Source organism: Asticcacaulis sp. AC460 (assembly GCF_000495795.1).
In the GTDB taxonomy this organism is placed as follows: domain Bacteria; phylum Pseudomonadota; class Alphaproteobacteria; order Caulobacterales; family Caulobacteraceae; genus Asticcacaulis.
In genome coordinates this window covers 1-55,416 of the sequence record NZ_AWGD01000035.1, presented here as the reverse complement: position 1 = coordinate 55,416, position 55,416 = coordinate 1, and the positions used below count along the sequence as shown (strand labels likewise).

General features: G+C 62.8%; 55 protein-coding genes, 1 tRNA gene and 1 riboswitch (1 of these 57 only partly in view). Of the genes, 27 read left to right on the top strand and 29 right to left on the bottom strand.

Going from position 1 to position 55,416, the window contains the following annotated elements; translation table 11 throughout:
* Positions 1–315, bottom strand: the start of a protein-coding gene (murA, locus tag ABAC460_RS42810; protein WP_023454986.1) for a UDP-N-acetylglucosamine 1-carboxyvinyltransferase. The gene continues 978 nt to the left of window position 1, outside the view; 315 of the gene's 1,293 nt are visible here — the first part of the coding sequence; its start codon is at positions 313–315; the stop codon falls past the left edge of the window.
* Positions 316–390: 75 nt separating this feature from the next.
* Entirely contained in the window at positions 391–561 is a 171-nt protein-coding gene (locus tag ABAC460_RS50510; protein ID WP_200863695.1) for a hypothetical protein, read from the bottom strand.
* 94 nt (positions 562–655) lie between these two features.
* Between ABAC460_RS50510 and ABAC460_RS42805 the strand changes: the two genes are divergently transcribed.
* Positions 656–730: transfer RNA gene (locus tag ABAC460_RS42805), tRNA-Thr, on the top strand.
* A gap of 116 nt (positions 731–846) precedes the next feature.
* A complete protein-coding gene (locus ABAC460_RS42800; protein ID WP_155914724.1) occupies positions 847–1,149 on the top strand; it encodes a hypothetical protein in 303 nt (100 codons plus the stop codon).
* Between the two features lie 2 nt (positions 1,150–1,151).
* Here the strand turns inward: ABAC460_RS42800 and ABAC460_RS42795 are convergent, their stop codons facing one another.
* Positions 1,152–1,640 (bottom strand): DUF4112 domain-containing protein, encoded by a 489-nt coding sequence (locus tag ABAC460_RS42795; protein ID WP_023454984.1) that lies wholly within the window; start codon positions 1,638–1,640, stop codon positions 1,152–1,154.
* A gap of 89 nt (positions 1,641–1,729) precedes the next feature.
* On the opposite strand from ABAC460_RS42795, the gene ABAC460_RS42790 reads away from it, so the two are divergent.
* A complete protein-coding gene (locus ABAC460_RS42790; RefSeq protein ID WP_023454983.1) occupies positions 1,730–2,662 on the top strand; it encodes an endonuclease/exonuclease/phosphatase family protein in 933 nt (310 codons plus the stop codon).
* On the opposite strand, the gene ABAC460_RS48575 is transcribed toward ABAC460_RS42790, so the two are convergent.
* From ABAC460_RS48575 to ABAC460_RS42775, 4 genes are all read right to left on the bottom strand, one after another.
* Positions 2,659–3,414: a hypothetical protein gene (locus ABAC460_RS48575; protein WP_023454982.1), complete on the bottom strand. Its 756-nt coding sequence runs from the start codon at positions 3,412–3,414 to the stop codon at positions 2,659–2,661. The two genes, ABAC460_RS42790 and ABAC460_RS48575, sit on opposite strands and share 4 nt — an antisense overlap.
* Positions 3,415–3,520: 106 nt before the next feature.
* The gene (rlmJ, locus tag ABAC460_RS42785; protein ID WP_023454981.1) at positions 3,521–4,354 is read right to left on the bottom strand and encodes a 23S rRNA (adenine(2030)-N(6))-methyltransferase RlmJ; all 834 of its coding nucleotides are present in this window, start codon (positions 4,352–4,354) and stop codon (positions 3,521–3,523) included.
* A gap of 236 nt (positions 4,355–4,590) precedes the next feature.
* Positions 4,591–4,947, bottom strand: coding sequence for an MmcQ/YjbR family DNA-binding protein (locus ABAC460_RS42780; protein WP_023454980.1), 357 nt, complete (start codon positions 4,945–4,947; stop codon positions 4,591–4,593).
* Positions 4,944–6,614 carry an amino acid kinase family protein gene (locus ABAC460_RS42775; protein WP_023454979.1) on the bottom strand — a complete coding sequence of 557 codons (1,671 nt, stop codon included), beginning with the start codon at positions 6,612–6,614 and terminating at the stop codon, positions 4,944–4,946. The genes ABAC460_RS42780 and ABAC460_RS42775 overlap by 4 nt, the downstream gene beginning before the upstream one ends.
* Before the next feature lie 155 nt (positions 6,615–6,769).
* Between ABAC460_RS42775 and ABAC460_RS42770 the strand changes: the two genes are divergently transcribed.
* The 6 genes from ABAC460_RS42770 to ABAC460_RS42745 all read left to right on the top strand — a co-directional run bounded on the left by ABAC460_RS42770 (position 6,770) and on the right by ABAC460_RS42745 (position 12,903).
* A complete protein-coding gene (locus ABAC460_RS42770) occupies positions 6,770–7,702 on the top strand; it encodes an Ig-like domain-containing protein (protein WP_023454978.1) in 933 nt (310 codons plus the stop codon).
* A gap of 40 nt (positions 7,703–7,742) precedes the next feature.
* Positions 7,743–8,651, top strand: coding sequence for a DMT family transporter (locus ABAC460_RS42765; RefSeq protein ID WP_023454977.1), 909 nt, complete (start codon positions 7,743–7,745; stop codon positions 8,649–8,651).
* Between the two features lie 14 nt (positions 8,652–8,665).
* Positions 8,666–8,774: riboswitch (SAM riboswitch) on the top strand.
* Between the two features lie 88 nt (positions 8,775–8,862).
* The gene (metX, locus tag ABAC460_RS42760) at positions 8,863–9,846 is read left to right on the top strand and encodes a homoserine O-succinyltransferase MetX (RefSeq protein ID WP_031237302.1); all 984 of its coding nucleotides are present in this window, start codon (positions 8,863–8,865) and stop codon (positions 9,844–9,846) included.
* 219 nt (positions 9,847–10,065) lie between these two features.
* Positions 10,066–11,283 (top strand): cystathionine gamma-synthase, encoded by a 1,218-nt coding sequence (gene metB, locus ABAC460_RS42755; protein ID WP_023454975.1) that lies wholly within the window; start codon positions 10,066–10,068, stop codon positions 11,281–11,283.
* On the top strand, positions 11,280–11,903 hold the full coding sequence (locus tag ABAC460_RS42750; protein ID WP_023454974.1) for a macro domain-containing protein: 624 nt from the start codon (positions 11,280–11,282) through the stop codon (positions 11,901–11,903). The genes metB and ABAC460_RS42750 overlap by 4 nt, the downstream gene beginning before the upstream one ends.
* 70 nt (positions 11,904–11,973) lie before the next feature.
* Positions 11,974–12,903: a hypothetical protein gene (locus ABAC460_RS42745; RefSeq protein WP_023454973.1), complete on the top strand. Its 930-nt coding sequence runs from the start codon at positions 11,974–11,976 to the stop codon at positions 12,901–12,903.
* A gap of 4 nt (positions 12,904–12,907) precedes the next feature.
* Here ABAC460_RS42745 and ABAC460_RS42740 read toward each other — a convergent pair whose 3' ends face one another.
* A complete protein-coding gene (locus tag ABAC460_RS42740) occupies positions 12,908–13,453 on the bottom strand; it encodes a hypothetical protein (RefSeq protein WP_155914723.1) in 546 nt (181 codons plus the stop codon).
* Between the two features lie 113 nt (positions 13,454–13,566).
* Between ABAC460_RS42740 and ABAC460_RS42735 the strand changes: the two genes are divergently transcribed.
* A complete protein-coding gene (locus tag ABAC460_RS42735; RefSeq protein WP_304412725.1) occupies positions 13,567–14,574 on the top strand; it encodes an aldo/keto reductase in 1,008 nt (335 codons plus the stop codon).
* A 227-nt stretch (positions 14,575–14,801) separates the two neighbouring features.
* Here ABAC460_RS42735 and ABAC460_RS42730 read toward each other — a convergent pair whose 3' ends face one another.
* The gene (locus ABAC460_RS42730; RefSeq protein ID WP_023454970.1) at positions 14,802–15,224 is read right to left on the bottom strand and encodes an organic hydroperoxide resistance protein; all 423 of its coding nucleotides are present in this window, start codon (positions 15,222–15,224) and stop codon (positions 14,802–14,804) included.
* A gap of 89 nt (positions 15,225–15,313) precedes the next feature.
* Here ABAC460_RS42730 and ABAC460_RS42725 point away from each other — a divergent pair, with 89 nt between their 5' ends.
* Complete coding sequence (locus tag ABAC460_RS42725; protein WP_023454969.1) at positions 15,314–15,760, top strand: MarR family winged helix-turn-helix transcriptional regulator; 447 nt, start codon at positions 15,314–15,316, stop codon at positions 15,758–15,760.
* Positions 15,761–15,842: 82 nt separating this feature from the next.
* Positions 15,843–16,811 (top strand): DUF4349 domain-containing protein, encoded by a 969-nt coding sequence (locus ABAC460_RS42720; protein WP_023454968.1) that lies wholly within the window; start codon positions 15,843–15,845, stop codon positions 16,809–16,811.
* On the opposite strand, the gene ABAC460_RS42715 is transcribed toward ABAC460_RS42720, so the two are convergent.
* From ABAC460_RS42715 to ABAC460_RS42695, 5 genes are read right to left on the bottom strand one after another with little or no spacing between them, the layout of a single operon-like run.
* On the bottom strand, positions 16,804–17,697 hold the full coding sequence (locus ABAC460_RS42715; protein ID WP_023454967.1) for a 3-keto-disaccharide hydrolase: 894 nt from the start codon (positions 17,695–17,697) through the stop codon (positions 16,804–16,806). The genes ABAC460_RS42720 and ABAC460_RS42715 overlap by 8 nt on opposite strands.
* Positions 17,698–17,714: 17 nt before the next feature.
* Positions 17,715–18,518: a PhzF family phenazine biosynthesis protein gene (locus ABAC460_RS42710; protein ID WP_023454966.1), complete on the bottom strand. Its 804-nt coding sequence runs from the start codon at positions 18,516–18,518 to the stop codon at positions 17,715–17,717.
* Positions 18,519–18,525: 7 nt separating this feature from the next.
* Positions 18,526–19,107 carry a DUF3617 domain-containing protein gene (locus ABAC460_RS42705; RefSeq protein ID WP_023454965.1) on the bottom strand — a complete coding sequence of 194 codons (582 nt, stop codon included), beginning with the start codon at positions 19,105–19,107 and terminating at the stop codon, positions 18,526–18,528.
* Between the two features lie 60 nt (positions 19,108–19,167).
* Positions 19,168–19,863, bottom strand: coding sequence for a uracil-DNA glycosylase (gene ung, locus ABAC460_RS42700; protein WP_023454964.1), 696 nt, complete (start codon positions 19,861–19,863; stop codon positions 19,168–19,170).
* Between the two features lie 56 nt (positions 19,864–19,919).
* Positions 19,920–20,678, bottom strand: coding sequence for a helix-turn-helix transcriptional regulator (locus ABAC460_RS42695; RefSeq protein WP_023454963.1), 759 nt, complete (start codon positions 20,676–20,678; stop codon positions 19,920–19,922).
* A 144-nt stretch (positions 20,679–20,822) separates the two neighbouring features.
* Here ABAC460_RS42695 and ABAC460_RS42690 point away from each other — a divergent pair, with 144 nt between their 5' ends.
* From ABAC460_RS42690 to ABAC460_RS42680, 3 genes are read left to right on the top strand one after another with little or no spacing between them, the layout of a single operon-like run.
* Positions 20,823–21,455 carry a TetR/AcrR family transcriptional regulator gene (locus ABAC460_RS42690; protein ID WP_031237300.1) on the top strand — a complete coding sequence of 211 codons (633 nt, stop codon included), beginning with the start codon at positions 20,823–20,825 and terminating at the stop codon, positions 21,453–21,455.
* Positions 21,448–22,191, top strand: coding sequence for a DUF899 domain-containing protein (locus ABAC460_RS42685; protein ID WP_031237298.1), 744 nt, complete (start codon positions 21,448–21,450; stop codon positions 22,189–22,191). Before ABAC460_RS42690 ends, ABAC460_RS42685 begins: the two co-directional genes overlap by 8 nt.
* Before the next feature lie 3 nt (positions 22,192–22,194).
* Entirely contained in the window at positions 22,195–22,740 is a 546-nt protein-coding gene (locus ABAC460_RS42680; RefSeq protein WP_023454960.1) for a dihydrofolate reductase family protein, read from the top strand.
* A gap of 28 nt (positions 22,741–22,768) precedes the next feature.
* On the opposite strand, the gene ABAC460_RS42675 is transcribed toward ABAC460_RS42680, so the two are convergent.
* Positions 22,769–24,205: a DUF6880 family protein gene (locus ABAC460_RS42675; RefSeq protein ID WP_023454959.1), complete on the bottom strand. Its 1,437-nt coding sequence runs from the start codon at positions 24,203–24,205 to the stop codon at positions 22,769–22,771.
* A gap of 268 nt (positions 24,206–24,473) precedes the next feature.
* Between ABAC460_RS42675 and ABAC460_RS42670 the strand changes: the two genes are divergently transcribed.
* The 6 genes from ABAC460_RS42670 to ABAC460_RS42645 all read left to right on the top strand — a co-directional run bounded on the left by ABAC460_RS42670 (position 24,474) and on the right by ABAC460_RS42645 (position 32,252).
* Positions 24,474–25,688: a phospholipase D family protein gene (locus ABAC460_RS42670; protein WP_023454958.1), complete on the top strand. Its 1,215-nt coding sequence runs from the start codon at positions 24,474–24,476 to the stop codon at positions 25,686–25,688.
* A 270-nt stretch (positions 25,689–25,958) separates the two neighbouring features.
* Positions 25,959–26,843, top strand: a complete 885-nt coding sequence (prpB, locus tag ABAC460_RS42665; RefSeq protein WP_023454957.1) for a methylisocitrate lyase — start codon at positions 25,959–25,961, stop codon at positions 26,841–26,843.
* Between the two features lie 190 nt (positions 26,844–27,033).
* Complete coding sequence (prpC, locus tag ABAC460_RS42660; protein ID WP_023454955.1) at positions 27,034–28,194, top strand: bifunctional 2-methylcitrate synthase/citrate synthase; 1,161 nt, start codon at positions 27,034–27,036, stop codon at positions 28,192–28,194.
* Complete coding sequence (acnD, locus tag ABAC460_RS42655) at positions 28,191–30,776, top strand: Fe/S-dependent 2-methylisocitrate dehydratase AcnD (protein ID WP_023454954.1); 2,586 nt, start codon at positions 28,191–28,193, stop codon at positions 30,774–30,776. Before prpC ends, acnD begins: the two co-directional genes overlap by 4 nt.
* A complete protein-coding gene (gene prpF, locus ABAC460_RS42650) occupies positions 30,773–31,930 on the top strand; it encodes a 2-methylaconitate cis-trans isomerase PrpF (protein ID WP_023454953.1) in 1,158 nt (385 codons plus the stop codon). Before acnD ends, prpF begins: the two co-directional genes overlap by 4 nt.
* Positions 31,931–31,940: 10 nt before the next feature.
* Positions 31,941–32,252 (top strand): hypothetical protein, encoded by a 312-nt coding sequence (locus ABAC460_RS42645; protein ID WP_155914722.1) that lies wholly within the window; start codon positions 31,941–31,943, stop codon positions 32,250–32,252.
* Here ABAC460_RS42645 and mmsB read toward each other — a convergent pair.
* The 8 genes from mmsB to ABAC460_RS42605 all read right to left on the bottom strand — a co-directional run bounded on the left by mmsB (position 32,249) and on the right by ABAC460_RS42605 (position 42,655).
* Positions 32,249–33,127 (bottom strand): 3-hydroxyisobutyrate dehydrogenase, encoded by an 879-nt coding sequence (mmsB, locus tag ABAC460_RS42640; RefSeq protein WP_023454951.1) that lies wholly within the window; start codon positions 33,125–33,127, stop codon positions 32,249–32,251. The genes ABAC460_RS42645 and mmsB overlap by 4 nt on opposite strands.
* Positions 33,124–34,134, bottom strand: a complete 1,011-nt coding sequence (locus tag ABAC460_RS42635) for an enoyl-CoA hydratase/isomerase family protein (RefSeq protein ID WP_023454950.1) — start codon at positions 34,132–34,134, stop codon at positions 33,124–33,126. Before ABAC460_RS42635 ends, mmsB begins: the two co-directional genes overlap by 4 nt.
* Complete coding sequence (locus ABAC460_RS42630) at positions 34,131–35,246, bottom strand: acyl-CoA dehydrogenase family protein (protein ID WP_023454949.1); 1,116 nt, start codon at positions 35,244–35,246, stop codon at positions 34,131–34,133. The genes ABAC460_RS42635 and ABAC460_RS42630 overlap by 4 nt, the downstream gene beginning before the upstream one ends.
* Before the next feature lie 167 nt (positions 35,247–35,413).
* A complete protein-coding gene (locus ABAC460_RS42625) occupies positions 35,414–36,190 on the bottom strand; it encodes an enoyl-CoA hydratase-related protein (RefSeq protein WP_023454948.1) in 777 nt (258 codons plus the stop codon).
* Positions 36,169–36,630, bottom strand: a complete 462-nt coding sequence (locus tag ABAC460_RS42620) for a DUF7832 domain-containing protein (RefSeq protein ID WP_023454947.1) — start codon at positions 36,628–36,630, stop codon at positions 36,169–36,171. Before ABAC460_RS42620 ends, ABAC460_RS42625 begins: the two co-directional genes overlap by 22 nt.
* A gap of 2 nt (positions 36,631–36,632) precedes the next feature.
* Positions 36,633–38,129 carry a CoA-acylating methylmalonate-semialdehyde dehydrogenase gene (locus tag ABAC460_RS42615; RefSeq protein ID WP_023454946.1) on the bottom strand — a complete coding sequence of 499 codons (1,497 nt, stop codon included), beginning with the start codon at positions 38,127–38,129 and terminating at the stop codon, positions 36,633–36,635.
* Positions 38,130–38,145: 16 nt separating this feature from the next.
* Positions 38,146–39,213 carry a Leu/Phe/Val dehydrogenase gene (locus tag ABAC460_RS42610; protein ID WP_023454945.1) on the bottom strand — a complete coding sequence of 356 codons (1,068 nt, stop codon included), beginning with the start codon at positions 39,211–39,213 and terminating at the stop codon, positions 38,146–38,148.
* Complete coding sequence (locus ABAC460_RS42605; protein ID WP_023454944.1) at positions 39,206–42,655, bottom strand: indolepyruvate ferredoxin oxidoreductase family protein; 3,450 nt, start codon at positions 42,653–42,655, stop codon at positions 39,206–39,208. Before ABAC460_RS42605 ends, ABAC460_RS42610 begins: the two co-directional genes overlap by 8 nt.
* 235 nt (positions 42,656–42,890) lie before the next feature.
* On the opposite strand from ABAC460_RS42605, the gene ABAC460_RS42600 reads away from it, so the two are divergent.
* Positions 42,891–43,370: an Lrp/AsnC family transcriptional regulator gene (locus tag ABAC460_RS42600; RefSeq protein ID WP_023454943.1), complete on the top strand. Its 480-nt coding sequence runs from the start codon at positions 42,891–42,893 to the stop codon at positions 43,368–43,370.
* A gap of 6 nt (positions 43,371–43,376) precedes the next feature.
* Here ABAC460_RS42600 and ABAC460_RS42595 read toward each other — a convergent pair whose 3' ends face one another.
* The 6 genes from ABAC460_RS42595 to ABAC460_RS42570 form a co-directional block, all read right to left on the bottom strand.
* On the bottom strand, positions 43,377–44,492 hold the full coding sequence (locus ABAC460_RS42595) for a Fic family protein (protein WP_031237296.1): 1,116 nt from the start codon (positions 44,490–44,492) through the stop codon (positions 43,377–43,379).
* A 110-nt stretch (positions 44,493–44,602) separates the two neighbouring features.
* Entirely contained in the window at positions 44,603–47,815 is a 3,213-nt protein-coding gene (locus ABAC460_RS42590; protein WP_023454941.1) for an error-prone DNA polymerase, read from the bottom strand.
* Entirely contained in the window at positions 47,812–49,338 is a 1,527-nt protein-coding gene (locus ABAC460_RS42585) for a Y-family DNA polymerase (protein WP_023454940.1), read from the bottom strand. Before ABAC460_RS42585 ends, ABAC460_RS42590 begins: the two co-directional genes overlap by 4 nt.
* Positions 49,241–50,008, bottom strand: a complete 768-nt coding sequence (locus ABAC460_RS42580; RefSeq protein WP_023454939.1) for an ImuA family protein — start codon at positions 50,006–50,008, stop codon at positions 49,241–49,243. The genes ABAC460_RS42585 and ABAC460_RS42580 overlap by 98 nt, the downstream gene beginning before the upstream one ends.
* A gap of 111 nt (positions 50,009–50,119) precedes the next feature.
* Positions 50,120–51,058 (bottom strand): DMT family transporter, encoded by a 939-nt coding sequence (locus tag ABAC460_RS42575; RefSeq protein ID WP_023454938.1) that lies wholly within the window; start codon positions 51,056–51,058, stop codon positions 50,120–50,122.
* On the bottom strand, positions 51,058–51,309 hold the full coding sequence (locus ABAC460_RS42570; RefSeq protein ID WP_023454937.1) for a BolA/IbaG family iron-sulfur metabolism protein: 252 nt from the start codon (positions 51,307–51,309) through the stop codon (positions 51,058–51,060). The genes ABAC460_RS42575 and ABAC460_RS42570 overlap by 1 nt, the downstream gene beginning before the upstream one ends.
* 192 nt (positions 51,310–51,501) lie before the next feature.
* On the opposite strand from ABAC460_RS42570, the gene ABAC460_RS42565 reads away from it, so the two are divergent.
* The 5 genes from ABAC460_RS42565 to ABAC460_RS42545 all read left to right on the top strand — a co-directional run.
* A complete protein-coding gene (locus tag ABAC460_RS42565; RefSeq protein ID WP_031237293.1) occupies positions 51,502–53,040 on the top strand; it encodes an OprO/OprP family phosphate-selective porin in 1,539 nt (512 codons plus the stop codon).
* An 18-nt stretch (positions 53,041–53,058) separates the two neighbouring features.
* On the top strand, positions 53,059–53,793 hold the full coding sequence (modA, locus tag ABAC460_RS42560) for a molybdate ABC transporter substrate-binding protein (RefSeq protein ID WP_023454935.1): 735 nt from the start codon (positions 53,059–53,061) through the stop codon (positions 53,791–53,793).
* Positions 53,793–54,152, top strand: a complete 360-nt coding sequence (locus ABAC460_RS42555; RefSeq protein WP_023454934.1) for a VOC family protein — start codon at positions 53,793–53,795, stop codon at positions 54,150–54,152. Before modA ends, ABAC460_RS42555 begins: the two co-directional genes overlap by 1 nt.
* Positions 54,152–54,829, top strand: coding sequence for a molybdate ABC transporter permease subunit (gene modB, locus ABAC460_RS42550; protein ID WP_023454933.1), 678 nt, complete (start codon positions 54,152–54,154; stop codon positions 54,827–54,829). The genes ABAC460_RS42555 and modB overlap by 1 nt, the downstream gene beginning before the upstream one ends.
* Positions 54,822–55,416, top strand: a 595-nt coding sequence (locus tag ABAC460_RS42545) for an ATP-binding cassette domain-containing protein (RefSeq protein WP_023454932.1), incomplete at its 3' end; no start/stop codon positions are given. The genes modB and ABAC460_RS42545, both read left to right, overlap by 8 nt.

Below are 55,416 nucleotides of genomic sequence, written 5' to 3'. Positions count from 1 at the left end.
CAGCAGTGGCCCCAGGACATTGAACGAGGCACGCATCTGGCGGACCAGGTCATAGGGGGCAAAGGCCGAGGTGATTTCCGGCGTGTGCAGGGTCATGGACTGACCGCCCTCATCCGACTCGGAAATCGCGCAGCCGAATCGCACCAGCAGACGCGACAGCAGGCGGGTATCGGCCAGGCGCGGCATGTTGGTCAGGCGCACCGGTTCCGAGGTCAGCAGCGAGGCGGCCATCAGCTTGATGGCGGAATTCTTGGCCCCGGAGACGGGAATGTCTCCGAACAGCGGGCTGCCGCCCTCGATGGCGATGCGATCCATATGGATGTCCGTAAGTAAAGGTACGCGAAACGGGAGTCGCGGTTCTACATCACAATAGGCCGTGCGCAATACGGCTTATTGTTTTTCGGCGTCGGGCGCCGTCGTATTTTCGTGATCGGGCGGGGGGGGCGTAACGGCAGCGGCCTTGCGGCGGCGCAGGTTCTCGCGCAGCGCCTTCTGCAGCGCCTGCTCCCGTCTTTCTTTTTCAGAAAGGTTGGCTTTTTCTGAAAGTCTGGGTTCACTCATGGAGCTGAGTTACGAAAAGCGTGGAAGAAATTCAAGGGGTCGTGATTTTTCGCTTTGCCTTCCGGAAAAGTTTGGCTATAGCCGCACCCTCTTCGCCGTATTAGCTCAGTGGTAGAGCGCATCCTTGGTAAGGCTGAGGTCGGCAGTTCAATCCTGCCATACGGCACCATCGGGGCCCGGTTCGCAAGAGCCGGGCCCCGGCCATTTTTCAGTACGCGTCACGCCATCTCCAGATTGTTCCTTTATTTTCTGAGTGCGACCATTGACGCACACAGGGAGTACCCGATGACAATCGTTGAGCGTCTCAACCACGCAATTGCCCAGGCTTTACAAAGCGGACAGGTGATTGCTCAGTTCGACCTGACGGCGTCCGACTATAACGAACTGCGTCAGCTCGCCACCGGCGGCGATATCTCCGCGATAGGCTTCGATGCCGCCAGCGATACCTTCAAGGGCTATCAGCTTCACCACAACGATGTCATCGGCACCAGCATGGCCATCGCCAGTCGTGGCGCGATCTTTCTGTGGAACTCGATCACTGAGAGCGCCATTCCGACCGATGGGGCCCTACGCGGTTCGCGCAGCTGAATTCAGCCGAGATAAACCACCCGCTTCTTGCCCTTTTGCGCGTGCATGTCGTTCAAATGCTCGCGATGTTCGTCAGCGCTGCCACGGCGTCCCTGCACATAGTGCGTCCGCTCGATATCCTTCTGGATCAAATGGGCGGCGTACAGGTGGCCCTGGAAGAAGGCGTCGATCAATCCCGGGATAAGGGCCAGGGGCGGAAAGATTTTCGCTATATCCTCAATCGTGGTCAGACCGCTGTCGATCAGAAGAATGATCACCGCGGTCGCCAGGGTGCCCAGTGTCACGCGGGCGCGCATCCCCTGGATGAGCAGGAATAGCCCGGCCAGGACGGAATAGGCCGTCCCCACGCCCGGTATCGGAACCAGGGCCAGGATACCGTCCAGGCCGATGATATTGATCGGTCCGATGCCGATGATGCGGTCCGACAGCCGCTTTACGGACTCAATCGAGTCGTAGATACGTTGGATATGATCGTGCGACTTGGCCAGCATGAAGCGCCCCCGGCAAGCGAAAATTAACCTTTCGCGGAAACCAGCTAAGGCCATGCCGCGGCAAAATGTCAATCGGCGATGGGGCAGATATGTTGCGACTGTTACAGCAAATCCTGAAAGCCGCCGCCTTGGCGGTCGCTGCCGCCATGGTAGCAGTTGCCCTGATCTGCCTGGCCAATCCGCATAGGCCGCTGTTCTACCTGATCGATATCTTCTCAGTGCCGATCCTGACGGCCTTTGTGCTTGTTGCCACGGCCCTGGCTTTGCTGCGGCAGAAATGGGGTGGCGGAGCGGCCGCCCTGGCCTGCGTGATGATGGTGCTGTCCGTGTGGCCCCAGGCCTTTCCCAAACAGGCCGCGCCGGACAAGGACGCCGCCCCGGTGCGGCTGATCTTCGCCAACCTGCTGATCCGTAACACGGAGCCGGAAAAGCTGCTGCCGTGGGTAGAGAAGCAAAATCCTGACGTGGTGGCGCTGATCGAGGCCAATCCGGCGGCACGCGAAAAACTGATCAAAGGCCTTAAAGCCGGCCGGCCCAATATCGCCGCCCGGTACGACATGGTGGTCGTGTCGCGCTATCCGCTGAAACGCCCAAGCCCCCGTCCCGCCGGCTTCGCACTGATGACGGTCGAGGTCGCAGCCCCCGGCCGGCCCTTTACCCTGGCCGTGACGCACCTGACGCGGCCCTGGCCGTTCAGCGACCCGGAAGACCAGCGCCGGCAGTTTTCACGGCTGGCCCGTTCGCTGAATGACATGGCTGACGACGACCTGGTGCTGGTCGGTGATTTCAACACCCCGCCCTGCGCCTCCGGCATGGGGGATTTCATGCGGGAAACCGGATTGCACGCCGCGCCGGTATGGCGCGGCACCTGGCCCAGCTTCCTGCCGTCGCTGCTTCGGGTCGGCATCGACAACGTCCTGGCCAGCCCAGACCGGGTTTTGAGCCGCCGTCAGGTCGGCGGCTTTACCGGATCGGATCACCGGCCGGTCGTGGTCGATATCCAGCCGGCAAAAGCGGATTAGGCTTCCGGCTTGGGTGTGGGCTTAGGCTTGGCTGCCGGTTTTGCAGGCGCAGGCTTGGCTACGGCGACCGGCTTTTCCGCAACAGCGGCCGGCTTCGGCGCGGCTTCCGCCTTCGGCGCGGGCTTCGACACCGCCAGTTCGGAGGCGATGGGCTTCGGCGCCGCCGGCTTGGGCGCGACCACCTCGGGTTCGGCCACGGCCTCGATGATCGGCGCCGGGTCGGCCGCCTCGACGACCTCCGCAACCGCCTCGGTTACGACCGCCGGAGTTTCCGCAACCGCTTCGACCACGGCCGGAACCACCGGGGTTTCGGTGACCGGGTCGATCACGGCTTCCACCACCGGCGGGGCCGCCTCAGCGACAGTCTCAACGCCTTCGGTAACGGTTTCCGCCACCTGTTCTACTACGGCCTGCTGATCGTCGATCGCGGCCTTGACGCGGTCGGCGGCCGTTTCAGCGGTTTCGACGACGGCCTCGGTCAAGTCCTTCGGCGACGGCGTGACAAAGCCCGGCCATTTCGCCGCCAGGTTGGTGACCTGGGGCAGATCCTTGAACAGTTCGCCCGAACGGCTCAGCGACTGCGCCACCGCCCAGGCGCCGACGCCCAAGCTGGCCGACGCCCAGAACGGCACCCACAGGGGCGAAAACGCGCCGACCCACAGGTGGACGGCCTTTTCGGAGGCGGTCTTGATCTCATCGGAACTGGTGAAGGGGAACAGCTTCGGCGACTCGGTTTCGGATATCGTCAGCATCTCATTACCTCGGGGTCAGGCCATATTGCGCCGCAACATAACACATCCCGATTCAGACTCCAACCAGGAGAATCGCCCTCACGGCAATTTGAGGTTTACGCTTTCCTTATAAAGACCACAAACGGGCCTGACCGCCGTCTTCGCCGAAAACACGGACCACATCTTCGGCAATAGGCTTTAGGTGCGCTGCAAAATTTTCCGGCGGATTGACGGCCATCAGCACGCAACCGTTCATCTTCATGGGGTTCCACAAGGGCCGCAGGCGCAACTCCGCGATGAGATTGTCCGGCATCGGATCGATCTCGCGCTCCAGGCCGCGCAGCCAGGCGTCGAAGGTTTCGAGATCCTTCAGCGGCAGCCAGATCAGCACCCGCGCATCAGGCCTGCGGCCGATGATGCCAGCCAGGGTCGAGGTCAGATTATCGTAATCGTCGCCGCGTTCGAACGGCGGGTCGATCAGGTAGAACAGCGACCGAGCCGATCCGGTCGAATCGAGCGCCACCTGATAGCCGTCCTCCTTGACCGCCTTGCCGCGCGGTTCGATGCGTTCGCGCAAGAAACCGAAGTCGTCCTCGCGCAGTTCGCAGCCGACATATTGGTCGTCCGTCCGTATGTGGTCGAGCACCAGGACGGGCGATCCGGGATAGATGCCGACGCGATCGCGGAACCCGGCCTTGGCGTTCTTGGCACGAACATAGCCGGCCAGGGGTTGCAGGCTCTCCGGCACGGCCTGGCTCATCAGGTATTTGATCCCGGCTTCGGCCTCACGGGAGCGGGCGAAATCCGGGTTGGACAGGTCGTAGTAACCGGCGCCGGCGTGGGTATCGACCACCAGCAGCGGTTCGGCCGCCTCGCGTATCAGACGCAGCAAGGTCAGGACCGCGGCGTGCTTTGCGAGGTCGGCGAAGTTGCCGGCGTGAAAGCCGTGACGATAGTTCATTGTGGCCTCATCCTCGAACCTGTGACCGAGGTCCAAAGAGGACCCCTCCGCTTCGACGCGCTTCGGCCCATAGGGGGCCTTGCTTGCTCAACACCTCCCCATTGTCATGGGGAGGAGAAGTAAGGAACAGTTTGCTTCTTCTTTCTTCTCCTCCCTACCGAAGGTGGGGAGGTGGCGAGCGAGGGAGCCTTCAGGCGACCAAGTCGAGACGGAGGGGTCCTACGGAGCGTACCGCCTCACGTCAATCCCAGACTCACCCGCGTCTTCTTCGGTAATCCCGCCGCCACGATGGCGTGAGACTGGCGGATAAGGTCTTCCAGTTCGCCGTCATCCATGACGTCGCCGCGATAATACTGAATCCATTTCATCCCGCGCGATGCCAGATACGGCGCCGGCCGACAGTCAGGATGATCGCGCAACGCTTCAAAGGCCAGTTGCGACACCTTGAAACTGACGGCGAAGTGGTCGCCCTCTTCACCGGCGATGACAAACACCTTGCCGCTCACCTTCCACACGTCCGAACCGCCCCATTGCACCACATGGCTGGTGGCGGGCAGGCCGGCGCATAAGGCGTTGCAGCTTTCCGGGGTCACTGTTGCAGCTTTTGCTCGCGGGCGATCTGCAGCACATCAGCCAGCAGGGATTCGGTCGTCGGCCAGGCTCCGGCGCCCTTGCCTGTCACGTACCAGGTTTCGCCGTTATCGAGCTCGATGATGGCGCGGTTCTGCTCGCCGCGCGCGCCGACCAGGTAATGGTCGCGATCCAGCACTTCCAGCTTCATCGACGCCTGCAAGCCGCCGTCCGTCAGATAGCAGCGCGCGACATAGCGCAGCCCCTTGCCGGCCGGAATGATCAGCGATTCCTCGGTGATCTGGCCGACCTCGAGATGGGCTGGGGTCAGGCCCGGGAAGGCGATCTCACGCAGCAGTTTCAGCTTGGCGCCGACATCGGTGCCGTCGAGATCCGCCGTCGAATCCGGCTCGGCAAAGCCCAGGCGGCGGGCCTCGTCCATGGCTGCGTCGAAGCTCTTGCCCGATTCCACCTGGTCAATGACGAAGTTGGAGGTGCCGTTCAGCACGCCAGCGATCGACTTGACCTTGTGCGACTTGACCGCGCGTTTCAGCGCCTCGATCACCGGAGCGCCCCCGCCGACGCTGGCCGAATAGGTCAGCATAGCGCCCGACGCCTTGGCCGCGGCGCGCAGCTTGTCACCCGAAGCGGCCACCGCCTGCTTGTTGGCACTGGTCACCGACACCCCGGCCTTGAGGAAGCCTTCCAGCAACTCGGCCGAGGGCGACACGCCGGTACCGATATCGACGAAGACGTCGACATCGTTGCGGACGAAGTTGCGCGCATCCGAGGTAAAGGCGGCAGCCAGCGGGTGATCACGGCGCTTGGACGGATCGCGCACGAGGACACGGTCGACCTCGATCAGGTCCGACCATTCCAGGCAGCGTTCCAGGAACTTGGCCCCGACGCCACCGGCGCCCATGACGGCGATGCGGATCGGCCGCTTCAGCACGGCGGCCTTGCGGTAGGCCGTGGGCGCGCCCAACACCGTCTGGTAGCCCTTGCTCAGGCCGGCGACCTCGACGGTCAGGCCCTTGTCGGCGGCATAGCGCATGGCCTTGTTCTGAACCACCGGGAAGGCGATCTTCAGCGCCTCGTCCCAGTTCAGGCTGTCGAAGGGCTTGGCGGAATCGCCGACCTGGGCCGGATCGGCGTCGTAGATGGCGTCGACGTCCTTATAGAGGCGCACCGGCGCGCCCAGCTTGTCGGCGATAAAGACGGCGGTCAGGTCGGAACCGCCGCGGCCCAGCAGCACCGGTTCACCGGCGGCGTTTTCGGCGACATAGCCCGGCACGACGACCAGGTCGACGCTATCCAGGTCCTTCGTCAGGACCTCGGGCTTCATGGCGACCGGATTGGCGTTCAGGTGCTCGCCGTCGGCGACCAGGCCGATCTCATAGGCCGAGCGGAAGCGGGTCGGAATACCCGAACGTTCGCAGGCCATGGCCAGCAGGGTGGCGGCGCGCATTTCGCCGGTAGCGACCAGATGGGGCGTGGCCGAGGACGACGACGCCTGGGTATAGGCGCCGGCCAGGCGCAGCAGTTGGTCGGTCTGGCCCTTGAAGGCCGAGACGACGGCGATGATCTTACGGGCATCGCGGGTATAGCGGTAGATTTCCGACACGGCGCGTTGCAGCGCGCTTTCGGACACCAGAACCGATCCACCGAACTTGACGACGAGAATTGACATAGGCCTGCCCTGCTTTCTTCGTTCTGGTCGCTACAGGAGGTCACTCCAAAGGAAAAGCAAAAATTGCCGTGAGGCGGTAATTCACCTCCCTGAAACGCGGGATTTTGCCGGATCGTCTCCCGGCCTAGGCTGTGCTCGTCCAAAGGGAGGCCGTCATGTCCAAGGCGTGGATTTCAGCTTTTACCGGCGCGTTAGCCGCCATGGCCCTGATCGCCGGCCTGGCCTATGCCAACACTTCCCTGCAGGTCCAGGTCCGCGACGCCGCCGGCAATCCGGTGGCCAATGCCACGGTCTGCGCCGGGACCTCCTCCGCTCGCGCCTCACGCGGTTTCGGTCACACCAATGCCAATGGCGTGGCGGTTCTCAACGTGGCCGACAGCAGCGGTCCTCTGGTCATCACCGCGCATTCCGGCACGCGCGGCGGGCAGCAAAGCATCCCGGGATCGCTGACCCTGGCTACCGTCACCCTGCCCGCGTCCGGCGGCCCGGTCTGCCCGGATGGGACGCCAACCCCGACGCCCGGCACCGTGACGATCGACCGGCGCGCCGTCCAGGAAAGAGCCGACGAACTGGCGCGGCAGCCGCACCCCGGCGTCCTGGGTCCCATCAATCTCAACGGTGAACGCTGCTTCGGCGCCGCCGGCCAGGGCTGTTCCGACACCATTGGCGGCGTCGGCACCTGTATCGGTGGATCGTGCACCATCAATGCCGGCAGTTGGGAGCATGACGAATGCTGCGTGCGTAACCGCGATGGCGGCATGTGCGACGGCAAGTTCGAAGAGATGGCGGCGGTCGTCGGTGCCGGCGGCCCGCCCCAGGTCTGCCAGGCCCAGTTCAACAAGGCCTTCGCCCGCGTCGGCACCTTGCTGAGCTGGCGCCGGGCGGTCAATTTCAACACCGTCAACACCACCGGGAACGTCGACTTCGCCGCCTATTGCGCCCCCGCCGGCACGCTTATGCCGGCGGGGGAAGCCGGCCGCTTCTGTTGCAGCCGCCAGGCCCGCGACCTGACCGGAACGGAAGCCGGCGCGGTCAGCCTGACCAACCTTCGGCAATTGGCCGGCGATACGATCCGGGTGTGCCGGTAAGGGCTTGAACCCGGTCATGCTTTGCGCCTAGAAGCCGGGCATGTCCTTACGCGCCTACGCCCTGCTGATCCTGACCAACTTCCTGTGGGCAGGCAACAGCGTGGCCGGCAAGCTGGCGGTCGGCCATATCGAACCGGTGTTGCTGACGACCCTGCGCTGGGTTTTTGCCTGCCTGCTGATCCTGGCCATCTGCATCCCCCAACTGAAGCGTGACCTCCCCGTCATCACGGCGAAATGGCCGTTGCTGCTGGCCTATGGCGCCATCGGGTTCACCCTTTTCAACCTGCTGCTCTACATGGCGCTGACCCATACCAGCACGGTCAATGTCATGATCGAACAGGCCGGTATCCCGCTGGTCATTTTCGTCCTCAACTTCGCGCTGTTCCGGCTACGCGCCACCCTGGCCCAGATCGCCGGGTTTATCCTGACCTTCTGCGGCGTTCTGGTCACCGCCACCCATGGTGATATCCGCCAGTTGCTGCATCTCGACCTCAATATCGGCGACGCCATGATGCTGGTCGCCGTGCTGGTCTATGCCGGATATACCGCGGCGCTGCGCTGGAAGCCCGACCTGCACTGGAAGACCTTCCTGGCGACGTCATGTATCGGCGCTTTGGTCGCCTGCGTCCCGGCCCTGATCTGGCGCTATCATGACATGCCTGTGGTATGGCCGGACGCCCGGGGTTGGTGGGTGGTCGCCTATGCCGCGGTGTTCCCGTCGCTGATCGCCGCCGGCGCCTATATCGCCGCCAATGCGCTGATCGGCAGCAACCGCGCCGGCATCTTCATCAACCTGCTGCCGATCTTCGGCGTCTTCCTGGCGGTGTTGATCCTGCGCGAGCCCCTGCACGGTTTCCATATCGCCGCCCTGGGCCTGGTCTGCGCCGGCATCCTGCTGGCCGAATGGACGCGCATTCGGGCCGGCCTCTTGACGCAACTGCGAAATTGAGCCATGAAAATTGCTACTCATCGAGACCAGCCGAGGGAAAGGCCCGACGACGCTGGGGCAACCGCCACAAGCCTGTGGAATGGTGCCAACTCCTACGGGGCGCATTTCCCCGAAAGATGAGAGACACGCCAACCCGCCGTCGCGCGGGGCGTTCTCCCGTCTGGTCCCGATGAATCTTTCTGCCTTCATCGGCATGCATACCGGACACACCATGAATATGCACACCTTCCTCAGCGCGCCCGACCTCGACGGGACCGACATTACCGCTATTATTCCTGACGATTTCCGTCTGCAAAGCGGCCAGAAGCTGGAGCAGACGGATGTGGTGGCGCGGCTATATGGTCCGGCCAATGCGCCGGTCGTCGTCGCTGCCGGCGGGATTTCGGCCGGCCGGGTGCTGTTCGCCAAGGAAGACGCCACCGCCGCCGCACCGGGCTGGTGGGAAGGCGTCGCCGGCCCCAATGAAGCCCTGGATCTGAATGTCTGGCGCGTGCTCAGCATCGAGTTCGCCCCGCGCCTGCCGGCCAGCCAGATTTACACTATCTCGACCCACGACCAGGCCCGCCTGGTCAAGCTGCTGCTGGATCAGCTGGGCGTCGAGCGCATCTACAACTTTGTCGGTGCGTCGTACGGCGCCATGATCGGCCTGGCTTTTGCCGAGCTGTATCCGGACGCGGTCGAGCGCCTCTGTATCATCTCGGCCGCCCATCGCGCCCATCCGATGGCGACGGCCTTTCGCGGCCTGCAGCGCCGGTTGCTGATGTTCGGCAAGGCGACCGGCCGCGACGCCGAGGGTATTTCCCTGGCGCGGCAACTGGCCATGACCACCTACCGGTCGGATGCCGAATTCGCCGAGCGTTTCGATGGCCCGCCGCCGGAGTTGGCCGGCGAGAACTACACGGTCTGCGGTTATCTGCGGGCGCGCGGTGATGCCTATGCGGCGACCGATGTGAACCGCTGGATTTCCATGTCGGACAGCCTGGACCGTCACCGCGTCGATCCGGCGAAGATCAAGGCCAAGGTGTTTCTGGCTGCGGTGCCGACCGACCGGCTGGTGCCCTATGACGACATGAAGCTGCTGCACGCGCAACTGGCCGACAGCGTATTTATCGACTTTCCGTCGCTGTATGGCCACGACGCTTTCCTGAAGGAGATTCCGGCCGTATCCGATATCGTCCGAATGTCGCTGCGCTAAAGATCGGCGATATCTTTTTCTTCTTATACTCCCCCGTTATACGGGGGAGGTGGCTGCAAGCGGAGCGCGCAGACGGAAGGGGGATTTCCAGGCGCCGAACGATGAACGAGGCAATAAGAGACGACAGCGGGCCCAATCCCCCACCGTCTCATTTGCTGCCGCAAATGATCCACCTCCCCGTATAACGGGGAGGGATAAAATTTAAGAGCCCTGCCTGCCATGACCAAAGACTATCTCAAAGACGCCAGCCTCCAGACCAAGGTGATCAATATCGGAGTCGATATCGACCCGGCCCATGGTTCGGTCATGCCGCCCATATACCTCAGCACCAACTTCTCGTTCGAGGGCTTCGGCAAGAAGCGGACCTACGACTATGCCCGCTCGGGCAATCCGACGCGCGAAATCATCGCCGAGGTCATCGCCGAGCTGGAAGGCGGCGCCGGCGCCGTCATGACGGCTTCAGGCCTGGCCGCGCTGGACCTGCTGTGGCAGGATCTCGACCGCGCCAACCCGATCGCGCCCTCGGCCACGCCCGATCCCACAGCCGCCAAGTCGAAACGGGTCGTCGTTCCGCATGACTGCTACGGCGGCACCCAGCGCCTGCTCAATGCCCGACATAAGCAGGGCCTGATCGAATGCGTCTATGTCGACCAGAGCGACGAAGCCGCCCTCACCGCCGCGCTTTCACAGCCGACCGCCCTGCTGCTGCTGGAAACCCCGTCCAACCCGCTGATGCGCCTGATCGACCTGCAAAAGCTGATCAAGCTCGGCCACGACGCCGGCGCCCGGGTGGCGGTCGACAACACCTTCCTGTCGCCGGCCCTGCAAAACCCGATCGCGTTCGGGGCCGACTATGTCGTCCATTCGACGACCAAATATATCAACGGCCACTCCGACGTCATCGGTGGCGCCCTGGTCTGCGCCCACCAAGCCGATGTCCTGCCGATGCGCTGGTGGGCCAATTGCGTCGGCGCCACGGCCCCGGCCTTCGACAGCTACATGACCCTGCGCGGCGTGCGCACCCTGTTCGTGCGTATCAAACAGGCGCAAGAGTCGGCCCAGGCCGTGGCCGAATACCTCCACAGCCATCCGGCGGTGGCGGTCGTTCATTATCCCGGCCTGCCCTCACACCCCCAGCACGACCTGGCCAAACGCCAGCAGAAGGGCCCGGGCGCCATGATGAGCTTCGAGCTCGTGGGCGGGCTGGACGCCGTGAAAACCGTGTTCGAGGACATTGACCTGTTCAGCCTGGCGGAATCGCTGGGCGGCGTCGAAAGCCTGATCGTCCATCCGGGGTCGATGACCCACGCCGCCATGTCCGCCGAGGCCCAGGCCACGGCTGGGATTGCGCCGGGCCTGATCCGGCTGTCGATCGGGCTGGAAGACCCGGCCGACCTGATCAAGGCGTTGGATAAGGCCTTGGCGCGGTTAGGATGAAGATCGTCCTGGCCACACCGGATGACGCCATGGCCGCCGCCTGGGAGGCGGCGTGCCATGGGCTGCCCGAGGTGATCCTGCAGCGGGGTTCGATCCTCGACCTCGCCTGCGATGCCATCGTCAGTCCGGCCAACAGCTTCGGCTTCATGGATGGAGGACTCGACCTGCTCTATTCCGAGCATTTCGGCTGGGACCTGCAACTGCGCCTGCGACGGCGAATTCTGGATCACCACCATGGCGAGCTGTTGGTCGGCCAGGCGGAGATCGTTGAAACCGGAAACGACGGGATTCCGTTTATGATCGCCGCTCCGACCATGCGCGTGCCGATGTATCTCGGCGAAGCAACCGTCAATCCCTATCTGGCGACTCGCGCTGCGCTGCTCCTGGTGCGACACGGCGCGCTGCCGTCCGGCGAAGCAATTTCCAGCCGGGTGACCACCGTCGCCTTCCCCGCCATGGGGACCGGCGTCGGCCGGGTTCCCGCTGCTATCTGTGCCCGCCAAATGCGCCAGGCCTTTCACGACGTACTGTTGGCGTCGCCGCGTCTGCCAACCAGTTGGGCCGAGGCCAGCGAAGACCACCAGCGCCTCTACACCGACAGCCCGACAAGGCTTCAGTGACTCATCCTTAACTTGCCGTAACGACGGTTTGGCGGCATGGTGCCGGTCTGCTCACAGCCGGGGATGGGTCATGCGGGGATTTCTGACAGGTTTGGCCGTGGCGGCGTTGATGGTCACCGCCGTCCCGGTCCGGGCCGATGTGTTTGCCGACATCAAGGCCGTCGAACAGGCCGAGCGCGACTTCGCCGCCGATACGGCGAAGAACGGCTTTTATCGCGGCTTCATCGCCTGGTCGACGGACGACGCCATAGGCTTCCTGCCCCAGGCTGGAAACTTCCATAAGGCCCTGGTCGACTCGCTGGCGGCCGATCCCAGCCTGGCCGGCGCGCCGACGCCCTTGCGCTGGCGGCCGTTTCACGTCGGCGTTGCCAATTCCGGCGACCTCGCCTTCGACCTCGGCACCTGGACGATGGAAGGCAACGACAAGGCCGGCTGGTTCTTCACCATCTGGGAGAAGCAGGCCGACGGCACATGGAAGTGGTCGCTGGACGGCGGCGCAGGCGACGATGCGCCGGACAATCTTCCCCCCGCTGATCAGACTTTTACACTCGTCGCCAACACCCAACATGTCCATCCCAACGGACTGGCTGAAGGTCTTGGCCGGGACGACGCCTTCAACGCCCTGCTGGCGCAAAAATCCTACTCAGATATCTATGCCGGCCTCGGCGGCACCCGGCCGACTATCGCTTCCGACGGCGTGCCGCCCTATGTCGAAGGCTACTGGCCGTGGCCATCGGGTGATGGCGCGCCGCCGCCGCCCGAGGGGGCCGACGCGAAGATGGAGGCGCGTCGCCAGGCGGTGATTGCCGCGCGCCCCGAAACAGGCCTGACCTGGACGCGCGATGGCTCGGGCGCCTCGAAGTCCGGTGCCTTCGTGTATACCTACGGCCACGCGACCGCCGCCGACGGGACCTATCGCGGCCACTATGTCCGGGTGTGGAACAAGCTGACTGAACGCGACACCAGTTGGCTTCTGACCGTCGACCTGTTCCACAAATAATCGCTTATTCCTTATGATCGTCCGCCGAGACACCGCGACAGTGGGCCAGCAGGCCGACGCCGCGTTCCAGCCACAGGCGGCGGTCGAACTCGCCTTGGGGATTGTACTGGTCGATCCAGCGGATGCCTGAGGCATCGTCATAAAGGTAGCGGATTCGTACCAGGTTTTCGGTGCGCAGGGTCACCACGCGCGATCCCGCCGGCCCGCCATTGATCTCTTCGAACACCGCCGGATCCTTCTCGACCGAGAAGATGGCATTGTCCTTGTCGAAGCGGTCGCCACGCGGAATGGCGAAGACATTGCCCGACGAGTCCGTCAGCCCGCACGAGGTCTTGTTACGCCAGGTGGTAAAGCTGAGGCCCTGGCCGTTTTGGGTCTGTTTCAGCAAGTCTTCAGCGGAGCCACCGCCGCCGGCATAGTTGATCCGCCCGGCAGCGTGGTTGACGACGAAGTGGTTTTCGCCATCGGCATAGATGCCGAACTGGTCGTCCGATTGCAGCCCGCAGCCGGTCAGAACCATGGCCACCGTCATCAGCGCGATCTTTTTCACGGGCATCCCCTTCCCTGACTGTTCGCGCCAGTGTAGCCCAGCCGTTAACGAAAGATACAAAAAGATGTTGAGGAGAGACCATGTACAGCCCCGCCCGTGACCGATACGCCACCATGCCCTATCGCCGTTGCGGCGCGTCGGGACTGAAATTGCCGGCGATTTCGCTGGGCCTGTGGCAGAATTTCGGTGGCGTCGATGTCTATGAGACCGGGCGCGCCATCGTCCGCCGCGCCTTCGACCGCGGCGTCACCCACTTCGACCTGGCCAACAATTACGGGCCGCCGCCGGGTTCGGCCGAGGAGAATTTCGGCCGCATCCTGGGCGCCGATTTCCAGGGGCTGCGCGACGAGCTGGTCATCTCATCCAAGGCCGGCTGGGATATGTGGCCCGGCCCCTACGGCGGCATCAACGGGTCGCGCAAATACCTGATCGCATCGTGTGACCAGAGCCTGAAGCGGATGGGGCTGGACTATGTCGACATCTTCTATTCCCACAGAGTCGATCCGTTCACCCCGCTGGAGGAGACCATGAGCGCGCTGGCGCAACTGGTTCGCCAGGGCAAGGCGCTCTATGTCGGGATTTCAAACTACAGTGCCGAACTGACGCGACAGGCGGCGGAGATTCTGGCGTCCGAAGGGGTGCCGCTGATCACCAACCAGCCCAATTACAGCCTGCTGCATCGCTGGATCGAACCGGAGGTGTTGGGGGCCAATGCTGAGGCCGGTGCCGGAACGATCGTGTTTTCGCCCCTGGCCCAGGGGCTGCTGAGCAACAAGTATATCAACGGTGTGCCGGACGACTCGCGCGCCGGCCGCCAGGACTGGGTGCGGGCGCGACTGACGCCGGAGGTTCAGGCGGCCTCGGGGCGGATCGATGCGGTGGCGCGGTCGCGTGGCCAGGGCGTGGCGCAACTGGCCATAGCCTGGACCTTGCGTGATCCGCGGGTGACGTCGTGCCTGATCGGCGCGAGAACCGTGGCGCAACTGGATGAAAGCCTGTCGGCGCTGGATAACTTGGGCCTTACGCCGGACGAGATCGCGGAACTGGATCTTGTTACCCGCGACCTGCCGGATGTGTTCGCCGTCCCGCCAAAGGCTAACGGGGATGATTTGTGGCCCTGATAGCGCTCCCGGCCAGCAAGAAGATTTACCACGGAAAGCACTGAAAGCCGCTGCGCGGCGACACGGAAAACACTGAAGTCAGAGCCGGTCCGCGCGAAGCGCCCTCCTATAGGTGTCTCATAGGAAGGCGCTTCGCGCGATAGAATCCGGAACCTGAATTCCGTGTCATTCCGTGTCGCCGGCCAAAGGCCGGCGCTTCCGTGTCTTCCGTGGTCCCGCTTCCTCGCTTACGCCCGGATCAGCGTGACGTTGATGTTGCCGCGCGTGGCATTGGAGTACGGACACACCTGATGCGCCGCGGCGATCAGACGATCCGCCACCTCGCCGTCGATCCCCGGCAGCGAAATCTTCAAAGTCACCTCCAGACCGAAACCGGTCGGGGTCGCGCCGATGCCCACCGACGATTCGATGCTGGCATCCGCCGGCACAGCGACCTTTTCTTTGCCGCCGACGAACTTCAAGGCGCCAATAAAACAGGCGGCATAGCCCATGGCGAACAATTGTTCTGGATTGGTGCCGTCGCCGCCGGCCCCGCCCAGTTCCTTGGGCGTCGACAGCTTCAGGTCCAGGTTGCCGCTCGTGGCGGTGCCTTCGCGGCCGCCAGTGGCCTTGGCATGCGCGGTGTAGGCTGCGGTGATCGATTGGGTCATGGGTAATGCTCCTTGGCTTGAATGACACGACACAATTTAATTGTGCACAATATATTGTCAAGTGCATTGCGCACAATTAAATTACGTTCATGATAAAAGCGCCCTCCCCGCCCGAACTGCGTCTGGACAACCAGATCTGCTTCGCTGTCTATTCGACTGCCCACGCCTTTGCCCAGGCCTACCGGCCATGGCTGGAGCCCATGGGGCTGACCTATCCGCAATACCTGGTCATGCTGCTGCTGTGGGAGCGCGACGGTCGCTCAGTCAATGAGTTGGCCCAACCGCTGCAGCTCGATTCCGGCACCCTGACGCCACTGCTCAAGCGGATGGAAAAAGCCGGCTTCGTCACCCGCGGCCGTGATGACAAGGACGAGCGGATCACCCGCATCCATTTGACCGATTTCGGACAGTCGCTGCAAGACCAAGCGCGGAGAATCCCCGCCGCCATGTTGTGCAATTCCGGCCTGGATCTGAACCGGTTGAATGAACTTCGCGAGCAAGTTCAAGAGCTTGGCAAAAGCTTACGTCAGGCTTAACCACGCTGAAAATCGCCCTCGCCAAACCGCCTCACCGCGCGCACAGTGACCGTGGGGCGATGGACAATTCACGAGGCGATCCATGACTTTCAAACGCAAAACCCTGTCCCTGGCGGGCGTGTCATTGCTATGCATCCTGGCGGCCTGCCAGGCAAAGCCGGCACACGAAACCGCCCAACAGGTCGAGATGGAACAAAGTCCATCGACCAATCTTATCGCCAGAGCTGGGTCAAGGGCTGAGGCGCCCGCCGCGTCACCGGCGCAGGATACCGATGGAGCCCCGGCCAAGACGACCGGCGCACCCTTGCCGGATGTCACCCTCCCTCAGGTCGCCTACGACTATAATTACGGCTTCACGGCCAACGACGATGGTGTCCAGGCCCTGGTCAAGCGGCACCAGGCCATTTGCGAAGACGCCGGCCCGGCGGCATGCCAGATCGTGTCGCGCAACTCGAACGTCTATCGCGACTCGGCCTACGCCAACGAGGTCCTGGAACTGCGCGTCAGTTCTACCTGGCTGAAAGCGTGGCAGGCCGGGCTGGAGGGCGACATGAAAGCCGCCGGCGGCAAGATCGAGCGCTACACGATCGCCAGCGAGGATCTGAGCCTCGAGATCGTCGACACCGAAGCGCGGCTAAAGACCAAGGAGGCCTTGCGCGACCGCATGGTCGAGATGATCCGCAGCCACAGCGGCAAGATCTCCGAACTGATGGAGGCGGAAACCCAGGTCGCCGAGGTCCAGGCCGATATCGATGCCGCCCGCTCGGCCCTGGCGGTGATGAGCCGGCGGGTCGCCACGGTGCATGTCACCCTGGCCTATCGCAGCGAATCCGTTGCCGCCTCGAAAGGCACCTTCTCGCCCCTGGGCGAGGCGCTGAACGGTGTCGTCGGCAATATCGTCCTGGTCCTGGCCGGACTGATCAGTATCCTGTCCTTCCTGATTCCGCTGGGACTGGTGGCCGCACCCGTCATCTGGTTCGTCCGCAAATGGCTGAAAAACCGTAAGAAAAAGGCGCCGGTGGTGCCGGCGCCCGATAACGAAACTACTTAACCTCGATCGCCGGAAGCCGGTCGATCGGCTCCAGGGTCACGCGGCGGAAGAAGGTTTCCGCCCCTTCGGACTGGAACTGGATACGACCATGGGTCAGGGGCTGGCACACGCCGGCGGCGTCGGTGTCGCACAGGTTCCACACCTCCATCACCGGCACGCCGTTGACGACATGGATGGCGCGATCGCCAAAGACATAGAGGTCGAGTGTGTTCCATTGACCGACCGGCTTTTCGGCGTCGCGGGCGTTCTCGACATTCCAGTCGGCGGTGTTGCCGACGGTGGTGTAGTCCGCGGCGCCGACGGTGAAGCGATGGCCGGGGGCAATGATGGCCGGATCCTTCACGGCGGTGGTCGTCGCCTTCAGATTGGCGCCGACCGGCACCACCATGCCGGTCGAACCGGTCATGATCTCGAACTCCACGGCGCGCATCCAGGTGCCCCAGACCACGCCCGGCTCACCGTGGCTGTGGTACAGCAGGCCGTTGTTTTCCGGTTGATCCAGGCGCGGCGCGTGGCGCTTGCCGCTCCACTTGTATTCCAGCCGCAGGTGATAGTTGCCGTAGTCGCCCTGGTGAACCAGACTGCCCCAGGTCTTGCCCGAGATGAACAGGGCCGGTTCGCCGTCCTCTTCGACCACCTTGAAGATATCGCCCTTGCCACCTGCGCCCAATGAAGGATCATGGTCGGGCCGGTAGGTCTGGGCGGGGTCGGCATAACCCAGCCAGGCGTCCCAGGCATCGATGTCCTTGCCGTTGAACAGGCTGACGGCCGGGCCGGTAGCGGCGGGCACGTCCTTCAGGATCAGGGTCTGGGGGTGATAGGCTTCCTCAGCCAGGACCGGGGTCGCCAGCAGGCACAGGCCGGCCAGAAGTGCGCTTCTCAACATGTTTTATCCTTATGGTTTTACAGCACGAGTTCCGCACGAACCACGGTGACGGCGTGGCCGCGCAGCAGGACGCGGGAACCGGCCAGTTCAGCCTGGATCTCGGCGCCGCGTTTGGGATGGGCCTGATAGAAGTCAAACACCGTTTTGCCCGTCAGACGATGATATAGCGGTGTCAGCATACAGTGCATAGAGCCCGTCGCCGGATCTTCGTCGATCCCCATGTCGGGCGCGAACAGGCGTGATACGGCGTCATACGGTTTTCCCGCGGCGGCCGGCGCAGTTACCACGACATGGCGGTCGTTATAGACGCTGCCGTCATAGAGCGGCAGGGCCTTCAGGTCCGGGGTCAGGCCGCGCACGGTCTCTTCATCGTCGAACAGGGCGATCAGGGCCGGCCCGCCATAGACGGCTTTCGGCGTCGCCCCCAATGCAGAAGCGAGGTCCGGCATGTCGATCGGCTCGGGCTCATAGGCCGGAAAATCCATCTCCAGTCCGTTGGCTGTCCGGGTAACGATCAGGTCGCCCGACAGAGTCGAAAAGACCAGCCGGTCACCGTCATGTCCCAACTCTTCGAACAGGGTATGGGCCGAGGCCAGGGTGGCATGACCGCACAGCTTCACTTCGCAGGCCGGGGTAAACCAGCGCAGGCCGAAATGTCCCGCCTCCATCGGACGCAGATAAGCGGTTTCGGCCTGGTTGTTCTCCATGGCCAAGGCCTGCATCCAGGCGTCGTCGGGCCATTCGGACAGGGGCTCGACCACCCAGGCGGGACCGCCCTTGAACGGCTGCCGCGCAAAGGCGTCGATCAGGTACTGACGCATATCGGGCTTACTTGTTCTTCAGGGCATCGCCCATATTGATCTTCATCCCGCCCGGCATGACCATGTCCCCCGGCTTCATGCCGGCATCGCAGGCCCCCAGCCACTTGCCGTCGACCGAGGTCGAGACGTCCGTCATCCCATCCTTGGGCGGATCGAAGGTCGCCTTGATGGTCTGGTGGTAGGCGGTGTCGCCCGTCAGTTCCATATGCACGGCGGTGTGAATCTTGCTGCCGCCGTCCTGGCAAACCGCCGTCACGTCGACGGTGTTACCATTGCGGGTGACCTTCTGATCGGTACAGTTGGTGTCGCCCTTCTGCATCGGGCCGGCATTGGTGGTGAACTTGGTGGTCAGGGCCTCATCCAGGCAGATCTTGGTGGTGATCGTCTGGGGGACCTTATCGACCTTGGTGGTCATTTCCCAGAGACCCGGCTTCAGGCTCGGCCCAGCGCCGCCGGCCGTCATTGCGGCGGGGGCATCGGCCGGGGCAGCCGCCGATTCGGTGGCGCCGTCCGTGGCTTCCTTCTTGCCGCAACCCGCCAGGGCGAGCACGGCGACGCTTACGCAGATACCGAGGGTGAGCTTGTGCATATCGACCTCCTGCTGTCGGGCCGAACTTAGCGCCAAGTAACGGCAGACTCCACCCGATTCTTAACTGTCCGCCGGATTATCCGGCACGCGCCAGTCGATCGGTGCAAAGCCTTTGGATTCCAGAAATTGATTGGCTTTCGAAAACGGCCGGCTGCCGAAGAAGCCATTGTGCGCCGACAGGGGCGACGGGTGCGGCGATTTCAGCACCAGGTGCTTGGTCGTATCGACAAAGGCCGCCTTCTTCTGGGCGTAGGCTCCCCACAGAATAAACACCACAGGGTGGGACTGTTCGTTGACGGCGCGAATAACGGCGTCGGTGAACGGCTCCCAGCCCTTGCCCTGGTGGGCATTGGCCACGCCCATCTGCACGGTCAGAACCGCATTGAGCAGCAGCACGCCCTGTTTGGCCCAGTGTTCCAGGAAGCCATGCCGCGCCGGCGGAATGTCGAGATCGTCGCGCAGTTCCTTATAGATATTGACCAGGGACGGCGGGATCTTCACTCCCGGCTGGACCGAAAAACACAGGCCGTGGGCCTGGCCTTCGCCGTGGTACGGATCCTGGCCCAGGATGACCACCCGCACCTGGTCCAGAGGCGTCAGGTCCAGGGCGCGGAAATATTCGCTGCCCTTGGGGAAGATCCGCTTGCCGGCCGCCCGCTCTTCCTGCAGGAAGGCCTTGAGGTCGTGCATATAGGGCTTGTCGAACTCACCGCTTAGCGGCGCCTTCCAGCTCTCTTCCAGTTTTACATCGGCCATGGCATCGCTCCGCAAAAGCGGCGTCAGCAAGCGGCGAGTCAGCCGTCAAGTCAAGCTCAAGCCGTGGCCTGGGGCGCTACACGGATCGCATTGGCCGGGTAATGGTTCGGATTCTGGGACTGCCATTCGCAGGCTTCGGCGTCCTTCTGCGTCTTCCAGGCCTTCAGCAAGGCTGCGCGGCGCTTCGGGTACCTCTTTCCGGTCAGGTCCCAGCTCTTGATACGGTCCGTGCGAAAGCTGCGGAAATCCTGACGCAGTTCGCACCAGCCGATCAGCAGCCGGACATGGTCGAAGAAGCCCAGGGCGAACGGCCACACCGTCCGTTCCGTGGTTTCGCCCTTCAGGTCGGTATAGCTCAGGGACACGCACTGTTCGGCGCGGATGGCGCTGCGGACATCGCCGAGGTCAAGCGTGCCTTCATGGCGGGGCCAGGCTGGCGCGACCAGAAGACCGGTTGATTCCAGGTCGTCGCTCATATCCTTGGGCAGGACGGCGGCGATCTTGGTCAGGGCATTGTGCGCCGCCTCGCCCAGCCGGGCATCGGCACGGTCGGCGACCCAACGCGTCCCCAGAACCAAAGCCTCCAGTTCTTCCTGCGACAGCATCAGCGGCGGCAGCATATAGCCCGGCCGCAGCACATAACCGACGCCGGGCTCGCCTTCGATATGCGCCCCCTGGGCCTGTAACGCGGCGATATCGCGATAGAGGGTCCGCAGCGAAATATCGAGTTCGCGCGCCAGTTCAGCGCCGGCTACCGGATAACGGTGACGGCGGAACAACTGCAGCAGGTCGAGAAGACGGGTGGCGCGCGTCATGAGTCTGTACCGCAAAAAGGTGACGGAAGGATACGCTGCACTGGAAGCCGGTCTACATAGACTTAGTGCCAAATTTTGTCAGTAGGCTTTCACCCGCCTCACGTGAACTTGACAACATGGCCATAAACATACATACCGGTTGGTATGTCAATAGCGACGTCCGAAGTTACAAATCGCCGCGATCCGGGCCGCACCCGGCAACGCCTGTTGATGGCCGGGTTCGAGGAAGTTTACCGATCCGGCTTCCAGGGTTGCGACCTCAACGCCATCCTCGGCAAGGCCGGGGTCACCAAGGGCGCTCTTTACCACCACTTCGACAGCAAGGACGCCCTGGGCCACGCCATCCTGGAAGATGTGGTGGCGAAGATCACCGACGACAAGTGGCTCACCCCTTTGCGTGAAAGCGATACACCGCTCGATACCCTTATCACGATCATCGAAGGCACCTTTACCGACGACGAACATGCGGCCGGCGGTTGCCCGCTCAACAACCTGGCCCAGGAGATGTCGCGCGTCGAGGAAGGCTTCCGCGCCCGCACCGCGGCCCTGTTCACCACCTGGATCGACACGGTCGCCGACGCCCTGACCCGCGCCCAGGCCCAGGGGAGCTTGCGTCCCGAAGTCGACGCCCGCGCCCAGGCCCAGTTCGTTGTCGCCGCCTACGAAGGCTACATGTCGATCGCCAAGAGCCTGCAAAGCGGCGCCGTCCTCGAAGCCGGCGTCCGGCAACTCGTTTCTCACCTCAACAGCCTGCGCCCGGAGCCCCAGAATGGATAGTGCCGCACCCCACCCTGTCGTGAGCCGCGAAGACTGGCTGGCCGCCCGCATCGCCCTGAAAAATGAGGAAAAGCGGGTTCTGCGCGAGGTCGACGCCCTGGCCAAGAAGCGCGCTGCCCTGCCGTGGGTCAAGGTCGACAAGCTCTACCTGTTCGATACCCCGTCGGGCCCGCGCACGTTATCGGACCTGTTCGCCGGCCGCAGCCAGTTGATCGTCCAGCATTTCATGTTTGCCCCCGAATGGGAGGAAGGTTGTGTCGGCTGTTCGCTGGGCGCCGACCATATGAACGGCATCACGGCCCACCTGGAAAACCACGACGTCAAGTACACCCTGGTGTCGCGCGCGCCTCTGGCCAAACTCATTGCCTTCCGCGAGCGCATGGGTTGGCCGTTCGATTGGGTGTCGGCGGGCGACGGCGATTTCAACTACGACTTCCACGTCTCCTTCCGCGAAGGCGAACCCGTCTATTATAACTACGCCGACCGCGCATTCGAATGCGTCGACCTGCCCGGGCTGAGCGTCTTCCACAAGACTGCGGACGGCACCATCTACCACACCTATTCGGTCTACTCGCGCGGCACCGAGCTGGCCTCGGGCGTGTTCCAGCTTCTGGACATGACGCCGAAGGGCCGCAACGAAACCGGCCCCAATGGCGATCTGACGGATTGGGTAAAGCATCACGATAAATACGACAGCGGCTCATCGTCTTGCGGCTGCGGCGGCAAGACGGCGTAGCAGATGGGCAAGTTTATTCTGGCGATGAACGTATCGCTCGACGGCTATGTCGACGACCTGGCCGGCGGCCTGGTTATGCCGCCGCCCAGCGAGCAGCACTTCCAGTACTGGATCGACACGATCAAAGGCCACGCCGCCACGATCTATGGCCGTCGTATGTACGAAGTTATGCGCTACTGGGGCGAAGACCGCGCAGGGTGGGACGCACCCCGGCGCGACTTTGCCGAGGCCTGGCGCAAGATGCCCAAGTGGGTGGTGTCAAGCACGCTCACGGACGTCGGTCCCAATGCCACCTTAATCTCCAGCAACATCGAAGCTCGGGTCCGCGCGCTGAAAGCGGGCACTGACGGTATCATCAGTGTATCCGGTCCGCAGTTGGCGGGCCTGATGACCGAGTTGGGCCTGATCGACGAATATCACATGCACCTGCGCCCGTTCGTCCTGGGCGAAGGCAAGCCGTTCTTCCACGGCGCCCGACCGCCTTTGCGTTTGATCTCCAGCCACCAGATCGACGACGACACGATGCATTTGACCTACACAGCGGCGTGACGCCATCAGACGGGAATATCCGCTCACCTCACGTCAAAAGCGACCAGAAGCCAGCTTTGCGCCCGTGTTGCGCCTTGAGTTTGGCCCTGTAGTCGGCATGCCCCTCAAGACCGTTCGCCGACCATTCTGACTCCGCGATATCAAGGGCCAACCTGTCCAGCGCCGTGAGATAGCGCGCCCCGAAACCATAGGCTTTCGACCGTGCTTTCGCTAGAATATCGTCCAGCAGGGCGCGGTACAGGACCGTCGCCGCCAAGGCATAGTCGTGTTCCAGCGCTTCGGCGACGCCTGGCAGGATATGGTATTGTCCACCATCCCACTTTTTGCGGTTCCGTATGACCAGGTTCGCGGCCAGGTCGCGGCGCGGCCAACGCAGAAACAGTATCAGGGCGGCATAGAGTCGCGGCGACGTCATGGCGTGGTCGAAGGCGCGGTCCAGGGCTTTAAAGTCCTCAAAGTCCGGCAGCGCCTTGGTATACTCCCGCAGGATATCGGCATCCAGGCTGGCGGCGAAGGCCTTCCATCGCAACGCCTGCGCTTCGGGTTTGCGCCCCAGCGCGTCCAGGATCTTCGCTTCCAGGCTGGCGCGGTCGGGCGCCATCCCGGCAGGCGCCGTGGCCTCATCGGAAAAGGCAACATAGCGGTTGACGGGTTTTTCGCGTCGCACCCAGTCCAGCGCCGCTTCGGCCCGCCCCGCCGCCAACAGACGCTCTGCCAACGCCATCGGGTCCTGGAGATTGGGGTGTTTCTCGGCCTCAAGCCTAACATAGGCGTCCAGGTCGCCCAGGGCATCGGCGATGATCTGGCGCACCTCATGATATTGGCGGGCGTTCGAGATGACATATTGCTCTTTGGAAGCCTTGTCTTTGGCCTCCTGCGCCTTCTGCCGTTGCTGCAGGTCGGCGCTCCACGCCTGCAGCGCGGCCGGCGGGACATGGGGGGCGACGGCGCGGGCCGTCCCGATCAGGTAGCCGTGCGAGGTGTCGCCCAGCGCGGCCATGACCCGGTCAGGCAGAAGGACGGCTTCGTCCGGCGTCAGTTTCGGGGCAAGCCCTTCCAGGTGCTCGATCGCGACTTCGTAGACGTCCTGCACCTGGCCGTGGGAATCGTCGACCCGTTCGAAGACCTTTTCGTGGGTCGCAACAAAGCGCAGCAGGCGGTCAATGGCCATAGCGGGGGCGATATTCCCCAACTGGCTGGCTATGGTCGCCACGGCGGTGGCCAGGTCGTCACGGAAGGCGCGCGCCTTGTTCCAGTCGATGAAGCTGCGCGCTGTTTCCAGCGCTGCCAGCCGCCGGTCGATGAGCTTGGCCACGGCCGCAGGCCCTTGCTGACCGGCCATGGCCGCCTTGACCTGTTTGCGAAACAGCGGATTGCGTTCGGCTTCTTCGAAGACGATCCGCGCCAGGGCGTCGGCGCCCAGTTCACGCAGGCCGTCCAGCGAATAGGCGGGTTTGCGCGCCATCGTTCAGTGTCCTTTTGCTTGCGGCTCAAGCCGATAAAACACCTGGGCCGCGCCTGTCGACTCCAAATCCGTAAACCTTGGGGAAGACAGATTTCTTACCACGAACGTCACGAACAGACACGAACGTGAACGCCAACGATACTTTGTCGAAGCCCCAGCCACGAAAATTGGCGCTGTAACGCAGCGCCGGTTGACGATTAGCGGCGTGACTATTGAAATGAAGACGACCTCTCGAATTTGAATTTATCCCTCAAAAAAGGACACAGGCATGGAAATCACGCTGCTGGATGCGCAAGGTACGGCCAATAAGCTAATCGAGCTCATTAATAGACATGAAAAAATCGATTTCGCTGTCGCTTGGGCTACCAGCGGAAAGGTAGCTGATTGCCTGCTGAAGAACCAAGACAAGTTCAGTACGATCACGATTGGCCTCAACAGGTTCGTTACCGAGCCCGCCTTTCTCGAAGAACTTATAGGTGTCAAAAACGCCTTCGTAATCAAGAGCGACAAGGGCACCTTTCATCCAAAGATCTATCATTTTGTCTCTGCCAACACCTCCGAAACGATTGTCGGGAGTTCAAACTTTACGGGTGGCGGGCTTGGCGGAAACCTTGAAGCCTCCTTCCACATAAAAGGGGAATCCGGAGAAGACATTTTCCGGCAGGTTGAAGCCCAATTGAACGGGTATAAAAAGTACCGGCGGAACATCACCAAAGAACTGGTCGACAGCTACCGTGACCAGTATGAACTCAACAAAGCCCGGCAGGGACGAAAGAATCCACACTTGCCAGGAGATCCCGGCAATGCAGAGGCCTTAACATCTGAGTTGTTGGCAATGAGTTGGGCGGAGTACTGCAGCGAACTTCGCCACAAAAGTGGCAGTTCGATTTCCGGGCGTTTCAAAATCCTTCGAAGAGCTCGAGAAATGTTTGAAACCGTTGGCAGTATGGCGGAGCTCGAAGTCAAACAGTGGCGCGCAATCGCCGGACTCCTAACCGAGAAGCAAAAGGAGGAAGACGACGCTCGGAAACTGAAGCTACACGATATCGACTGGGGTTGGTTCGGATCGATGGGTGGCTCGGGAACCTTCCAAAAACTGATAAACTCCAGGAATCGAAACTTAGCCAAGGCCGTGGACAGCATACCTCTTAGTGGCGAGGTTTGCCGCAACGATTTTGATACATTTGCCAAGCATTTTGGTGCCGCTTTCAAGGGCGGAAATGGGGCCACTGGAGTCAGTACAGCGACGCGTTTACTCGCTATGAAGCGACCCGACGTCTTTATGTGTGTGGACGGCAAAAACAAGAAACGCTTGAAGAAAGCTTTGGGGTCGTCCGTCACGCTGGAAAACTATTGGGATACCGTCGTAGAGACGGTACGCACTGCCCCTTGGTACACCTTTGACTGCCCTACCGAAAAAACTGAGCAGAAAATATGGAAAGGACGCGTCGCGTTGTTAGACGCGATTTTTTACGAAGAATAACTCACGCGCTTAGCCGGCTGCTGCGCCAGCTCTCTTGCAGAGCGCTACGCAGCCGGCTTCGCTACCAACTGAGCTTGAACACACTATCGATCGGCACGCGAACCAAGACCCGTCGAAGCTCACACAAAACGACCACCCGCTCAGCGACATCGGCATTTTTTCAACGAACGTTGAATTGACCGCGGCCATGCTGTAGGCCTATATGTGGAATTGACTTGGATCGTATCAATCGATACGACCTGATCAAAATGACATAAGAGGATATCCAGGATGGCCTTAGTCTCCGCCGGCCGCAAATTCCGTGACGCCCTGGCGGCGGAATCCCCGTTGCAGGTCATCGGCACGATCAATGCCAATCACGCTCTGCTGGCCAAGCGCGCCGGCTATCGCGCCATCTATCTGTCGGGCGGCGGGGTCGCCGCCGGATCTTTGGGCATGCCGGATCTGGGGATCAATAACCTGGATGACGTGCTGATCGATGTCCGCCGCATCACCGATGTCTGCGACCTGCCTTTGATGGTCGATATCGATACCGGCTTTGGGCCGTCGGCATTCAATATCGAACGCACCGTCAAGTCGCTGATCAAGTTCGGCGCGGCGGCCTGCCATATCGAAGACCAGGTCGGGGCGAAACGCTGCGGCCACCGGCCGGGCAAGGAAATCGTCTCGACCGAGGAGATGGTCGACCGGGTCAAGGCCGCGGCCGACGCGAAGACCGATCCGGATTTCTTCCTGATCGCCCGGACGGATGCGATTGCGGTGCATGGCGTCGATGCGGCGATCGAACGCGCCGTGAAGTGTGTCGAGGCCGGGGCGGACGGGATCTTCGCCGAAGCGGCCTATGATCTGGAGACCTACCGCCGGTTTGTCGATGCCGTGAAGGTGCCGGTGCTGGCCAACATCACCGAGTTCGGTAAGACGCCTCTGTTCACGCGCGAGGAACTGGCTTCGGCCGGTGTGGCGATCCAGTTGTATCCGCTGTCGGCCTTCCGGGCGATGAACAAGGCGGCGGAAGCGGTCTACGAGGCCGTCCGCCGTGACGGCCATCAGAAGAACGTGCTCGATACCATGCAGACGCGCGAGGAACTGTACGACCGCATCGGGTATTGGGATTTCGAGAACAAGCTGGACCTGTTGTTCAGCGGACAAAAATAAAGTTTTTTGAACACGAAAAGCTCGAAAAACACAAAAAGCACGAAACATCAGGATGTGTCTGGCGCCGCGCAGCGGCTGAAATGAAACAGGTCAAAGCCGCTACTCGGCAAGATCAAGCAAGACCTGAAGTTCGTGCTTTTTGTGCTTTTCGAGCTTTTCGTGGTCAAAAATAAAAACAGGGAACCGAACCATGGACACAGCCGCTGAAACACCGACCGGTTTCAAGCCCAAGAAATCCGTTGCCCTCTCCGGCACGGTCGCCGGCAATACCGCGCTCTGTACTGTCGGGCGCACCGGCAATGACCTGGCCTATCGCGGCTACGACATCCTCGACCTGGCCGCCACGTCCGAGTTCGAGGAAATCGCCTTCCTTCTGGTCCATGGTAAGCTCCCCAACCGCACCGAACTCGACGCCTACAAGACCAAGCTCCGCGCCTTACGCGGCCTGCCGTCGAACCTGAAAGCCGTCCTCGAAAGCCTGCCGCCGTCGGCCCACCCGATGGACGTCATGCGCACCGGTGTCTCAACGCTCGGCTGTCTGACGCCAGAGCGCGACGACCATAACCACCCCGGCGCCCGCGACATTGCCGACAAGCTGATGGCCAGCTTCGGTTCCATGCTTCTGTACTGGTACCACTTCAGCCACAACGGCCGGCGCATCGAAACCGAAACCGACGACGACAGCATCGGTGGCCACTTCCTGCACCTGCTGCACGGCAAAAAGCCCAGCGAGTCCTGGGTGCGGGCCATGCATACCTCGCTGATCCTCTATGCCGAACATGAGTTCAACGCCTCAACCTTCGCCGCCCGGGTCGTGGCCGGCACGGGTTCGGACTTCTACAGTGCCATCGCCGGCGCCATCGGCGCGCTGCGGGGGCCCAAGCACGGCGGCGCCAACGAGTTCGCCTTCGACATCCAGAAGCGCTACGACACTCCCGACGAGGCCGAGGCGGATATCCGCCAAAGAGTCGCCGCCAAGGAGGTCGTCATCGGCTTCGGCCATCCGGTCTATACGGTCGGCGATCCGCGCAACGAAGCCATCAAGGCCGTCGCCAAGGCCCTGTCGGCCGAGCAGCACAATATGAAGATGTTCAACATCGCCGAACGGCTGGAAAGCGTGATGTGGGAGATCAAGAAGATGTTCCCCAACCTCGATTGGTTCAGCGCCGTCAGCTACCATATGATGGGCGTGCCGACCGCGATGTTTACCCCGCTGTTCGTTATTTCGCGGACGTCTGGCTGGTCGGCGCACGTCATCGAACAGCGCCAGGACGGCAAGATCATCCGCCCCAACGCGAACTATACCGGCCCGGAAGACCGCCCCTTCGTGCCGCTCAACGATCGTCCATGACCTACCGCAAGCCCCTCCCCGGTACGGATCTCGACTGGTTCGACGCCCGCGACGCCGTCGAGGCGCTGGCGCCGGGCGCTTACCGTACCTTGCCCTACACGTCGCGGGTCCATGCTGAAAACCTGGTGCGGCGTTGCGATCCCGCCATCCTGGAACGCAGCCTGCGGCAGTTGATCGAACGGCGTCAGGACCATGACTTTCCGTGGTTCCCCGCCCGGGTCGTCTGTCACGACATCCTGGGCCAGACCGCCCTGGTCGACCTGGCCGGTCTGCGCGACGCCATCGCCGCCCAAGGCGGCGATCCTGCCCAGGTCAATCCGGTCGTGCCGACGCAACTGATCGTCGACCACTCCCTGGCGGTCGAATATGGCGGCGATGTCAAGGATGCCTTCGCCCGCAACCGCGCCATCGAAGACCGCCGCAACGAGGACCGCTTCCATTTCATCGACTGGACGCGCAAGGCGTTTCGCAATGTCGAGGTCATCCCGCCCGGCAACGGCATCATGCACCAGATCAACCTGGAGCGCATGTCACCTGTCATCCAGACGAAAGACGGCGTCGCCTTCCCCGACACCCTGGTCGGCACCGACAGCCATACGCCGCACGTCGATGCGCTGGGCGTCATCGCCATCGGGGTCGGCGGGCTGGAGGCCGAAAACGTCATGTTGGGCCGGGCGTCATGGATGCGGTTGCCCGACATCATCGGCGTCGAACTGACCGGCCGACCGGGTCCCGGCATTACCGCCACCGACGTAGTGCTGGCCCTGACCGAATATCTGCGCAAGGAAAAGGTCGTCGGCGCCTATCTCGAATTCTTCGGTGAAGGCGCTGCGGCCCTGACGCTGGGCGACCGCGCTACCATCTCCAACATGACGCCGGAATTCGGCGCCACGGCGGCCATGTTCGCCATCGACCAGCAGACTTTGGATTACTTGACCCTGACCGGTCGCGCCGCCGAACAGGTGCGCCTGGTCGAAATCTACGCCAAGGCGGCCGGGTTGTGGGCCGATGCCCTGAAGACGGCGGAATATCCGCGGGTGTTGACCTTCGACCTGTCGAGCGTGGTCCGCACCATGGCCGGGCCGTCCAACCCGCACAAACGCCTGCCGACCTCGGATCTGGCGGCGCGCGGTATCGCCGGTGAATGGATCGATACGCCGGGCCACATGCCCGACGGCGCCGTCATCATCGCGGCGATCACCAGTTGCACCAACACCTCCAATCCGCGCAACGTCATCGCCGCCGGCCTGTTGGCGCGTAATGCCAATGCCAAGGGGTTGCTGCGCAAACCGTGGGTCAAGTCGTCCCTGGCGCCGGGTTCGAAAGCGGTGCAGCTCTATCTCGAAGACGCCGGGTTGTTGCCGGAACTGGAAAAGCTCGGCTTCGGCATCGTCGCCTTTGCCTGCACGACCTGCAACGGCATGAGCGGCGCGCTGGATCCCGCCATCCAGCAGGAGATCATCGACCGCGACCTCTACGCCACTGCCGTCTTGTCGGGGAACCGCAATTTCGACGGCCGCATCCACCCCTATGCCAAGCAGGCGTTTCTGGCCTCGCCGCCCTTGGTCATCGCCTATGCGATCGCCGGCACCATCCGTTTCGACATCGAAAAGGACGTGCTGGGCTACGGTCCCGACGGCGCCGAGGTGCGGCTGATCGACATCTGGCCGGATGACGCCGAGATCGACGCCATCGTCGCCCAAAGCGTCAAGCCCGAGCAGTTCCGCAGCGTCTACGATCCGATGTTCAGCTTCGCGGCGCGCGGCAAGCCGGTCGATCCGCTGTATGACTGGCGCCCCCAAAGCACCTATATCCGGAGACCTCCTTATTGGGAGGGCGCGTTGGCCGGCGAGCGGACCCTGACCGGGATGCGCCCCCTGGCGGTCTTGCCCGACAACATCACCACCGACCACCTGTCGCCGTCCAACGCCATCCTGGCCGACAGCGCCGCCGGCGAATACCTGCTGCGCATGCAGGTGCCCGAGGAGGACTTCAACTCCTACGCCACCCACCGCGGCGATCACCTGACGGCACAACGCGCCACCTTCGCCAACCCGACCCTGATGAACGAAATGGCCGTGGTCGATGGCCAGATCCGCAAGGGTTCGCTGACGCGGCTGGAGCCCGACGGCCAGGTCATGCGGATGTGGGAAGCGATCGAAACCTATATGGAGCGCAAACAGCCTTTGATCATCATTGCCGGCGCCGACTACGGCCAGGGTTCGTCGCGCGACTGGGCCGCCAAGGGCGTGCGTCTGGCCGGTGTCGAGGCCATTGCCGCCGAAGGGTTCGAGCGCATCCACCGGACCAATCTGATCGGTATGGGCGTGCTGCCGCTGGAGTTTTTGCCTGGCACGACGCGGCAATCGCTCGGCATCGACGGCACGGAAACCTATGATGTTCGTGGCGACCTGACCCCACGCGGCATAGTCACGCTGGTCATCCATCGTCGCACAGGCGAGGCCGTCGAGGTGCCGGTCACCTGTCGATTGGATACGGCCGAAGAGGTATCGATCTACGAGGCCGGCGGGGTGTTGCAACGCTTCGCGCGTGATTTCCTGGAACAGGCGAAGGTGGCATGAGCGGTCAGATTCGTATTCCGGCGACCTATATGCGCGGCGGCACCAGCAAGGGCGTCTTCTTCCGGCGCGAGGACTTGCCGGACGACGTCGAAGCGCGCGACCGCTTGCTGCTGCGGGTGATCGGCAGTCCCGACCCCTACGGCAAGCAGACCGACGGCATGGGCGGGGCGACCTCGTCTACGTCGAAAGTGGTCATCCTGTCGAAGAGCGACCGGCCGGACCACGATGTCGATTACCTGTTCGGCCAGGTGTCGATCGACAGCGCCTTCATCGACTGGAGCGGCAATTGCGGTAACCTGTCTGCAGCGGTCGGGCCGTTTGCTATCTCGAACGGCCTGGTGGCGGATGTGCCGCGCGACGGCCTGTGCACGGTGCGTATCTGGCAAGCCAATATCGCCAAGACCATCATCGCCCATGTGCCGATGACCGGCGGCGAGGTCCAGGAAACCGGCGATTTCGAACTGGACGGCGTGACCTTTCCGGCGGCGGAGATTCAGCTCGAATTTGTCGACCCAGCGGACGACGGTGACGGCGGCAGCATGTTCCCGACCGGCAACCTGGTCGACGATCTGGAGGTGCCGGGCGTCGGCACGCTGAAAACTACCCTGATCAATGCCGGAATCCCGACCATCTTCGTCAATGCGGTGGATATCGGCTATACCGGCACGGAATTGCAGGAGGCCGTCAATGGCGATGCGGCCGCCTTGGCGCGATTCGAGGCCATCCGGGCCTATGGCGCCCTGCGCATGGGCTTGATTGCCGACCTGTCCGAAGCCGCCAAACGCCAGCACACCCCTAAGGTCGCCTTTGTCGCACCGCCGACGGACTATGTCGCCTCCAGCGGCAAGCCGGTCGTGGCCGGCGACATTGACCTGGTGGTTCGGGCGCTGTCGATGGGTAAGCTGCACCACGCCATGATGGGCACGGCGGCGGTGGCGATCGGCACGGCGGCAGCGGTGCCGGGCACCCTGGTCAACCTGGCGGCCGGCGGCGGTGAACGTAACGCGGTGCGCTTCGGTCATCCGTCCGGCACGTTGCGCGTGGGCGCCGAGGCTGTTCAGGTCGACGGCCAGTGGGTGGTCAAAAAAGCCCTGATGAGCCGCAGCGCCCGCGTGCTGATGGAAGGCTGGGTGCGGGTACCGTTGGAAAAGTAGGCGAATGCAGATGAGTCATATTTCCGAAATTCAAGACGTTCTCGCCCTCAAGACGGGGCGCCTGGTCGTCATGATTACCAAGCCGACTGCAGAGATAAAGGTTGGCGATCCAATTCTGTTGGAAAGACCGGACGGCCGTCTCCACCAAACCCGTGTGCTCGGTTTCGAAACCCTTCTGTCGGTCAAAGGCCAATTGACATCGCTGTTTATCAACTTCGAAGACAGCGTAACCAAGGCGATGATGCCCGTGGGGACCCGGCTATCGCGGTTGGACGATAGCGAACACCGCGTCGATGCGTGCCATAATGCCCGGCGCGATTAAGCCCCCCGGCGGATGCGCTCGATCATGTAGGAAAAGTCCTGGCCGGCATGGCCCTGGGCGCACAGGGCGTCGTAAAGGGCGTGAGCCCGGGCGCCCAGCGGCGTATCGGCGCCGGACGCGGACGCCGCCTGCATGGCCAGGGTCAGGTCCTTCAGCATCAAGGCTGAGGCAAAGCCCGGCTGGTAGTCGTTATTCGCCGGCGACGACGGCACCGGTCCCGGCACCGGGCAATAGGACGTCATCGACCAGCTCTGGCCCGAGGCTTTCGAGGCGATGTCGAAGAAGACCTGATCGTCCAGGCCCAGTTTTTCGGCCAGGGCAAAGGCTTCGCACGTGCCGATCATGGTGATGGCCAGCAGCATGTTGTTGCATATCTTGGCCGCCTGCCCGGCCCCGGCCGCGCCGGCATGGATCACCGCCTTGCCCATCGGTTTCAGCACCGGTTCGGCGCGGGCAAAAGCCTCCGCCGTCCCGCCGCACATAAAGGTCAGGGTTCCGCCTTGCGCTCCCGCCACGCCGCCCGAGACCGGGGCATCGACCATGGCAAAACCCTTGGCGTAGGCTTGCGCCGCCACCTCACGCGCCGTGGCGACATCGATGGTCGAACAGTCGATCAGGATGGCGGATCGGGGTGCGGCTTCGAACACCTGACCGTAGACTGACACGACATGCTGGCCGGCCGGCAGCATGGTCACCACGGCCTCCGCGTCGCGGCAGGCTTCAAGGACTGACGGCGCCGTCACCGCGCCGGCGGCCACAGCCTGGGCCACGGCATCGGTGCTGATATCGAAAGCGCGGACCTCATGACCGGCCTTGACCAGGTTGGAGGCCATCCCCGAGCCCATGTGGCCCAGACCGATAAAGGCGATCTTCATGTCGATATATCCGGGAACTGCAAATCCATATTTCCAAGAGATTGGAAGAATGCCTCGATCGCGCCTTCTGTCAACTCGGCCCAGACCGGCGCCTGATCCTTGTCCTCGATCACGGCGCGGACGCCTTCGGAGAAGTCCTTCGTCGAGGTGATGCGGCTGGCGATGCGGTATTCCATCCGCATGACGTCCTCGAAGCTGTCCAGCTTGCGGCCTTCGCGTAACTGGCGCAGCGACACGGCCAAGGACTGAGGCGAGCGTTTGGTCAGGATTTGCGCCTGTTCCCGCGCCCAGTCATCGCCGGAGTTCAGGGCGATCGAAATCGCCGTCATGGTGTCGTGGCCGAAGCAACGATTGATGGTGTCCATATGCTTGGTATAGGCGGCCGGCGGCACAGCTTCGGCATAGCGGTCGATGGCGGTTATGTCGGCTTTCAGGGCGTCGATGCGGTCCATCGGCACGAAGTGGGTGGCGATCCCGGCGGCCACCACATCGCTGCCGCGCAGTTGCGCACCCGTCAAGGCCAGCCAAGTGCCCAGTTCACCGTCCAGCCGCGGCAGGAACCAGCCGCCGCCGACGTCGGGAAAAAGGCCGATGCCCGTTTCCGGCATGGCAAAGACCGTGCGTTCGGTAGCAATGCGGTGCGAGCCATGCACCGACAGCCCGACACCGCCGCCCATGGTGATGCCGTCGATGATGGCGATATAGGGCTTGGTGAAGCGTTTGATCCGCGCATTCATGGTGTACTCGACAGCGAAGAATTCGCGCGCCTCGACGCCATCGGTGCGGCCAGATTGGGCGACCTTACGAATATCGCCGCCGGCACAGAAACCGCGCGTGCCTTCGGCATGGTCGACCAGAACCGCCGTCACCGCCGTGTCATTTTCCCAAGCGGTCAGGGCGGCATCGATATCGGCGCACATCTGCGTCGTCAGAGCATGCAGAGCCTGGGGCCGGTTCAGGGTGATCCGACCGATACCGTGTTCGATGCGGGTGATGACCTCGCTCACTTCAGCATGTCCCGGGCGATGATAACGCGCATGATCTCGTTGGTGCCTTCGAGGATTTGATGCACGCGCAGATCGCGGACGATCCGTTCGACGCCGTAATCATGCAGGTAACCGTAGCCGCCATGAATCTGCAAAGCATCATTGGCGATTTTCGAGCCCGTGTCGGTGACGAAGCGCTTGGCCATGGCGCACCACCGTGTGGCGTCCGGCGTTTTGGCGTCCAGTTTTGCAGCGGCTTCGTACAGCAGGGTCCGCGCCGCCGACAGCTCGGTTTCCATGTCGGCCAGCTTGAACTGGGTCGCCTGGAAGGCATTGAGGTGCTTGCCGAACTGCGACCGTTCGCCGGCATAGCTGAGCGCCCGATCTAGAGCATCCTGGGCGCCGCCTAGGCTGCAGGCGGCGATGTTCAGTCGGCCGCCGTCCAGCCCCTTCATGGCGTATTTAAAGCCGTCACCCGGTGTGCCGAGCAGGTTGTCCGCCGGAATGCGCAGGTTGTCGAAAGTGACCTGGCGGGTCGGCTGGGCGTTCCAGCCCATCTTCTTTTCGTTCGCGCCGAAGCTCAGGCCACGCGTGTCTTTCGCTACGAGGAAAGTGGAAATGCCGTCGTCGAACCGCGCCATCACCACGTAAAGATCGGAAACGCCGGCGCCGGAAATAAACTGTTTCGAACCGTTGAGGACGAAGCTGTCGCCGTCGCGGACGGCACGGGTTTTCATTGCGGCGGCGTCGGACCCCGAGCCCGGTTCGGTCAGGCAATAGCTGGCGATGGCCTCCATCGTGGTCAGTTTGGGGATCCACCCACCGCGCTGGTCGTCGCTGCCGAAGCTGTCGATCATCCAGGTGCACATGTTGTGGATCGACAGGAAGGCGGCGGTGGCGATGCAGCCGCGTGACAGCTGTTCGAAGATGATAACGCCGTCGTGGCGCGACAGGCCTGAGCCGCCATGGTCTTCGCGGGTGTAGATGGCGGCAAACCCCAGGGCCGCGGCTTCGCGCATGACTTCGACCGGGAAGTGCTTGGTCTCGTCCCATTCACCGGCATGGGGGCGCAGTTTATCATACGCAAACCGCTGCGCCGCCTCCTGGATCATTACCTGGTCGTCGTTGAGCATGTCCGTCCCTGCTTTTTTTAACCCCTCTCCCCGTTTACGGGGAGAGGTTAGGGTGAGGGGCATGCCCGGTTTCCGGTGCACAATCGTCTTCGGAAGGCCCCTCACCCGATCGCCTTCACTTCGCTCGGCTCTCGTCCTCTCCCCGCAGGCGGGGAGAGGTGATTACGCTATCTGTCCTTAAATTTAGCAGGCCGCTTCTCAGCAAACGCCGCCATGCCTTCTTTCTGATCTTCGGTCGCGAACAGTGCCGTAAACAGCCGCCGCTCAAACCGCACGCCTTCCGTCGTCGGCAGTTCCAAGGCCCGGCCGACCATCTCCTTGGCTGCCAGGATCGCCGGCAAACCATAGCCCGCGATCGCCTCCGCCGCCTCCATGGCTACCGCCATCAACTCATCATGCGGCACCACCCGGCTGACCAGACCAATGCGGTCGGCCTCGGTGGCATCGATCATCCGTCCGGTCAGGACCAGGTCCATCGCCTTGGCCTTGCCGATCGCCTTGGTCAGCCGGATCGAGCCGCCCATGCCTGGCGTCACGCCCAGCTTGATTTCCGGCTGGCCGAACTTGGCCTTGTCCGAGGCGATGATCAGGTCGCACATCATGGCCAGTTCGCAGCCGCCGCCCAGGGCAAAACCGTTGACCGCCGCGATCACCGGCTTGCGGCAGGCGGCAAAGACGTCCCAGCCGGCGAAATAGTCGTTCAGGTACATGTCGGCGACATCGCGGCCGGCCATTTCCTTGATATCGGCGCCGGCGGCAAAGGCCCTGCCCGCCCCAGTGATCACCGTCACGGCGATCTCCGGATTGCGGTCGATGTCGCGGATCAGTGCGCTCAGCTCCGTCATGGTCTGGTAGTTGAGCGCATTGAGGACGTCGGGGCGGTTCAAGGTGACCACCGCCACACGGCCTTTTTGTTCGAAGGTTAGTGTTTGCTGCTGTTCCATAGTCTTTGAAACCAGTTTTTCTGTCTGTTTTGGAAAGCTTTGAATCGCCGTGCGACAATCGGAGCCAGCTTGTCGAATGTCTCCCAGTTGTCAGGGACATGATAAAGCGACGGCAATCCTTTGGCTAAGGTCTTATCGTAATCCTGAACATATGTTCCACCGTCATGGTAATAGTAGGCCCGAGCGAAGGCATTGCCTTCCTCGTTAAGGTCGATGTCGGCAAACTTCTCATCCGAAGTCCGGAAAAATATCGCGCCCGGACTGGACGTCCTGTTTCGGGCGGCCTCTAGAAAATCCGGCTCTTCTAATATTTCTTCGCCTGCCAGACCCTTGAGCCAACACCAGACCACGAACATGGCGATGTGCGTCCCGCCTGCCTCCGGTGGCAGGTCTTCCGGAAAGTCTCCGCCATAGTGCCAGGACGCGTCGTCGTATTTCATGGCTATTTCATCGTCGGAATGATGAAGGCCTGGTCGCCGATATCGCCATCCGGCCAGCGCGAGGTCACCGTCTTGACCTTGGTGTAGAAGCGCACCCCATCCTCACCGTACTGGTTCAGGTCACCGAAGGCCGAACGTTTCCAGCCGCCGAAGCTGTGATAGGCAACCGGCACCGGGATCGGCACATTGATGCCGACCATGCCGACATTGACTTTGGAGACGAATTCGCGCGCCGCCAGGCCGTTGCGGGTGAAGATGGCGACGCCGTTACCATAGGCGTGCTGCGACGGCAGGGCGGCCGCCTCTTCCAGGGTCTCGGCGCGGATGACCTGAAGTACGGGCCCGAAGATTTCGTCCTGATAGGATTTCATTTCCGGCCGCACCTTGTCGAACAGGGTCGGGCCGATGAAATAGCCGTCCTCATGACCCTGGAGCTTCAGGCCGCGACCGTCCAGCACCAGATCGGCGCCTTCGTCGACGCCCATCTGGATATAGGCCTCGACCTTGGCCTTATGCGCCGCTGAGATCACCGGGCCGTAATGGGCTTCGGCATCGGTCGAGACGCCGACCTTCAAAGCGCGCGCTGCGTCGGTCATGCGTTCGATAAAGGCGTCGGCAGTTTTCGCCCCGACCGGTACCGCCACCGGCAGGGCCATGCAGCGTTCGCCGGCCGAGCCATAGGCGGCGCCGACGATGTCGCGCACCACCTGATCCAGGTCGGCATCGGGCAGGATAATACCGTGGTTCTTGGCCCCGCCCATGGCCTGGATCCGTTTGCCGTGGGCCGAACCGGTAGCGTAGACATATTGCGCGATGTCGGACGAGCCGACGAAGCTGATCGCCTTGATATCCGGGTGGACCAGCAGGGCGTCGACGGCTTCCTTGTCGCCGTGCACCACCTGGAAGACGCCCTCGGGCAGGCCCGCTTCGATCAGCAGCTCACCCAGGCGCACCGGCACCGACGGGTCCTTTTCCGAAGGCTTCAGGATAAAGGCATTGCCGCAGGCCAGGGCGACCGCCGACATCCACATGGGGATCATGGCCGGGAAGTTGAACGGGGTGATGCCCGCCACGACGCCCAACGGCTGACGCAGCGAATAGACATCGATCCCCGGCCCTGCCCCTTCGGTATAGTCGCCCTTCAGCAGATGCGGGATACCGCAGGCAAATTCCACCACTTCCAGGCCGCGCTGGATATCGCCCTTGGAGTCGGCGACGACCTTGCCGTGCTCGCTGGACAGCAGGACGGCCAGTTCGTCCATATGCTTGTCCAGCAGGGCCTTGAAGGCGAACATGACGCGGGCGCGGCGTTGCGGGTTCATCGCCGCCCAGCCGGCCTGGGCCTTCACGGCCTTGGCGACGACGTCGTCGATCTCGGCGCCGGAGGCCAGGGCCACGCGTGCCTGGATCTTGCCGGTATTGGGATCGTAGACATCGCCGAAACGGCCTGAGGTACCGGGCACGGAGCGGCCGTTGATGAAGTGATGGATATCGCGCATGAGGACCTTAAAGAGGTTAGGCGGCGATGCGGGCACGCATACGCCGGGCGGCGTCGAGTTTAGCGCGCGCCATCGAATCGGCAACCTCGTTTGTGATCACATTATCGCTTTTCGCCTTGGCAAAGATGGCATCCAGGCGGGGCCCGATGGCGTCGACGCGGGCGCGGATCAGGTCGGCGTCGTTGTCGCCGGAGATTTCGCCCTGGACCATGATAATGCCGCCGGCATTGATGACATAGTCCGGCGCGTACAGCACGCCGCGCTCGCCCAGGATCCGGCCGGCTTCCGGCGTCAGAAGCTGGTTGTTGGCGGCACCCGCCACCACCGAGGCGCGGATATAGCGCGCGGCATATTCGGTGATGGTACCGCCCAACGCACAAGGCGCCACCACATCGACGGCCTGGGTCAGGATTTCGTCGACCGACACGCCGATCGCGCCGAAGCGAATCTGGGCTTCGGACACGCGCGCCGGGTTGATGTCGGCGACCACCAGGTTGGCACCCATCTCATGCAGTTCCTGGCACAGATACATGCCGACATGGCCCAGGCCCTGGACGGCGACACTGAGGCCGGCCAGTTCCGAACGGCCCAGGCGAGCACGAACCGCCGATTCGATGCCGACGCGAACACCGCGCGCGGTGAACGGCGACGGGTCACCGCCCGATTTGCCGGCTTCGGCACTGAGGCCCGAGACGTGTTTGGTGGTGCGGGCCACGATCTGCATGTCGGCGACCGATACGCCGACGTCTTCGGCGGTGATGTACTGGCCACCCAGGGTGTCGACGGCGCGGCCGAAGGCTTCCAGCACGGCTTCGCGCCTGTCCGTCGCCACCGGCCCCAGGATCACCGACTTGCCGCCGCCCATGGGCAGGTCGGCCATGGCGTTCTTGTACGACATGCCGCGCGACAGGCGCAGGGCGTCGGTCAAGGCATCGGCGTCCGCCGCATAGGACCACAGCCGGCATCCGCCCGCCGCCGCGCCCAGGGCCGTCGAATGGACGGCAATGATGGCGCGCAGGCCGGTCTGCGCGTCATTGACGAACAGGACCTTTTCGTGGGCGTCGAAATCGGGATGGTCAAACATGTACTAAGTCCTTGAGGGGTTGGGCCTTGAGGGGTTGGGCGGTCTCGAACTGCGTCAGCAGTTCGGTCCATTGGGTTCGGGCCTTGTCGTGACTGGCCTGTTTGATGTGGCCGAAGCCGCGGATGTCCGCCGGCAGTCGCGCCAGGGCCAGGGCGGCGTCGAAATTATGCGGCGCCAGATCGCGCGCCAGACGGTTGATCAGTTGCGCATAGTCGACGATCAACCGGCGCTCCATGCGGCGTTCGTCGCTGTAGCCGAAGATGTCCAGCGCCGAACCGCGCAAACCCTTCATCGCCGACAGGACAGCAAAGGCCTTGAAGATCCACGGGCCAAACTTCCGCTTTTTGGGAAGTCCGGTGTGCGCGTCCTTTTCGCCGAACAAGGGCGGCGCCAGGAAGACGCTGACCTTGTCGGGGTTTTCAAACTGGGCTTCCAGTTGCGCGCGGAACGCCGGGTCGAGATAGAGCCGCGCCACCTCGTACTCGTCCTTGTAGGCTTTCACCTTGAAGGCATTGCGGGCGACCGCCTCGGTAAAGGTAGTGGTGCCGAACTTCGCCTCGGCCTTGCGGGCGATGTCGACCAAGGCGCGATAGTCGCGGGCATAGGCTTCGTCCTGGTAGGCTTCCAGGTCTTTCATCCGCGCCGCGATGAAGGTATCGAGGCCGAACAACACTTCTTCTTTTTGCGAAGTGTTGAGGCGGCCCGCCACCCAGGCGCGGCCCAGCGCGAAGGCACGCAGGTTGGCCTTGACCTCGGCGCCGTTCAGCTCGATCGCCTTTTCGATGGCGGCGCGGCTGAGCGGCACGGTGCCGGCCTGCCAGGCGGCGCCCAGCACGACCATGATCGTATAGACGGCATCGCCGAGATATTTGCGCGACAGGCCGGCAGCATCGAAGGCGTTCAGATCGCGCGTTGCTTGGCGCACCCGGCGCAGCATGGCGATGCTGTCGAACTTCGTCTCGGTGTTCAGGGTGAATTCCGCCGTCGGGGTCAGGGCCGAGTTGAGGAAACCCTTGGTGCGCCCGGCGTCCATCAGCGGCAAACACGCCTTGCCGTGCGCCGTGACCATGTCGGCGGCGATCAGCACATCGGCTTCGGCGAACGGGATGCGACCGCCGGGCAGCATGACGCCCGGCGCGGCCAGGCGGATATGGGCGTCGACGGCGCCGCCGCGTTGCGCCAGGCCGATCTGGTCGACCGCCAGGACTTCGATGGCGTCGAGGTGCGCCGCCATGCCGACCATGGCGCTGAGCGAGGTCACGCCCAGCCCGCCAATCCCGGTCAACAGGACATTGTACGGTTCAGCCGACACCTGCGGTGGGGTGATCTCCGGCAAATCGGCGATGATCACATCGATATCGGAAACCTGGGCCTTCTTGAGCTGCGCGCCGTCCAGCGAAACGAAGGACGGGCAGAAACCCTTGACGCAGCTGGTGTCGATATTGCACGCAGACTGATCGATTTCGCGCTTGCGGCCGAGGTCCGTTTCCTTGGGGCCAACGGCGATACAGTTCGACTTGGCAGAACAATCGCCGCAGCCTTCGCAGACGGCGGAGTTGATGAAGATGCGCTCCTTGGCCTTGGGCGCCAGGCCGCGCTTGCGGCGACGGCGCAATTCGGTGGCGCACATCTGGTCGTAGATCAGCACCGTGGTGCCCGGCGTGTTGCGCAGTTCTTCTTCGGCGACCGGCATGTCGTCGCGGTGCCAGAAGCTGACCTTGGCCGGCATCTTGGGATGGCCGCGCCAACGGTCAGGATTGTCCGACACCATCATGATGCGCGTGACGCCTTCGGCAGCGACCTGTTGCGCCACGGTGACCGGATGCAGTTGACCATCGACATGCTGGCCACCGGTCATGGCGACCGCGTCGTTATACAGGATTTTGTAGGTCATGTTGACGCCGGCGGCGACCGCCTGACGGATGGCCAGCAAACCTGAATGGAAATAGGTACCGTCGCCCAGGTTGGCGAAGATGTGGTTCTCTTCGGTGAACGGCGCCTGGCCGACCCAGGTGACGCCCTCCCCGCCCATATGGGTGCAGATTTCCGAATTCCGGCTCGGCATGAACTGCACCATGTAGTGGCAGCCAATCCCGGCCGTGGCGCGCGAGCCTTCCGGCACGGTGGTCGAGGTGTTGTGCGGGCAGCCGGCGCAGAAGAAGGGCTTGCGCGTATGCAGTTGCACGACGTTGTTCTTGACCTCCGACTGGCGGCGCAGGCGGTCAGCGATGGCGGTGCGAGCTTCGGTGCGCGCGGCCTCGGGCAGACTGTCGAACAGGGCCAGGGCAACGTGGCCGGTATCGAGGTCCAGGGTGTCGCGAACCAGCGGCTTGCCGGCAGCATCGTGCTTGCCCAGGATGCGCGGACGGCGGCCGTCCGGCAGGATATAGAGGACGTCGCGCAGCTGGTATTCGATCAGGTTGCGGCGTTCCTCCACGACCAGGACGGATTCGAGACCATCCGCGAAAGCGGTCGCGGCGACGGGATCCAGCGGCCACACCAGACCGATTTTCCACAGGCGCAGGCCGAGGTCGCGGGCTTCGGCATCGCCGATGTCCAACAGCCGCAGCGCGTCCAACACATGTAAAAACCCCTTGCCGGTGGCGGCAATGCCGAGGCGCGGGCGCGACGAATCGCTGACAATGCGGTCGATGTTGTTGGCGCGAGCAAAGGCCTGGGCCGCCGGCAGGCGGAAGTGGCGATGCCTTATTTCCTTGGCTTCCGGCGGATCGTTCAAACGGATGTTCAGACCGCCTTCTGGCAAGTCAAAGTCCGGGATGACGGTGGTGTAGCGCTCAGGATCGATATGCGCCGAGGTCGAGGCATCCATCAGGTCGGCGATGGTTTTCAGTCCGATCCAACAGCCGGAATAACGCGACAGGGCGATGCCCTTCATGCCGAAATCGATGACCTCATCGATCGTCGCCGGCGCCAGGGTCGGCATTTCGGCATCGAGAAAGGCGAACTCGGACTGGTTGGCCAGGGTCGAGGATTTACAGCTGTGATCGTCGCCTGCCAAGGCCAAGACGCCGCCATATTGCGAGGTGCCGGCCAGGTTGGCGTGTTTGAAGACATCGCCGGTGCGGTCGACACCGGGCCCCTTGCCGTACCATAGGCCGAAGACGCCGTCTTTTTTGGCGCCCTGGAACAAAGGAACGTGTTGCGTGCCCCATACTGCCGTGGCGCCGAGGTCTTCGTTGATACCGCGCTGAACGACGATGTCGTGCGCGTCGAGCAGCTTCTGGGCGCTGGACAGTTGCATGTCGTAGGTGCCCAGCGGCGAGCCGCGATAGCCGGAAATGAAACCGGCCGTGTTGAGGCCGGCCTTGCGGTCGCGATCACGGATCAGCATGGGCAGACGGACCAGGGCCTGAACCCCAGTCATGAAGGCGCGGCCGGAGTCCAGCTCATACTTGTCGGCAAGGGTAACCTGCGCGCGCATCCGATATGTCCCTGTATCCGACCGCTCTTCGAACGGTCATTTTTAGTGGTCGCGCAATTTATCCGAAAAGTGGTGACCACTTTGTCGGATTGCGCTCGTCGTTTCCGTCGATACTAGACCCGTTCCGCAAGAATGTGCTTCCGAACTGCGGCCTGCAAACCGCTGGTGAAGCGAATAGAATTCTGCGATAATGCGCACATACGAAAGAAAATTCTGCTGCAGGGCACAAAAGGCAATGAAACGTAGCAAACCCGTCCAGGTGCTGGACGATACCGACCGGCGCATACTTCGCCTGTTGCGCGAGAACGCCCACCTTACCACACAGGACATAGCCGACAAGGTCGGGTTGTCCCAGACGCCATGCTGGTCGCGGATCAAGCGGATGGAAGAGGCCGGGGTGATTTCGGGCTATGTCGCGTTGCTGGATGCCGAAAAGATCGGCCGGCCTTTGTCGGTGATCATCGAAATCAATCTGGAACAGCACGATGACGAGAAGATCGAGGCCTTCTCTCGCCATCTGGCGCAACAGCCGGAAGTGACCGACGCCTATCTAACGACGGGCGAATACGACTATGTCATCATCGCCGCGGTCGAGGACACCGAGGATTACGAGGCTTTCCTGCGCAAACGCCTGCTGAAGTTCCCCGGCATCCGCCACGCCCGCTCGACCTTCTGCCTGCGCCGATTAAAGCGTGATGCGTCACCCTATGTGTGAGACCGGCTATTCTGACTCTGCAGGGAGAACCAGATCATAACTGGTACTGCGCCCACCGGCTTCGCCGCGTCTGAGCATCCCTTTGCGGATCAAATCATCGATATCCCGGTTGGCGGTGTCCTGAGAGCTTTTCGTCAGCTTCGCCCACTTAGACGAAGTCAACTTTCCTTCAAACCCATCCAGGAGACGGTTCAGCATCTGTCGCTGCCGGTCGTTGAGGGAATGATCTCTGGCGACTTGCCAGAAATGCGCTTTGCTCATGACAGCGCTTAAGGTCGTATCCGCCAGATCAATCGCACGTGCGAGGCAATTCAGAAACCACAGCAGCCAATCTGTTATGTCCATATCGCTGCGCTGCGTCTTTTCCAGCATGTCGTAATAGTGTTTCCGGTCGGAACGAATCTGCGACGACATACTATAGAAGCGTTGCGCACTGCCCTCTGATCGCGCCAGCATCATGTCGGCAATGGCCCGAGCTATTCGTCCATTACCGTCCTCGAAGGGATGGACGGTGACGAACCAGAGATGGGCGAGACCGGCTGCCAGAACCGAGTCAACATCCTTCTCCCTCTCGAACCAGATGAGAAAGGCGCGCATTTCCGCGGTAAGACGATCTGCATCCGGCGCTTGAAAATGGACATGCTCGCGGCCGATGGGACCCGAAACCACCTGCATGGGACCATTGGCGTCGTCACGCCAGGCGCCAACGACGATTTTCGACATCCCGCTGTGTCCAGTGGGGAAAAGAGCCGAATGCCAACCGAGTAAGCGCGACTCTGTCAGGGGCTGCGCATAATTTTGCGTCGCGTCGAGCATCATTTCGACGACACCGTCAACGTGTCTCTCGGATGGAATGAGGCCGGCTATGTCCATGCCTAGCCTGCGGGCTATGGAGGAACGCACCTGATCCTTGTCCAGATACTCACCTTCTATATCGCTCGACTTGACCACGTCTTCCGTCAAGGTATGTAACACGGCGTTCGCCTTGAGGCGAAAACCGGCATTTTGCATTCGACCAATAAGTCGTCCCTGTCTGTATCTAACGTCAGCGAGACGTTGATTCAGATAGCCTCTCTCCCAAGTGAAATTCGGCCATTCCTTAAGTTCGTGTATGTACGTCATAACCTCTGCACCATATGCGGAGATTATGACATACAGACCTGTATATTACCAATACTATTATCCGCAAATTTTGCGGATAATAGTATTGGTAATCTCCGCAAGCCTGCTTTCTAATGAAAGTCCCGCGATTTCACCAAAATGACCGGTGACTGGGCGGCACGGCTGCCGGTGCGCTTCAAGGTGCGCGGGTCAGGCCCCGGTTCGCCATGGCGGAACTCGTCGCCACGGCTGTAGGGCATGGGAAAGGCGTCCTCGCGCTCACTGACACTGTCCAACTGCTCCGACAGATCGATCAGGCGCCGCGCCACCAGATGCACCACCTCCCCCTCCTTCTGGATCTGGCCGCTGATCGCCACCATGCGCGAAGTCAGGATCAGCCGCCGCTGTTCTTCGTACAGTTTCGACCAGATGACCGCATTGACGATACCGGTCTCGTCCTCGATCGTCATGAAGGTGACGCCCTTGGCCGTGCCTGGCCGTTGCCGCACCAGCACCATGCCGGCGACCAGTGCGTGGCTCTTGTCCTTGCGGGCATTGGCGTCTTTGCAGGTGACTATGCCGCGTTCAGTCAGTTCGCCGCGCAGGAAGCTCACCGGATGAAGGCGCAGGGACAGGCCGACATGGCCGTAGTCCTGGACGACTTCGCTGCCGGCCGTCATGGTTTTCAGCACCACAGCCGGTTCATGGGTTTCAGGGCCATCGAACAAGGGCAGACGCGTGTCGCGCATCCCCTTCAGCGCCCACAGGGCCTCGCGCCGTGACTGACCCAGGGAGGGGAAAAACGCATCGGCTTCGGCCAGGGTAACCAGAGTCGAAACCGGCAATCTGCTATTCAGCCAAACTTCACGGATAGAACCGTAGCGGTCCTCGCGCGCCGCCACCAATATCCCCGCCTCGTCCTGGGACATGCCTTTCACCATACGAAAGCCTAGCCGCACAGCCAATTTTCCGGACGTGCCTGTCCCTTCCAGGCTGCAGTCCCAGCGTGAGGTATTGACGCAGACCGGCCGGACATCGACGCCGTGTTCGCGGGCGTCACGCACCAGTTGCGCCGGGGCATAGAAGCCCATGGGCTGGGAGTTCAGCAGGGCACACAGAAAGACGTCGGGATGGTGGCACTTCATCCACGACGAGGCATAGGCGATCAGGGCGAACGAGATGGCATGGCTTTCCGGAAAGCCATAGGAACCGAAGCCTTCCAGTTGGTTGATCAGCCGTTCGGAAAACTCCGGCGAGTAGCCGCGCCCGATCATGCCGGCATACATCTTGCCGCGAAAATTCTTCACGCCGCCGGTGTGCTTGAAGGTCGCCAGGCTGCGGCGGACATGATCGGCCTCGTCATCGGTAAAGCCGGCGCAGACCACGGCCACCTTCATGGCGTGTTCCTGAAACAGCGGCACGCCGAAGGTCCGCCCCAGGATATCCTTCACAGCGTCATTGGGGTAGTCGATAGGCTCCAGACCATGCTTACGGCGCAGATAGGGGTGAACCATGTCGCCCTGGATCGGTCCCGGCCGGACGATGGCGACTTCGATGGCGATGTCGTAGAAATTGGCCGGCCGCAGGCGCGGCAGCATCGACATCTGAGCCCGGCTTTCGATCTGGAAGACGCCGATCGTATCGGCCTTGCAGATCATGGCGTAGGTGGGCTTGTCGTCGGCCGGAATGCCGGCCATGGCCATCTCGACACCCTTATGCTCAAGCAGCATATCGAAGCTCTTTTTCATGCAGGTCAGCATGCCCAACGCCAGGCAGTCGACCTTCATGAATTTCAGCACATCGATATCGTCCTTATCCCATTCGACGACCTGACGGTTCTTCATGGCGGCCGGCTCGATCACCGCCAGTTCGTCCAGCCGGTGGCGTGTCAGCACGAAGCCGCCGGGATGCTGCGACAGGTGGCGCGGCGCATTGACCAACTGCTTGGCCAAGTCGATCGTCAGGCGGATACGGCGGGCATCGCGCTTGATGTTCAGGCCTTCGAGGTGCTTCTCATCGACGTCGGTAGACCAATGACGATACTGCTGCGACAGGGTTTTTAGTACGTCCTCGGGCAGGCCCAACGCCCGGCCGACATCACGTAAAGCGCCGCGTGTGCGGTAGCGGCTGACGACGCTGACCAGGGCGGCATGGTTGCGGCCATAGGTCTCGAACACCCACTGCATGACGATCTCGCGCTTGGCGTGTTCGAAATCGACATCGATGTCCGGCGGTTCGTTGCGATTCTTCGACAGGAAACGCGCGAACAGCAAATCGTACTTGGCGGGGTCCAGTTCGGTGATCCCCAGCACGTAACAGACCGAACTGTTGGCCGCCGACCCGCGCCCCTGACACAGGATCTTCTGAGACCGAGCAAAGTAGACGATGTCGTGGACGGTCAGGAAATAGTTGGCGTAGCCCATCTCCTCGATCAGATCGAGTTCGAAGCGCAACTGCTTTTCGACCTTGACCGGGACACCTTCGGGATAGCGTGTTTCACAGCCCATCCGGACAAATTTCTCCAGGGTCTGCTGCGGCGTCAGGTGGGGATGCGATTTTTCGTCGGGATACTGGTAGTCCAGTTCCCCCATATCGAACGGACAGCGATCCAGAATTTCGCGCGCCCGTAGAATAGCGTCCGGGTAGGCCTTGAACAGCCGTGCCATCTCGTCCGGGGTTTTGAGATAGCGGTCGGCATGGCGTTCGCGGCGGAAGCCGGCCTCGTCGATGGTGCAGTTGTGGCGAATGCAGGTCACCACGTCCTGCAGGATGCGCCGCGACCGGTCATGGTACAGCACATCGTTGGTCACTACGGTCGGCACGCCGGCGTGATCCGCCTGTTGCGACAGTTCATACAGACGTAAAGCGTCGTTGGGACGCCGGCGCAGGGTCAGGGCCATATAGGCACGGTCGCCGAAAACCGTCTTCAGACGGCGCAGGTTCGCAGCGCAGGTGTCATCGGCCATGTCGGGCACCAGGACGGCGATCAGACCTGCGTTCCAGGTTTCGACATCGCTCCAGTCGAGATGGCACCTGTTCTTGCCGGCCCGGCCCTTGCCCAGGGATAGCAGGCGGCACAGATGAGAATAGGCCGTCTTGTCGGTCGGGTAGACCAGCAGCGAGGTCCCGTCCGTCAGGTCCAGCCGGCAGCCAACGATCAGCCGCACGCCGGTGATCTTGGCCCATTTATGCGCCTGGACGATGCCGGCCAGGGAGTTGCGATCGACCACGCCCAGGGCGTCGATGCCCAGTTCCGCAGCCCGGATGAACAGCTCCTCCGGGCTGCTGGCGCCGCGCAGGAAGGAGAAATGGGTCATGACCTGCAGTTCGACATAACCCGTCATGCGAACATCCCGTGCAGGAACCATTTGTGCTTGTCGGGATCAGCGTCTTCGCCGTCGCCATTGCGGAACAGCCACAGGCGCTCACCGGTATCCAGTTCGACACGGAAATAGTCGCGCACGGCCCATGTTTCGTTGTCGTGCTTCCACCATTCACCGAAGATGCGTTCCGGCCCGTCGGCCGAGACCACCCGATGACGGGCGCCGCGCCAGGTCAGGGCTCCGGGGGGATGATCGGGCAATGCCGCCAGGAGCAGAACCGGTTCGGGGCGACGAAAAAGCCGGATCGGCCGCGGCCAGTGGGCCGGCCAGCCATTGTCGGTGGACGTCAGAGGCGATGTCCGCCGTACCGACCGTTCCGGGACATCGCTTTCGATCGCGGTCAGGCGATAGATCCGTTCGCCACCGATGCGGTTGCTCAGGATATCGACCAGGCTGGCCAGGTCGGGACCGGCCTCTTCGTGGCTGCTGGTCTGGGTCATGACCAGGGGTTCGGCCAGGGTGGCGATCAGGCGCATGCGCTCGATGCCAAAGCCGGGATCGACGGTCTCGATCTTGTCGCACAACAGCCGCGTCAGGCGAGCGGTATCGCGCACCGGTTTGGCAGTGCCGACACGAATGGCTTCGATACGGCCGTCGACGCGGACGAAATACAGATCCAACTGCCGCGCCCCCTCCCCGCGCGCTTCCAGGGCATCGCATAGTTCCTCCGTCAGTTTCGCCGTATAGCGCGCCAGGGTTTCCGGCGCCCCGATCGGCTCGAAAAACACCCGTTTGACTTCGGTAACATCGGGTAGATCGACCGGATCGACCGGTTCGGCCAGATAGCCGAACATCTGGTCCAGCCGCCGGCTCAACTCACGGCCGAAGCGATGGACCAGAGGCGCGCGCGGTTGTGATGCCAGGTCGCCCACCGTCTCGAAGCCCAGCACGCACAGGCTTTCGACCAGGTTGAGCGGCAGACGCAGAGCAGCGGCATGCAGGTTGCGGACGACCTTGGCGCTGTCGCCAGGCGGTATAATCACGGTCGGACGCGCCACGAACCGCGCCAGGGCATGGGCGGCGCCCCAGGTGTCGGCGATAGCGGCGGTCGCTTCGATGCCTTGATCCGACAGCCGGCGGATCAGGCCGTCCAGCAATACCGCCTCGCCGCCATGCAGGTGATCGGCGCCGGTGATATCCAGGATCAGGCCGTCGGGCGGATCGGCGGCCACCACCGGCGAATAGGTCTGCAGCGCCCAGCCGGCCAGGCGTTCCAGGGCGTCGCGGTCGCCGTCCGGATTGGCGTTATAGACAGCCAGGTCCTCGACCAGGGCCTGGGCCTTGGTCAGGGGCATACCGACGCGCAGACCGGCCATATGGGCGGCGCGGTCGGCGGCCGTAACCACGCGGCGACGGCCGTCCATGCCCTTCAGCACCAGCGGCGCCTCAGGAGGCGGCGCGGAAGCCGTCGCGTCGTGCCGCCACTGCCGCCGCAGCCGATCGGTCGGCCAGCGGGGCAGATAGAGCGAGACCAGCCTGGCCATACCTTGCCTCCACATCGAATTCGGCGGCATCTCCGCCCTTGCAGCGCAGCAGTTCCAACCGCCAGCGCGCCGTGCCGATACCGGCCACCGGCAGGGCGTGCGAACGGGCGGATGCGATGCGCCAGCGCGTCACCGCCGCCGTCGGCAGGCCGAATTCGGCGGCTTCCTTGACCTTGCCCCAGCGCCGCAGCGCCAGGGCCAGGGTACGGGTGTTCTCGGCGGCCAGTTGCAGCCGCCGCGACGCCGTCAGCGACAGGCGCGACACCTCGGCCACCACAGCCCCCAGGCCGCCATGGCGCAGGGCCTCCTCGCAGCACAGCAGAACGCTTTTCTCATCGCCGGCTTCGACACAGATGACGCGCTGCGGATCCAGTCCCGCTTGGGCCAGGCCGGGCGCGAACAAATCGGCCTGGGTCAGACACCACAGCACATGGCCTTTGGTGCGGGCGGCAATGCCGGCGACGAACAGCGCCGCGGCGGCGCCGTCGACCACGCCCTGGTCGCGGCCGGCCACTTCATGCAGGGCGCCCAGGGTCAGCCCGCCGCCGGGTAAGCGGGCGTCGATCCGTTCGATGCCGAACGGCAGCACACCGGCGGCGCGTCGGCTGCCCTCCAGCAGTTGGACGTGCCGACGCAGCGCTTCGAGATTTTCGAACGCAGGTTTCGCCATTGGGACCACTCACCATCCTCCGATTTCTTCGGAAATATGTTCTTGTTTTGTTCCAAAAATGGTCAGGAGTCAAGGCGGATAAATTGTTGAAGCGATTCAGGATAATAGCTCTTAGTGAGGTTCCACCTGGGTTCGATGCGCCGAAATACAGGAGATCACCCCGACGCAGATCAGCACAAAGGCGGCAGCTTCGAGCACCGTCGGCCATCGCTGTTCCCAGACAAAGCCATAGATCAGGGCGAACAGGGTTTCGAACAGGATCATCTGGCCGACCAGGGTCAGGGGCAGCAAACGGCTCATCCGGTTCCACAGGGCATTGCCGACAATTGAGGCCACCACCGCAACACCGATGGACACGCCGGCAAACCGCATCCAGGCGGCGGCATCATGATGGGTATGATCGAGGACCAACGCCACCGGAATCAGCAACAGCGCCTGGGCGCCAGTGACCACGCCGGTCAGCAGGTTCCAGTCCTGGGCCGACACAGCGCCAAGTTTTTCCAGCCAGTGGCGGTTGCCGACGGCATAGATCGTCCACGACACCAGCGCCCCGACGGCGCAAAGCAGCCCTACCAACTGCGTGATCGGCGACTGCGCGGGGACCGCCAAGGCCTGCCAGCCGATGCAGACGGCGCCTGCGGCGCAGCACAGCAAGGACGGCAGCAGGCGCATCAACGGCACGGCGCCGTGGGCGCGGCTGCCGATCAGGGTCACCGCCACCGGCAGGAAACCGATCACCAGCGAGGTCATGGCGATGCCGCCCATCTGAACGGCCGACGACAGGAAGATATAGTAGAGCGTGTTCCCCGCCAGGGCCAGCCAGGCGAGCGCCAGCCATTCCCGCCCCGTCATGGCTGCTCGCAAAACCTGCCAGCGCGGCGCGATCAGCAGCACGGAGATGACTCCATAGGCAATATAGCGGCCGATCGTCAGCAGCAACGGGCTGAAGTCCTGCGCCAGTTCCGGAGCCAGGAAGACCAGCCCCCACAGGGCACCGGCGCCCATGCCGCAAAGGATTCCAAGCGTGGTTGAACTGGCCTTGGACAGCATCAGCCGTCCTTTGCCACCGTCTCCAGGGCCACCGTCTCCAGCGCCAGCGCATGCAGAGGGCCGCTGAGCAGGTCGGCCAGGGCGCGGTTGACCAGTTGATGCTGGCGCACGCGGGCCAAGCCGTTGAACGCCGCCGACACGATGCGCGCCTTATAGTGGTCGCCGTCGCCGGCCAGGTCGGTGATGGTCACCTCGGCATCGGGAAAGGCCGCTTCGATGCGCGCCTGCAATTCGCTCTGGGCAATGGCCATGTCCGGCTCCTGTCGTTTCGCGTGCTCTTAAAGCCTTTTGCCCACGCTGGCCAGCCTGACACCGAACTGTCACAAAAGAACTTCGTTCTCACCGCGACTCACGCCATAGGGGCCGCGAACCGGTCTCGCGTAAGACGTGATTAACCATCCGATCTTATAGGGTTAAGAGATCAGTACAGGGAGTATTTTTGCATGCGTAGGTTCCACCGGACAGCCCGGATTTTTGCCTTCAGCACCCTTGCCATGGCCGCCGCCGTTCCCGCCCTGGCGCAGCAGGTGCCGCCGGAGGTCCAGGCGCGTATCGACGCCATGCAGGCCCAGATCGACTCCCAGCAAAAGCAGATCGACTCTCAACAGAGCGAACTGGACGGACTGAAGGCCGAGGTCGCCAAGCAGTACGGCGCCCCCGTTCCGGCAACGAAGGTTGCCGCCGCCCCCATCCCGGCTCCCGCTCCGGTGCCACCCCAAACCGCGCCGGTCACCATCAAGAACGGCACGCCGACCATTGCCTCGACCGACGGCGCTTTCAGCGTTGCGTTCAAAAGCGTCTTCCAGTTCGATGCCGCCAGTTATAATCAGGACAAGGACCTGGGGGCATCCGTAATCGGCCGCGACCTCAATTCCGGCACCAATTTCCGCCGCGCCCGGATCGGCATGGTCGGCAAGCTGTTCACCGATTTCGACTACAATATCACGCTGGATTTCGGCGGTTCCGGCGCCGAGGATGTCGGCCGTTTCCACGAAGCCTGGCTGCAATATTCCGGCTTCAAGTCGGCCAAGCTGCGCATCGGCGAGTTCGCGCCCAATGTCGGCCTAGGCGATGCCGGTTCCACCATGACGTCGCCGTTCATGGAGCGCGCATCTGTTTCAGACATCCAACGCAGTCTGGCGGCCGGCGATACCCGCATGGGTGTGGCCGCCTTCAATGCCCACGACCGCTGGCTGTGGTACGTGTCTTTGACCGGTAACACGCTCTCGACCCTCAACACCCAGGCGGCCAGCTTCACCGGCGCCAGTAGCGACGAGCAACTGGGCTTCACCGCCCGGGTGGCGGGGACGCCGTTCAAGGGCGACGGCTGGCTGGTCCATGCCGGCATCAACCATTCGGCCATCATCAACCCGGCCGATGCCGGCGCCGCGGCGGCCACGCGTTATCCGGTGCAGTTCCGCGACCGCCCGGAACTGCGGCTCGACAGCACGCGCCTGGTCGATACCGGCGCCGTCAATGCGCAATCGGCCGCTATCACCGGCGTCGAACTGGCCTATCAGAACGGTCCGGTCTTCGTTCAGGGCGAATCCTTCAGCCTGAACATGGAGCGCTTCAATCCGGCCTCGGGCGTTACCGATCCCAACTTCGCGGGCTGGTATGTCGAAGGCGGCTGGGTGCTGACCGGGGAATCGCGCAAGTACAACACCGTCACCGCGGCCTTCGACGGCGTGACGCCCAAGGCCAATTTCGACCCGAAAAAGGGCCAGTGGGGCGCCTTCGAACTGGTGGCGCGCTATTCGACCCTGAACCTGGATTATCACGCCGACGCAGCGCTGACGGCCGATCGCATCCGCGGCGGCAAGCAGGACATCACCTCGCTGGGCCTGGGCTGGACGCTGAATCCGGCCATGCGCTTCATCTTCCAGGGCCAGGACGTAAAAGTCGACCGCCGCAACAGTTCGGGCGTGCAGATCGGCCAGGATTATACTAGCTTCGCGGTGCGGAGCCAGTTCGGCTTCTAACACTTCCGGAGCCTATCCATGAAACGCGCGCTGCTTGCCCTGGCATTGACGATCTGTGCCGGTTCAGCGAACGCGGGCGATGTCCAGGTAGCGGTAGCGGCCAATTTCACGGAACCGGCCAAGGCGATCGCGACGGCCTTCCTGAAGAAGACCGGCCATACCGTCACCCAGAGCTTCGGGCCGTCGGGCGGTTTCTACAGCCAGATCCAGCAGGGCGCGCCGTTCGAGGTCTTCCTGTCGGCCGACGCCGAACGCCCGACGCGGTTAGAGGCCGAGGGCCTGGGCGTCAAGGGCACGCGCTTCGTCTATGCCTACGGCACCCTGGTACTGTGGAGCGCCAAGCCCGGCTTTGTCGACGGCAAGGGCGCGGTGCTGAAGGGCAAGTACGATCACCTGTCGATCGCCGATCCGGCCGCTGCGCCGTACGGGGTTGCGGCGGTGGAGACACTGAAGAAAATGGGGTTGTACGACCAGGTGGCGCCGAAGATCGTCAGGGGTACCTCGATCGCCCAGGCCTATACCTTCGTTTCGACCGGTTCGGCGGAACTGGGATTCGTCGCCCTGTCCCAGGTGATTAACGAAAAAGGTGGTTCGCGCTGGGTGGTGCCGAAAGCCTACTATACGCCGATCGATCAGCAGGCCATCCTGCTGCAGCCCGGCGCCAAGGATCCGGCCGCCAAGGCCTATCTTGACTTTTTGCGCAGTCCCCAGGCCATTGCCATCATCAAATCCTATGGCTACGAGGTGAAGTGATGATCGATCATATGGGCATCCGCGTTTCCGACCGCGAACGCAGCAAAGCGTTTTACACCGCCGCCTTTGCGCCCCTGGGCTATAAGCTCGTGCTGGACGGCCCTTGGGGCAGCGGTTTCGGCGTCAACAAACCGGATTTCTGGCTGGCCGATGGCGAGCCGAAGGACTATCTGCACGTCGCCGTGAAGGCCGAAAACCGCGCGGCGGTCGACGCCTTCTATGAAGCCGCCATGTCCGCCGGCGCCAAGGACAATGGTCCTCCGGGCATTCGCGAACACTATCATCCCAACTATTACGGCGCCTTCGTGCTCGATCCCGACGGGCACAATATCGAAGCCGTCTGTCACAAACCTGAATAATGACCGGTCTGGGGGATACCATCGTCGTCACCATCAACCTGGCGGCCGTGACGACGGTCTGCCTGGTGGTGCTGGCCACGCCCCTGGCGTGGTGGCTGTCGCGCGGCTCGGGTCTGGTGCGCGATGTCGTCACGGCCGTGGTCGCCTTGCCGGTGGTGTTGCCGCCGACGGTGCTTGGCTTCTACCTGCTGGTCGCCATGGGGCCGAACTCGCCGCTGATGGCGGTGCTGCAGCCCTTCGGTATCCGGACTTTGAACTTCAGTTTCGCCGGGCTGGTGATCGGGTCGATCCTCTATTCGCTGCCGTTTGCCGTCCAGCCGATCCGCAACGCCTTCGAGGCGATCGGCGCGCGCCCGTTCGAAGTGGCGGCCACATTACGCGCCTCGCCGTGGGACGCCTTCTGGAGCGTCGCCCTGCCCCAGGCCCGTAAAGGCTTCCTGACGGCGGCCCTGCTGGTCTTCGCCCATACGGTAGGCGAGTTCGGCGTGGTGCTGATGATCGGCGGCGCTATCCCGGGCAAGACCGAGGTGGTGTCTATCCGCATCTTCCAGATGGTGGAGCAACTGAACTTCGCCGGCGCGCACCTGCTGGCCGGTGGGTTGATGGTGTTCGCCTTTGTGGTGCTGCTGGCCCTGCTGGTGATCGAACGCCGTATCGGGAGGGCTGTGCGTGATTGAGGTCTCGCTCTCCGGTACGGTTGGTGGATTTGCGCTCGATGCGGCGTTTTCAGTTCCCGCGCAGGGTGTCACCGCCGTCTGGGGACCGTCGGGCTCAGGCAAGACCACCCTTCTGCGCGCAATTGCCGGACTGGTTCGCCTGAACGGCCGGGTGAAGATCGGTGACGCGGTGTGGCAGGACGGCGCCCGGTTCGTTCCTGCCCATAAACGCCGGATCGGTTATGTCTTCCAGGAACCGTCCCTGCTGTCGCACCTCAGCGTGCAGGGCAATCTCGATTATGCCCGTTATCGGTCGGGTGCGTCGGTCGATTTTGATCGCGTGGTGGAACAGACAGGCATTGATGGCCTGCTGGGCCGCGGCGTGGCGAAGCTGTCGGGAGGCGAGCGCCAGAGGGTGGCCATCGCGCGTACCCTGCTGTCGGCGCCGGACCTGCTTCTGATGGATGAGCCCCTGTCCAGCCTGGACGGCGACGCCAAGGCCGGGTTGATCCCGGTGATCGCCGCGATCGGCAAGACCTTGCCGGTTCTGTATGTCAGCCACGACGCTTTCGAGATCGAGCGCCTGGCCGACCGGGTGTTGCGGCTGT

What these genes read in the sequence shown, in the direction of transcription:
- ABAC460_RS42675 (WP_023454959.1), bottom strand. Translation starts at nt 24,205, where the DNA reads ATGGCGCGCAAACCCGCCTATTCGCTGGACGGCCTGCGTGAACTGGGC.
- mmsB (WP_023454951.1), bottom strand. Translation starts at nt 33,127, where the DNA reads ATGAAGATCGCCTTTATCGGTCTGGGCCACATGGGCTCGGGGATGGCC.
- ABAC460_RS42745 (WP_023454973.1), top strand. Translation starts at nt 11,974, where the DNA reads ATGCGGGGATTTCTGACAGGTTTGGCCGTGGCGGCGTTGATGGTCACC.
- modB (WP_023454933.1), top strand. Translation starts at nt 54,152, where the DNA reads ATGACCGGTCTGGGGGATACCATCGTCGTCACCATCAACCTGGCGGCC.
- prpF (WP_023454953.1), top strand. Translation starts at nt 30,773, where the DNA reads ATGAGCGGTCAGATTCGTATTCCGGCGACCTATATGCGCGGCGGCACC.
- metB (WP_023454975.1), top strand. Translation starts at nt 10,066, where the DNA reads ATGACCAAAGACTATCTCAAAGACGCCAGCCTCCAGACCAAGGTGATC.
- ABAC460_RS42555 (WP_023454934.1), top strand. Translation starts at nt 53,793, where the DNA reads ATGATCGATCATATGGGCATCCGCGTTTCCGACCGCGAACGCAGCAAA.
- ABAC460_RS42705 (WP_023454965.1), bottom strand. Translation starts at nt 19,107, where the DNA reads ATGCACAAGCTCACCCTCGGTATCTGCGTAAGCGTCGCCGTGCTCGCC.
- ABAC460_RS42775 (WP_023454979.1), bottom strand. Translation starts at nt 6,614, where the DNA reads ATGTCAATTCTCGTCGTCAAGTTCGGTGGATCGGTTCTGGTGTCCGAA.
- ABAC460_RS42585 (WP_023454940.1), bottom strand. Translation starts at nt 49,338, where the DNA reads ATGGCCAGGCTGGTCTCGCTCTATCTGCCCCGCTGGCCGACCGATCGG.
- rlmJ (WP_023454981.1), bottom strand. Translation starts at nt 4,354, where the DNA reads ATGAACTATCGTCACGGCTTTCACGCCGGCAACTTCGCCGACCTCGCA.
- ABAC460_RS42715 (WP_023454967.1), bottom strand. Translation starts at nt 17,697, where the DNA reads ATGTTGAGAAGCGCACTTCTGGCCGGCCTGTGCCTGCTGGCGACCCCG.
- ABAC460_RS42750 (WP_023454974.1), top strand. Translation starts at nt 11,280, where the DNA reads ATGAAGATCGTCCTGGCCACACCGGATGACGCCATGGCCGCCGCCTGG.
- ABAC460_RS42590 (WP_023454941.1), bottom strand. Translation starts at nt 47,815, where the DNA reads ATGACGGGTTATGTCGAACTGCAGGTCATGACCCATTTCTCCTTCCTG.
- ABAC460_RS50510 (WP_200863695.1), bottom strand. Translation starts at nt 561, where the DNA reads ATGAGTGAACCCAGACTTTCAGAAAAAGCCAACCTTTCTGAAAAAGAA.
- ABAC460_RS42735 (WP_304412725.1), top strand. Translation starts at nt 13,567, where the DNA reads ATGCCCTATCGCCGTTGCGGCGCGTCGGGACTGAAATTGCCGGCGATT.
- ABAC460_RS42630 (WP_023454949.1), bottom strand. Translation starts at nt 35,246, where the DNA reads ATGCTCAACGACGACCAGGTAATGATCCAGGAGGCGGCGCAGCGGTTT.
- ABAC460_RS42695 (WP_023454963.1), bottom strand. Translation starts at nt 20,678, where the DNA reads ATGACGCGCGCCACCCGTCTTCTCGACCTGCTGCAGTTGTTCCGCCGT.
- modA (WP_023454935.1), top strand. Translation starts at nt 53,059, where the DNA reads ATGAAACGCGCGCTGCTTGCCCTGGCATTGACGATCTGTGCCGGTTCA.
- ABAC460_RS42600 (WP_023454943.1), top strand. Translation starts at nt 42,891, where the DNA reads ATGAAACGTAGCAAACCCGTCCAGGTGCTGGACGATACCGACCGGCGC.
- ABAC460_RS42730 (WP_023454970.1), bottom strand. Translation starts at nt 15,224, where the DNA reads ATGACCCAATCGATCACCGCAGCCTACACCGCGCATGCCAAGGCCACT.
- ABAC460_RS42570 (WP_023454937.1), bottom strand. Translation starts at nt 51,309, where the DNA reads ATGGCCATTGCCCAGAGCGAATTGCAGGCGCGCATCGAAGCGGCCTTT.
- ABAC460_RS42690 (WP_031237300.1), top strand. Translation starts at nt 20,823, where the DNA reads ATGTCAATAGCGACGTCCGAAGTTACAAATCGCCGCGATCCGGGCCGC.
- ABAC460_RS48575 (WP_023454982.1), bottom strand. Translation starts at nt 3,414, where the DNA reads ATGCTGACGATATCCGAAACCGAGTCGCCGAAGCTGTTCCCCTTCACC.
- ABAC460_RS42645 (WP_155914722.1), top strand. Translation starts at nt 31,941, where the DNA reads ATGAGTCATATTTCCGAAATTCAAGACGTTCTCGCCCTCAAGACGGGG.
- ung (WP_023454964.1), bottom strand. Translation starts at nt 19,863, where the DNA reads ATGGCCGATGTAAAACTGGAAGAGAGCTGGAAGGCGCCGCTAAGCGGT.
- ABAC460_RS42680 (WP_023454960.1), top strand. Translation starts at nt 22,195, where the DNA reads ATGGGCAAGTTTATTCTGGCGATGAACGTATCGCTCGACGGCTATGTC.
- acnD (WP_023454954.1), top strand. Translation starts at nt 28,191, where the DNA reads ATGACCTACCGCAAGCCCCTCCCCGGTACGGATCTCGACTGGTTCGAC.
- ABAC460_RS42670 (WP_023454958.1), top strand. Translation starts at nt 24,474, where the DNA reads ATGGAAATCACGCTGCTGGATGCGCAAGGTACGGCCAATAAGCTAATC.
- ABAC460_RS42580 (WP_023454939.1), bottom strand. Translation starts at nt 50,008, where the DNA reads ATGGCGAAACCTGCGTTCGAAAATCTCGAAGCGCTGCGTCGGCACGTC.
- ABAC460_RS42770 (WP_023454978.1), top strand. Translation starts at nt 6,770, where the DNA reads ATGTCCAAGGCGTGGATTTCAGCTTTTACCGGCGCGTTAGCCGCCATG.
- ABAC460_RS42615 (WP_023454946.1), bottom strand. Translation starts at nt 38,129, where the DNA reads ATGCGCGATATCCATCACTTCATCAACGGCCGCTCCGTGCCCGGTACC.
- prpC (WP_023454955.1), top strand. Translation starts at nt 27,034, where the DNA reads ATGGACACAGCCGCTGAAACACCGACCGGTTTCAAGCCCAAGAAATCC.
- ABAC460_RS42765 (WP_023454977.1), top strand. Translation starts at nt 7,743, where the DNA reads ATGTCCTTACGCGCCTACGCCCTGCTGATCCTGACCAACTTCCTGTGG.
- ABAC460_RS42795 (WP_023454984.1), bottom strand. Translation starts at nt 1,640, where the DNA reads ATGCTGGCCAAGTCGCACGATCATATCCAACGTATCTACGACTCGATT.
- ABAC460_RS42605 (WP_023454944.1), bottom strand. Translation starts at nt 42,655, where the DNA reads ATGCGCGCGCAGGTTACCCTTGCCGACAAGTATGAGCTGGACTCCGGC.
- ABAC460_RS42800 (WP_155914724.1), top strand. Translation starts at nt 847, where the DNA reads ATGACAATCGTTGAGCGTCTCAACCACGCAATTGCCCAGGCTTTACAA.
- ABAC460_RS42620 (WP_023454947.1), bottom strand. Translation starts at nt 36,630, where the DNA reads ATGAAATACGACGACGCGTCCTGGCACTATGGCGGAGACTTTCCGGAA.
- ABAC460_RS42610 (WP_023454945.1), bottom strand. Translation starts at nt 39,213, where the DNA reads ATGTTTGACCATCCCGATTTCGACGCCCACGAAAAGGTCCTGTTCGTC.
- ABAC460_RS42720 (WP_023454968.1), top strand. Translation starts at nt 15,843, where the DNA reads ATGACTTTCAAACGCAAAACCCTGTCCCTGGCGGGCGTGTCATTGCTA.
- ABAC460_RS42575 (WP_023454938.1), bottom strand. Translation starts at nt 51,058, where the DNA reads ATGCTGTCCAAGGCCAGTTCAACCACGCTTGGAATCCTTTGCGGCATG.
- ABAC460_RS42710 (WP_023454966.1), bottom strand. Translation starts at nt 18,518, where the DNA reads ATGCGTCAGTACCTGATCGACGCCTTTGCGCGGCAGCCGTTCAAGGGC.
- prpB (WP_023454957.1), top strand. Translation starts at nt 25,959, where the DNA reads ATGGCCTTAGTCTCCGCCGGCCGCAAATTCCGTGACGCCCTGGCGGCG.
- ABAC460_RS42725 (WP_023454969.1), top strand. Translation starts at nt 15,314, where the DNA reads ATGATAAAAGCGCCCTCCCCGCCCGAACTGCGTCTGGACAACCAGATC.
- ABAC460_RS42595 (WP_031237296.1), bottom strand. Translation starts at nt 44,492, where the DNA reads ATGACGTACATACACGAACTTAAGGAATGGCCGAATTTCACTTGGGAG.
- ABAC460_RS42625 (WP_023454948.1), bottom strand. Translation starts at nt 36,190, where the DNA reads ATGGAACAGCAGCAAACACTAACCTTCGAACAAAAAGGCCGTGTGGCG.
- metX (WP_031237302.1), top strand. Translation starts at nt 8,863, where the DNA reads ATGAATATGCACACCTTCCTCAGCGCGCCCGACCTCGACGGGACCGAC.
- ABAC460_RS42565 (WP_031237293.1), top strand. Translation starts at nt 51,502, where the DNA reads ATGCGTAGGTTCCACCGGACAGCCCGGATTTTTGCCTTCAGCACCCTT.
- ABAC460_RS42685 (WP_031237298.1), top strand. Translation starts at nt 21,448, where the DNA reads ATGGATAGTGCCGCACCCCACCCTGTCGTGAGCCGCGAAGACTGGCTG.
- ABAC460_RS42790 (WP_023454983.1), top strand. Translation starts at nt 1,730, where the DNA reads ATGTTGCGACTGTTACAGCAAATCCTGAAAGCCGCCGCCTTGGCGGTC.